This is a genomic window from Phenylobacterium sp. 58.2.17 (assembly GCF_026411515.1).
In the GTDB taxonomy this organism is placed as follows: Bacteria; Pseudomonadota; Alphaproteobacteria; order Caulobacterales; family Caulobacteraceae; genus Phenylobacterium.
Genome location: NZ_JAPMTQ010000029.1, coordinates 1 through 51,429, shown reverse-complemented (window position 1 = coordinate 51,429; position 51,429 = coordinate 1). Strand labels below are relative to the sequence as shown.

Here is a 51,429-nt window from a genome sequence, read left to right as displayed (position 1 = left end):
CGGTCGTCGTGTCGCGCCAGGAAGCCGCCGCCGCCAGCGCGCGCGCGCCGATCGCGACGCCGGCCCTGGCCGGCTCGGTCTCGCTGCGCGGGGCGCGGATCGACGACCTGTTCCTGAAGAACTACCGCGTGGCGGTGGCCAAGGACTCGCCGCCGGTCGAACTGCTGCGCCCCGAGGGCGCCAAGTACGCCTTCTTCGCCGAATTCGGCTGGACCGGGGCCAACCTGCCCGGCCTGCCCAACGCCGACACCGTCTGGCAGGTGGTCGAGGGCTCGACCCTCGCGCCCGGCCAGCCGCTGGTGCTGCGCACCTCTAACGGCCAGGGCCTGACCTTCACGCGCAAGCTCGAGGTCGACGACAAGTTCATGTTCACGGTGACCGACACCGTGGCCAACACAGGCGCCGGGTCGGTGACCCTGGCCCCCTACGCCTCGGTCCAGCGCCAGGGCGTGCCGGCCGAGCTGGGACGCAACCAGATCGTCCACGAGGGCGCGATCGGCTGGCTGGGCGACGAGCTGCGCCAGCTGAAATACGCCAAGTGGCTGAAGGAGGGCGGCCTCAACGTGTCGTCCGTCGGCGGCTGGACCGGCATCACCGACAAGTACTGGCTGACCGCCCTGATCCCCGATCAGACGGAACACATCCAGAGCCAGTATCGGGTGACCAAGTCGCTCGCCGCCGACATCTATGAAGCCAACTATGTCGGCCGTCCGCACATCATCCCGGCCGGCAAGCAGGTCACCGAGGTCACCCGCCTGTTCGCCGGCGCCAAGACCGTGCCGCTGCTGAAGGAATACGAGACCAAGCTCGGCGTGCCGCACCTGGACATGGCCGTGGACTGGGGGAACTTCTGGTTCATCACCCGCCCGATGTTCATGTTCCTGGACTTCATCTTCCAGAAGGTCGGCAACTTCGGCATCGCCATCCTGCTGCTGACCGTGGCGGTGAAGCTGATCTTCTTCCCGCTGGCCAACAAGAGCTACGAGTCGCTCACCAAGATGAAGAAGGTGCAGCCGCAGGTCGAAGCGCTGCGCACGAAGTTCAAGGAAGATCCGGCCAAGCAGCAGCAGGAGCTGATGGCCCTGTACCAGCGCGAGAAGATCAACCCGCTGACCGGCTGTCTGCCGATGCTGGTCCAGATCCCGGTCTTCTACGGCCTCTACAAGGTGCTGACCGTCACCATCGAAATGCGTCACGCGCCGTTCTTCGGCTGGATCCAGGACCTGTCGGCCAAGGACCCGCTGACCATCTGGAACCTGTTCGGCCTGCTCCCCTACAACCCGGCCACCGTGCCGGTGATCGGGTCGATCCTGAATTCCGACCTGCTGCACCTCGGTCCCATGGCGCTGCTGTACGGCGTGACCATGTACCTCTCGACGGCGATGAACCCGCCGCAGCCGGACCCGATCCAGCAGAAGATCTTCCAGTTCATGCCGGTGATGTTCACCTTCATCATGGCGCCGTTCGCGGTCGGCCTGCTGATCTACTGGACCTGGTCGAACGTGCTGACGATCCTGCAGCAGTACGTGATCATGCGCCGGTTCAAGGTCGACAATCCGATCGACCAGATCATCGCCAAGGTCACCGGCAAGCCGAAGGAAGTCGGGTGAGCCAGGATCCGCTCTTTACCGAGGACGAACTGGAGGCCGCGCGCGTGCTGTTTGCGCGGCAGGCCAGCTTCCTCATGGGAGCAGTCTCGATCGACGGCCTGCCGCCGGGCGACCTGCCCGAGGTCGCCTTTGCCGGCCGCTCGAACGTCGGCAAGTCGTCGCTGATCAACGCCCTCGTCGGCCACAAAGGCCTGGCCCGCGCCTCCAACGAGCCGGGCCGCACCCGCGAGCTGAACTTCTTCATGCTGGACGAGCGGCTGCGGCTGGTCGACCTGCCCGGCTACGGCTGGGCCAAGGCCTCGAAGGTCGAGGTGAAGAAGTTCCAGAACCTGGGCCGCGACTTCCTGCGGGGCCGCGCCAACCTCAAGCGCGCCTACCTGCTGATCGACGCCCGCCACGGGCTGAAGGCGGTGGACGAGGAGCCGATGGCCGCCTTCGACAAGGCCGCGGTCTCCTACCAGATCATCCTGACCAAGGCCGACAAGCTGAAGCCCGCCGAAGTCGAGGCGGTGCGCCTGCGGACCGAGGCGGCGATCCGCAAGCGCCCGGCGGCGTTCCCGCGGGTGCTGGCCACCTCGTCGGAAAAAGGCGCCGGGATCCCGGAGCTGCGGGCCGAGATCATGTCGGCCTGCGAGATCACGCTCTAGGCCGCAACGCCGCGCTGACGCGGGGTCAGTCTTTGCGGACCCGGATGTCCATGGAACAACGGCGGGAAGGAAACTCCCAGGACCGCCACCATGCTCTCCACCGCCGCCCGCACGGCCTATGACGCCGACCTCGACCTGTTCCGCGACCAGGTGCGCAAGTTCTTCGACAAGGAGCTCTACCCGCGCCTCGACCGCTGGGAAGAGGACGGCATCGTCGATCGCGAGTTCTGGAAGGCCTATGGCGCGGCCGGGCTGCTCTGCCCGCAGGTCCCGGCCGAGTACGGCGGGCTTGGGCTCGACTACCGCTACAACGCCGTGATCGGCGAGGAGCTGTCCTATGCCGGTTCGTCGGCCGGGGTGACCCTGCAGTCCGACATCACCGTCGACTACATCATCAACTACGGCTCCGAGGAACAGAAGCAGCGGCTGCTGCCGGGCATGGTCTCAGGCGAGATCGTCACCGCCATCGCCATGACCGAGCCCGGCACCGGCTCGGACCTACAGGGCGTGAAGACCACGGCCATCCGCGACGGCAACCACTACGTCCTCAACGGCAGCAAGACCTACATCACCAACGGCCAGAACGCCGACGTGGTGATCGTGGTCGCCAAGACCGATCCGAGCCTGGGGTCGAAGGGCATCTCGCTGATCCTGGTCGAGCGCGGAACCCCGGGCTTCGAGCGCGGCCGCAACCTGGACAAGGTCGGCCAGAACTCGGCCGACACCTCCGAGCTGTTCTTCAACGACGTGCGGGTTCCGATCACCAACTGCCTGGGCGAGGAAGGCCGCGGCTTCGCCTATCTGATGAACCAGCTGGCCCAGGAGCGGCTGCAGATCGCCATCGCCGGCCAGGCCGGCGCCCAGCGCGCCTTCGACGAGGCGGTGAAGTTCACCAAGGAGCGCAAGGCCTTCGGCCAGTCGATCTTCGACTTCCAGAACACCCGCTTCACCCTGGCGGCGCTGAAGGCCAAGCTGCAGGCCGGCTGGGCGCACCTGGACTGGGCGATCACCCGCCACGTGGCCGGAAAGCTCGACGCCGCCGAAGCCTCGGCCGCCAAACTGTTCCACACCGAGCTGCAGTGGGAGGCCTGCGACATCGCCCTGCAGCTGCACGGCGGAGCCGGCTACATGAACGAGTATCCGATCGCCCGGCTGTGGCGCGACGCCCGCGTCCAGCGGATCTATGGCGGCACGTCCGAGATCATGAAGGAAGTGGTCGCCCGGTCGATCTGAGGGCCGCGCGCCCGACTCCCGCCCTCCAGGCGGTGACAGGGGGCCGCAGGTCCGCTATCGGAGCCCCCACAGCGCGCGAGCCTTCGCGCCTGGCTTAGTGTGGCGGAGCCGCGGACGGCTCCTGGAGGGTTGCGACCTTGACCGACGACGCCGAAGAACAGGGCTGGGCCACCGCCAAGACCCTCGCCGAGGCCCTGCCCTACATCCAGATCTACGACCGCGAGGTCGTGACGATCAAATATGGCGGCCACGCCATGGGCGAGGAGAGCGTCGCCAAGCTGTTCGCCGCCGACGCGGTGCTGCTGAAGATGCTCGGCGTGCATCCGGTCGTGGTGCACGGCGGCGGGCCGCAGATCTCGCGGATGCTCGACAAGGCCGGCGTGAAGTCGACCTTCATCGACGGCCTGCGGGTGACCGACGAGGCCACCATGGAGGTCGCCGAGATGGTGCTGTCGGGCGCCATCAACAAGGAGATCGCCAACTGGATCACCCTGGCCGGGGCCGAGGCCGACGTGCGCGGCGTGGGCCTGTCGGGCAAGGACGCCCGGCTGATCACCGTCGAGAAGGCGCACCGCACCAAGAAGGACCCCGACAGCCAGATCGAACAGGTCGTCGACCTGGGCTTCGTCGGCGAGCCGACCCGGATCGACCCGAAGCTGATCGAGGCGCTGATCTACGCCGAGGAGGACTACATCCCGGTGATCGCGCCGATCGGGGTGTCCGTGGAAGGCGAGACCTACAACATCAACGCCGACACCGTCGCCGGCGCCCTGGCCGGGGCGCTGAACGCCAAGCGCATGCTGCTGCTGACCGACGTGCGCGGGGTGCTGGACAAGAACGGCGAGCTGATCCGCCAGATGACCCTGGCCGAGGCCCGCGAGGCGATCGCCTCGGGCGTCGCCACCGGCGGCATGATCCCCAAGCTGGAGACCGCCATCGCCGCGGTCGAATCTGGCGTCGAGGCCGTGGTCATCCTGGATGGCCGCCGCCCGCATGCGATGCTGACCGAGCTCTTCACGGAACACGGCTCGGGCACGCTCATCCGCGCATGACCGCGGATCTGACGCATATCGACACCTGGCTGTTCGACCTGGACAACACCCTCTACCCCGAGGAGTCCGGGTTCATGCAGGGCGTCGAGAGCCGCATGACCGCCTTTGTGGCCAAGGTCACGGGGCTGGAGCATGACGCCGCCTACGGCCTGCAGAAGCACTATCTGGCCGAACACGGCCTGACGCTGAAGGGGCTGATGCTGCACCATGGCGTCGATCCCGCCGACTTCCACGCCCTGTTCCACGACCTGTCGCTGGACCTGCTGGCCAAGGACCCGGAACTGGTGGCGGCCATCGCGCGGTTGCCGGGGCGGCGGCTGATCTTCACCAACGCCGACGACAAGCACGCCGAGCGGGTGCTGGCGCACCTGAACCTGCGCGGGCTGTTCGACGACGTGTTCCACATCCACTCGTTCGGCTTCGCGCCCAAGCCCGACCCGCTGGGCTTCCAGCGGATGATCGACGCCCACGGCCTGACGCCGGCCAGCACGGCCTTCTTCGAGGACTCCGAGCGCAACCTGCATCCGGCCGCGGACCTGGGCATGACCACGGTGCTGGTCGGCTCGCGCGCGCTCGCCTCCACCGCCGATTTCGTCCACCACCGCACCGAGAAGCTGACGCCGTTCCTGAGTTCGGCGCGCCTGAAGGAAACCGCCTGATGTCCGATGACCTGAAGTCCGTGATCGAAGCCGCCTGGGAAGCCCGCGACGGCGTCAACACCGCCACCAAGGGCCAGGTCCGCGAGGCCGTGGACGAAACCCTGAGCCGCCTCGACAGCGGCGCGCTGCGCGTCGCTTCGCGCGGCGAGGACGGCGTGTGGACCACCCACCAGTGGGCCAAGCAGGCGATCCTGCTGTCCTTCCGCCTGAACGCCAACGTGCTGATGGATGCGCCGGCCCCCGGCCCCTACTGGGACAAGGTGCCGTCCAAGTTCACCGGCTGGGACGCCGCCCGCTTCGAAGCCGCCGGCTTCCGCGCGGTGCCCGGCGCCGTCGTCCGCCGCGGCGCCTTCATCGCCCGCAACACCGTGCTGATGCCCTCGTTCGTGAACATCGGCGCCTTCGTCGACGAGGGCACGATGGTCGACACCTGGGCGACGGTCGGCTCGTGCGCCCAGATCGGCAAGAACGTGCACCTGTCGGGCGGCGCGGGCATCGGCGGCGTGCTGGAGCCGCTGCAGGCCAACCCGACCATCATTGAGGACAACTGCTTCATCGGCGCCCGTTCGGAAGTCGCCGAGGGCGTGATCGTGCGCGAAGGCAGCGTGCTGTCGATGGGCACCTTCATCACCTCGACCACCCGTATCGTCGACCGCAAGACCGGCGAAGTGTTCCAGGGCGAGGTCCCGCCCTATTCGGTGATCATGCCCGGATCGATGCCGAGCCCGTTCGGCGAAGGCCTGCCCTCGATCAACTGCGCGGTCATCGTCAAGACCGTCGACGAGCGCACCCGCTCCAAGACCTCGATCAACGAACTGCTGCGCGACTGACGACCGGCGGAGCTCAAGTGGAATCGCTTGAGCCCCGCGGGTCCCCTTCCCCCTGATTCTCCAGACGATTCGCCGGCTGCGGACGATTTTCGCAGCCGGAGCGGGCGCCGTGCGCGCGCATCCGCCACCCAGGCGGGTATTTCGGTCGGCGGCAACGGCGTCATCCACAGGAAATGCCCCCGTTCCGAGCCGCCGGAACCAATTAACTATAGCATTCGCTTCTCGCGATACTGACGCCTGACTAGGTTATCGCATGACGCGAAGATAGCCGCGGCGATCAACGACAGTATCCTTAACGTAACCACGCGGCATGTTCGGAGCCCGTTGTTATTAAGGGAAATTGCTATTCGCCACGACCATTGACGCGGATGACATTAACTTTAACGCAGGGCCCGAACCAATGACCCCAGCGCCATCGCTCGCCGCTTTCGCCCTTGAGACGCCGGACCAGGATGTCTCGCCGCCCGAGGCGCCCTCGTGGGCCGAACCGGCGGCCGGATATCTGGAACAGGACGCAATGCGGTTCTTCTACCGCTGGGGCGGTCATCTCTCGGCGACCCTGATCCGGGTCCGCTCGCGCTTCGACGGCGACCTCGACCAGTACCTGCTCTATCTGGTGTTCCTGCTGGCCGAGATCTCGGAGCAGTTGCCGCGCGGACCGCGGCCGCCGCAGACCTTCCGCCGGCGCCGCGGGCTCAACGCGCTCAGCCTGGCCGACATCACCCAGATCCCGCGCGAGACCACCCGTCGCAAGCTGCTGGCCCTGGTCGAGCGCGGCTACCTGGTGCGTGAGGACGACGGCCTGTTCACCCTGGGCGGGGCCTATGACGTCGACCAGTTCTTCACCGACCTGAAGCCGCTGTTCTGGGACGCGGTGCGGCTGGAGCGCTAGGCGCGCGCCATTCGATCCCGCTACTCGATATTGTCGAGCTTGCGCCACAGCCGCCGGATCGCCAGCGCGCGCACCGCCGCGTCGTCGGACTCCAGCGGCGCCATGCCGAGCTTCAGCAGACAGTCGTTGAGCGCCAGCGGCTCATGGCGCGACAGGCGGATTCCCTTGCGGCGGGCGACCGTCTGAAAGCGGCGCCAGGCGCATTCGCCGCCGGACGCCCCCGTGGCGGCGGCGGCCGGCAACAGGCCGCTCTGCAGCACCCGATGGAACGCCACCAAGGTCGCGCCGCGACAGATCCGGGCCGCCAACACCGCGAAGGTCGCCTCATCCATCGGTTCGGTCGACAGGTCCTCGCTGGCCGCGCCGCCGAACAAGGTCGCCGGGCTGGATGACCGCACAAAGGCGCTGAGCGCCACATTGCCCCGGTCGTCGACAAAGGCGTACTGCATCACGTGCTGGCGGCCGTCGGCGGCGACCGACCGAACCGCGAAATAGACATGCTCGCTTGCCGAGACCTGATGAGACATCGGCGGGCGCAGAATATGTTCAGGTATCTGCGTTCCACGAATAACGCCGCCGCGCTCTAGAACATCGAGGATATCTTCGATCTTCTCGGCAGATGTTTTGGGTATCTTCTGCTTGAAGAAATTGAACATGACGCAGCACCCCACACCCGGTTCAGGCATAGTTCTTGAATGCGCGTCCCAGGTCGATGCAATTGCTTCCCAATTCGGGATGGTAAACGGATATTTAGCATGCCCACTTTGGGCGCGCGGCCTTGACGGGCCCGAGACTCAAGGCCCATTGCCCCTGAGCGCCCGCCCGGCTACCAGCGAGCCATGCCGCAGCTCGATCCCGTCGCCCTGACCCAGGAACTCATTCGCCGCCCGTCGGTGACCCCCGCCGACGAAGGCGCCATGGACATCGTCCAGCGGACGCTGGAAGGCCTGGGCTTTTCCTGCCGGCGGATGAAGTTCGGCGAGATCGAGAATCTCTACGCCCGCTACGGGACCGCCCGCCCGAACCTCTGCTTCGCCGGCCACACCGACGTGGTCCCGGTCGGCGACGCCGCGGCCTGGAGCCGCCAGGCCTTCGCCGCCGAGATCGTCGAGGGCATGCTGATCGGCCGCGGGGCGGTGGATATGAAGAGCGCGGTCGCCGCCTTCGCCGCCGCCGCGGCCAAGGCCATCGCCGCCGGCCAGGTGTCGGGCTCGCTGTCGTTCCTGATCACCGGCGACGAGGAAGGCGTGGCGACCCACGGCACCAAGATGGTGGTCGAGGCGCTGGCTGCCGAGGGCGAGGCCATCGACCATTGCGTGGTCGGCGAACCGTCGAGCGCCGAGACCTTCGGCGACATGATCAAGATCGGCCGCCGCGGCTCGATCAACACCTGGATCACCGTCGATGGGCGCCAGGGCCATGTCGCCTATCCGCACCGGGCGGCCAACCCGATCCCGGTGCTGATCGACCTGCTGGCGCGGCTGCAGAACCACGTGCTGGACGACGGCTACACCGGCTTCCAGCCGTCGAACCTGGAAGTCACCACGGTCGATGTCGGCAACGCCGCCACCAACGTCATTCCGGCCCAGGCCAAGGCGCGGCTGAACATCCGCTTCAACCCGGCCCACAAGGGCGCGGAACTGGCCGCCTGGATCGAGGCCGAGGCCGCCAAGTCGCGGGACGGCTTCGCCGGGACCATCACCGTCGAGCCGGTGATCAGCGGCGAGGCGTTCCTGACCGAACCCGGCGCCTTCACCGACGTCGTCGCCGCCGCGGTGCAGGACGTGGCCGGCGCGGCGCCGGAGCTGTCGACCACCGGCGGCACCTCGGACGCGCGCTTCATCCGCGCGCTTTGCCCGGTGGTGGAGCTGGGCCTGGTCGGCAAGACCATGCACGCGGTCGACGAGCGCGCGCCGGTGCAGGAGATCCACGACCTGCAGAAGGTCTATGAGCGGCTGATCGAGCGGTATTTCGCAGCGTTCGGATAGCTGCGAAGCCGCTAATACTTCACGCCGGTCAGATAGAGGCCGTCAGCAGGGGCGACCGGGCCGCAGGCCTTGCGGTCGCGGGCTTCCAGCGCGGCGGCGACGTCGTCGTGAGCCCAGCGGCCGACGCCGACCTCGGCCAGGGTGCCGGTCATCGAGCGGACCTGGCGGTGCAGGAAAGAGCGCGAGGCGAATTCCAGCAGCACGTAATCGCCCTCGCGCCAGGCGCGGGCGACGTCGAGCGTCTTCATCGGCGACTTCGCCTGGCACTGCATGTGGCGGAAGGTGGTGAAGTCGTGGTGGCCGATCAGCTGGCGGGCGGCGGCGTCCATCGCAGCAGCGTCCAACGGCTTCTTGACGTGCCAGACCCGGCCGCGGTCGAGGGCCGGCGGGCTCTTGCGGTTGAGGATGCGGTAGATGTAGCGCCGCTCGGTCGCCGAAAAGCGCGCGTGCCAGTCGCCGACGGCGACCTCGACATCCAGCACGGCGACCGGCTCGGGCACGAGGTAGGCGTTCATTGCGTCGCGCACGACCTCGGGCCGCCAGTCCTTGTCGAGGTCGATGTGGATCACCTGGCCGGTGGCGTGGACGCCGGTGTCGGTGCGGCCGGCGGCCTGCAGGCGCAGGGTCTGCCCGCTGAACGCCTTCACCGCGCGTTCGATCGAGCCCTGGACCGACGGCAGGTCGTCCTGGGCCTGGAAGCCCTTGTAGGGCCGTCCGTCGTATTCGATAGTCAGCTTGTAGCGCGGCATCAGGCCAGCCCGATCCCGGCCGCGACGGGGGCGCCGCGCAGGAAGGTCTCGGCGTCCTGCGGCCCCTTGCCCTCGCGCTGGACCCGCAGCAGGCGAACCGCGCCCTCGCCGCAGGCGATCAGCAGGGCGTCGTCCAACACCTGGCCCGGCGCGCCCTGCCCGTCCTCGAGCCGCGAGAGCAGCGCCTTGACCCGGACCGGGCCCTTGTCGGTCGGCAGCTCGAACCAGGCGCCCGGGAACGGCGACAGGCCGCGGATCTTGCGGTCGACCTCCACGGCCGGTTTGGTCCAGGCGATACGCGCCTCCTTGGCGCGGATCTTCTTGGCGTAGGTCAGGCCCTCTTCCGCTTGGGGCGTGGCCGTCGCCTCGCCGCGCTCGACCGCGGCCATGGTCCGGGCCAGCAGGGCGGCGCCGACGGCGGCCAGTCGGTCGTGCAGGGTCGAGGCGGTCTCCAGGGCGTCGATGCGGACGGTCTCGGAGGCCAGCACCGGACCTTCGTCGAGCCCCTCGGTCATCTGCATGACCTCGACGCCGGTGACCTCGTCGCCGGCCATGATCGCCCGCTGGATGGGGGCGGCCCCGCGCCAGCGCGGCAGCAACGAGGCATGCAGGTTGAAGCAGCCCAGGCGCGGCGCGTCGAGCACCGCGGCCGGCAGTATCTGGCCGAAGGCCACCACCACGCCGGCGTCGATCTGCAGCGCCGCGAAGGCTTCGATCTCGGCGGGGTCGCGCATGGAGACCGGCGTGCGCACGGGGATGCCGCGCTCCTGCGCATAGGCATGGACCGGCGAGGGCTTGAGCGTCTGGCCGCGCCCGCGCCGCGCGGGCGGCTGGGAATAGACGCAGACGACCTCGTGCCCGGCCTCGACCAAGGCGGCGAGGGCGGCGACGGCGAAGTCCGGAGTTCCGAGAAAAGCGATGCGCATCAGGGGTGCATGTAACGATGGCGGAGGAATTTAGGAACCTCAGGCAAGCTTCGCCGTTCTGAGAAGCACTCGGGAAGGGAGAACCAATCCATGCGTAATCTGATGATCGTCACCCTGGTCGCCTCGGGCCTCGCCCTCTCGGCCTGTTCGCAGGCCACCCAGGACCAGGCCAAGGCCACGGCCGATCAGGCCGCCGCCGACGCCAAGGCGGCGACCGACAAGGCCGCGGCTGAAGCCAAGGCCGCCGCCGACAAGGCCGCGGCCGAGGCCCAGGCCGCCGCCGGAACCGTCGCGGCCGACACCAAGGCCGCCGCCGCCGACGCCAGCGTCGCGGCCAAGGATGCGGCCGCCGACGCCAAGGCCGCCGCCACCGGCGTGGCCAAGGACGCCAAGGCCGCTGTCCACGACGCGACCGCGCCGGACAAGCACTAACAGTCTCGCGCCTGCCTGGGCGCCCAGCTCGGGCAGGCGCGACGTTCGGCGATGCAACAGAGCAGCGACATCGAGGCGCGGCTGGATCGCCATCCGGAGCCGACCCGCTCGGCGCTGAAGCGATTGCGCCGGCTGATCCTCGATACAGCTGCGGCGACGCCGGGCGTCGACGAGGTCCAAGAAGCGTTGCGCTGGGGCCAACCCAGCTATCTGACCAAAACCGGCAGCACGATCCGCATCGACGCTGTGAGCGGCTCGCAGTACGCGCTCTTCGTGCATTGCCAGACCAACCTGCTGGCGAGCTTTCGTGAAATCTACGGAGAGGCCCTCGTCTACGACGGCAAGCGGGCGCTGATCTTCGACGCGGCGGCGCCGCTGGATGAAGACGTGGTCGCCCACTGCATCGCGCTGGCGCTCACCTATCATTCCCGCAAGCGCGGCGGTGCTAGGGGCGGAGCACCCAGGTGACCTCGCGCACCGCCGGGACGAAACCCAGCCGCTCCAGGATGGGCCGGCTGGTGTCACGGGCCTCGATGCTGAGATAGCGCAGGCCGCGCGCCTTGGCCGCGGTCGCGCGTGCAGCGACCAGGGCGCGATAAAGGCCCAGGCCGCGATAGGCGGGCGCCACGCCGCCGCCGAACAGCAGGCCGAACGATCGGCCTGCGGCCATCTCCAGCCGCGCCGAGGCGGCGGCCCGCCCCTGCGCATAGGCCGTGAAGAGCACGAAATCGGGATCGCCCAGCCGCTGGCCGAAGGCGGCCCTCTGCCAGGGCTCTTCCTGGCCGAACGCCTGGCCGTTGGCCTGGATGAAGTCGTCGAGATCTTCGAGGGTGCGCACGCGCCGCACCTCCGCGCCGTCGATCGGCGCAATGACCGGCGCGTCGTCCAGGTCCAGGAACATCAGGGTTCCGGACGGGTCCGGGTCAAAACCTTCGTCCGCCAGACAGGTAGACAGTCTTGACGGTTCGTCGTGGTCGTAGACCCGCCACAGCAGCTCTTCGCCCCGGTCCCGGAAATGTGCGGCGCAGTCCCGCACGGCGGCCTGCACGGTGTCGGCGCGCAGATCCCATGAGGAGACATAGTTGAAGGCGCCCGTCAGCAGGACGAGCGCGCCGAGGCGCTCCATCTTCGTTCCAGGCGCAGCCGCGGGGCGGGCCCGCACCTCGGCGTCAAAGAGAGTGAGGATCCGGTCGAGGTCCATCTGAGCGAACCCCGGCGATGGATCAGGCCGCGCGGGCCTGCTTCTTGACCTTGGCGACGGCGCGGTCGCGCTTCAGGCGCGACAGGTGGTCGATGAACAGCACGCCTTCGAGGTGGTCCATCTCGTGCTGGATGCAGACCGCGAACAGGCCGTCGGCGTCCTCGATCACTTCCTCGCCCTGATAGTTCAGGTACTTCAGCTTCACGCGGGCCGGGCGCTCGACCTCGTCATAGATGTCCGGGATCGACAGGCAGCCTTCCTCGTAGGGGGCGGTGTCCTCGGAGCTCCAGACGATCTCGGGATTGACGAAGTAGCGCGGGGCCTTCTCCTCGTCGGGTCCGGCGATGTCCATGACGATCACGCGCTTGGGCACGCCGATCTGGATCGCGGCCAGGCCGATGCCGGGCGCGTCGTACATCGTCTCCAGCATGTCATCCATCAGCGCGCGCAGCTCGTCGTCGACCTTGGCGACGGGTTGCGAGACCTCTTTGAGGACCGGGTTCGGGACGACGAGAATTTCACGGATAGCCATGAAAACGCAGGTAGGTCAGCGTCCCTTCGCCGTCAAGGCGGCGAGGCGGCCGCTCTCGGGCGCGTCGGGGTCGGCGGCGAGCTTGGCCAGCGGACGGATTCCGGTCTCCACCGGCGCCAGTTCCGGCAGCTCCTTGCCCTCGTGATCGACCTTGAGGTCCTCGAAGCGGCGGGCCTGGGTCAGCACCTGGGTCTCCAGCGAGCCGACGAACTGGTTGTAGCGGCTGACCGCCGCCTCCAGCGCCTTGCCGACCGAACCGGCGTGCGCCCCCATCACCGAGATCCGCTTGTAGAGCTCGCGGCCCAGCTTTGAGATCTCCTGGGCGTTGGCGGCCTGCTCCTCGACCCGCCAGCCGTAGACCACCGCCTTGCAGAGCGCGAACAGGGTGGTCGGGGTGACGACCAGCACCCGGCGGTCCATCGCCTCGGTCATCAGCTCCGGCGCGCGCTCCAGCGCCGCGGCCAGGAAGCTGTCGCCAGGGATGAACATGGCCACGAAGTCGGGCGAGCCTTGGTTGAACTGATCCCAGTAGGCCTTGGCCGACAGGCCCTGCATGTGGGCCCGCACGCTCTGGGCGTGGCGCAGATAGGCGGCCTCGCGAGCGGCCTCGTCGGGCGCATCCTGGGCTTCGAGGAAGGCGTTGAGCGAGCACTTGGCGTCGATGACGAACACCGCCCCGCCCGGCAGGCGCACGGTGACGTCGGGACGGCGGCGGCCCTCATCGCTGTCGGTCGAGGTCTGCTCGTCGAAGTCGTAGCGATTGTGCAGGCCGGCCGCCTCCAGCACGTTGCGCAGGGTCTGCTCGCCCCAGCGCCCCTGGACGCCGGCCCCGCGACGCAGCGCCGCAGACAGCTTGCGGGCCTCGGCCTGGGTAGCGCTGGACGCCTGCATCAGTTGGTTGATCTGCTCCTTCAGCCCGCCGGTCTCCTCGGCGCGGGTCTTTTCGACGGCGACCACCTGCTCCTGGAACTTGGCCAGGGTCTCGGCGACGGGCTTCAGCTGCGCCTCGAGCCGCGCCTGGGCGAGCTGCTCTCTATTATGGAAGGTCTCGTCCGCGCGCTTCATCACCTGCTCGGCGATGGCGGCGGCGGCCTGGGCCTGCAGAAAGGCGGAATTCTTGGCCTCCTGCTCCTCCAGCAGCCGCAGGCGGGCGGCGGCGTCCTGCAGCTCGAAGGCCCGCGCTTCGGCGCGATTGGCGCGCCCGCGCTCCATCAGCGCCCAGGCGAGAGCGGGAATGGCCGCCAGCAAGGCGGCCAGCATGGCAAGGAGGATGGCGTCCAGGTTCATGCTCCGTTCCTACACGGAGTCGGCCGGACCCGATAGTTTCCCGAGCCCCTGGCGTCAGGCCAAAAAAAAAGCCGGACCCGAAGGCCCGGCAGTTCATTAGGGAGGAAACGCCCAGGAAGGGCAGAAGCGGCAGCGCCGCCTCACAGTTCGAACATATACGGTGCGACGCACAAAACAACAAGCGATTTTGTGCTGGACCCATCACATTTTCTGAAAGCGCCGAAAAAATTCGTTACAAATCAGTGAGATTTGAAGGCGTCGCCAACAGCCGAGCTTTGCTGCACCGCACAACGACGCGATATCAATGTTCGGCGCCGCGGCGAGAAGGCGCTGGCGCAATCGCCATTCCTCACCTAAAAGCGCGCGCTTCCCCAAATAGGCGCCAACAAAGCCAAATCAATGTCGCTCCGCAACATCGCCATCATCGCCCACGTCGACCACGGCAAGACCACGCTCGTGGATCAGCTCCTTGCCCAGTCGGGCGTTTTCCGAGCCAATGAGGCGACGGTCGAGCGCGCCATGGACTCCAACGACCAGGAGCGCGAACGCGGGATCACCATCCTCGCCAAGTGCACCAGCGTCCTCTGGAACGGAAAAGCGGGCGAGACCCGCATCAACATCATCGACACCCCCGGCCACGCCGACTTCGGCGGCGAGGTCGAGCGGATCCTCGGCATGGTGGACGGCTGCGTCCTCCTCGTGGACGCCGAAGAAGGCGTCATGCCGCAGACCAAGTTCGTGCTGGGCAAGGCGCTGAAGATGGGCCTGCGCCCGATCCTCTGCCTCAACAAGGTCGACCGCGCCCACGCCGATCCCGACCGGGTCCTCAACGAAGCCTTCGACCTGTTCGCCGCCATGGGCGCGACCGACGAGCAACTGGACTTCCCGCACATCTACGCGTCGGGCAAGAACGGCTGGGCGACGCTGGACCTCAACCAGCCGAACGACAATCTGGGCCCGCTGTTCGACCTGATCGTCGACCACGTCCCGGCGCCCAAGTCCGAGGCTCGCAAGGACGAGCCCTTCCAGATGCTGTCGGTGCTGATCGAAAGCGACCCGTTCCTGGGCCGTCTGCTGACCGGCCGCATCGAGGCCGGCAAGGCCGTCCCCGGCCTGGCCATCAAGGCGCTGTCGCGTGACGGCAAGGAAATCGAGCGCGGCCGCATCACCAAGGTGCTGGCCTTCCGCGGCCTGAAGCGCCAGCCGATCGACGGCGGCGCGGAAGCCGGCGACATCGTCGCCATCGCGGGCATGTCGAAGGCGACCGTGGCCGACACGCTGTGCGCGCTGGAAGTCACCGACGCCCTGCCCGCCCAGCCGATCGACCCGCCGACCATCTCGATGACCGTCTCGGTCAACGACAGCCCGCTGGCCGGCCGCGAAGGCGACAAGGTCCAGAGCCGGGTCATCGCCGCGCGCCTGCTGAAGGAAGCCGAGACCGACGTTGCGATCCGGGTGACCGAGACCAGCGAAAAGGACGCCTTTGAAGTCGCCGGCCGCGGTGAACTGCAGCTCGGCGTTCTGATTGAGAACATGCGCCGCGAGGGCTTCGAAGTCTCCATCAGCCGCCCGCGCGTGGTCTTCCAGACCGACGAGAACGGCCAGCGCCTGGAGCCGATCGAAGACGTCATGATCGACGTCGACGACGAATTCACCGGCATCGTCATCGAAAAGCTGTCGGCCCGTAAGGCCGAGCTGAAGGACATGGGTCCGTCGGGCGCGGGCAAGACCCGCATCAGCCTGATGAGCCCCTCGCGCTCGCTGATCGGCTATCAGGGCGAGTTCATGACCGACACCCGCGGTTCGGGCGTGCTGAACCGCGTGTTCAGCCACTACGAGCCCTACAAGGGCGCGATCGACGCCGGCCGCAAGGGCGTGCTGGTCTCCAACTCCGACGGGGAAACCGCGGCCTACGCGCTGTGGAACCTGGAAGAGCGCGGCACGATGTTCGTCGGCGCCGGCGAGAAGACCTACCAGGGCATGATCATCGGCGAGAACAGCCGCGCCGACGACCTGGACGTCAACCCGATGAAGGCCAAGCAGCTGACCAACGTCCGCGCCTCCGGCAAGGACGAGGCCGTGCGCCTGACCCCGCCGCGCCGCATGACCCTCGAGCAGGCCATCGCCTACATCGAGGAAGACGAACTGGTCGAAGTCACGCCGAAGTCGATCCGCCTGCGCAAGCAGGTGCTGAACCCCTCCTTCCGCAAGCGGCGCGCCAAGGAGGAGTAGTGGCGCAAGCGGGGGCGGTTCCCAGCATCAGCAGGCAGGCGGCGCGCGAGCGCGCGTTTCGCCTGCTGGCCGGCACCGTCACCGCGCTGTTCCTGGCCTTCGCCGCCCTGGGCGGTGCGTTCCTCTGGTATGACCGCGCCGCCGGATGGCTGACCCACGCCCACGAGGTGCGGATCGAGATCGAAGGCCTGCGCCTGTCGCTGACCGAAGCGGAGTCGGCCCAGCGCGCCTTCATTCTCACGGGCGACTCGCAATTCACCCGACAGATCGAAGGCGCCCGCACGGCCGCCGCGATCCACATCAGCGCGCTGGAACGCCTGACCGCCGACAATCCCGAACAGCTGGAGCGCCTGGCCCGGCTGCAGGCGCTGATGACCACCCGGATGGAGGTCATCGACCAGACGATCGCCGCTCGCCGCACCGGATCGCCTGGCGCCGCCATCCAGATCATCGGCGAGGGACGGGGCGTCGAGGCCATGCACGGCGTGCGCGCCATCGCTGCCGAGCTGGAACAAGAAGAACGCCGCCTGCAGCGCCAGCGCGAGCATCAGGTCACCGTCGTGCGCTCGGTGATCATCGCCTCTCTGATGATCTTCGCGGCCCTGCTGGCGCTGCTGTTCTTCAAGGCGTTGCGGGACATCAGCCTGGACCGCGAGGCCGAGGCCGATGTCGCCCAGCAGCTGCGCCGCCTGCTCGACGACCGCACCCTGCTGCTCGACGAGGTCAACCACCGGGTCAAGAACTCGCTGCAGCAGATCGCCAGCGTCGTACGGCTGCAGGCGCGCTCCGTCGAGCATGCCGACGCCCGCGAAGCGCTGAACCGGACGCTCGACCGGATCATCGCCGTCGGCCGCGTGCACGAGCAGATGTACAAGACCGACGACGCCATCGGCGCCTTCGACGCCGGCCGCTACACCGAAGCCCTGGCGCAGGACCTGGTCGGCTCGCTCGGCCGCGACGATGTCGCGCTGGAGACCGCGATCGAGCACGCCGTGCTCGATGTGAAGCAGGCCGTGCCGCTGGCGCTGATCCTCAACGAGTTGATCACCAACGCCTTGAAATACGGCTGCCCGCCCGATAGGGCGTCCACAATAAGGGTCGCCTTCGGAACAGAAGGCGAGCTCTACCGTTTGAGCGTGGCTGATAACGGTGAAGGTTTGCCCAAGGACTTTTCACCGGCGCAACGCAAGAGCCTCGGGATGCGGGCCGTCGAAGCGTTGGCCAGACAGCTCGGCGGGCGCTTCGAGATTGAACAACCGAAGGCCGGCGCTTCGTTCGCGGTGGTCTTCCCCAGGAGTTAAGCCGCGCAGTGCGTATCATGGTTGTTGAGGACGACGCGCTGATCGCGCTCGACATCGTCGGCCTGCTGGAAGACCTGGGCCATGAAGTCGTGGCCGAAGCCGCCGACGCCAACGAGGCCTGGGCGCTGGCCGAGGACGGCCGCCCCGACATCGCGCTCGTCGACATCCGCCTGGCCCGCGGCGCCGACGGCGGCGCGCTGGCCCGAAAGCTCTACGACAAGCTCGGGGTGCGCTCGCTGTTCGTCTCCGGCTCGATCACCGAAGAATTCCGCCGCTCGGTGGCCGCCATCAAGCCGATCGGCTTCCTGGGCAAGCCGCTCAGCCCGCGCACCCTGGGCGAGGCTCTGAACGCGCTCTGAGCCGCAGCTAGCGGCGACGGGTATCGATGCTCACCACCGCCGACATCCCAGGCCGCAGCCGCGCGGTCGCCTCCTGCCCGCCATCCAGCGCGATGCGAACCGGGATCCGCTGAACCACCTTGGTGAAGTTGCCGGTGGCGTTGTCCGGCTTGATCACCGCGAATTCCGATCCGGCCGCCGGGCCGATGCGCTCGACCTTGCCCCGCAACGTGGTTCCCGGCAGGGCGTCGATGCGGACGTGGACCGGCTCGCCGACCGCCACGTCCTTCATCTGGGTCTCCTTGAAGTTGGCGGTGATCCAGATCGCCTGCGGCACCAGGCCCATCAGCTGGGTTCCGGGCGCCACGTACTGGCCGACCTTGACCCCCACCTCGCCGACCTGACCGCCGACCGGCGCCGTGATGCGGGTGTTGGCCAGGTCGATCTGCGCCAGTTCGAGCGCCGCCTGCGACTGCGCCACCGCGGCCTCCAGCGCCGCGCGGTTGACCCCGACCGAGGCGAGGTCCTCCTGCGCCACCCGTCCCTGCGCCTGCGCCTGCCCGACTGCAGCTTCCGCCTGCTGCACGGCCAGCTGCAGCCGGTCGAGTTCGGTGGGCGCCAGCCAGCCCTTCTGGACCAGCGGCTCGGCGCGTCGGAAGTCGGCCTGGGCCTTGGCCAGGGCCGCGCGGGCGCTTGTCTCCTGCGCGCCCACCAGGCTGATATTGGCCTGCCCCCGGCGACGCTGCTGGTCCCAGTTGGCGAGGTTCGCCTTTTGCACCGCCAGCGCCGCACGCGCCTGCTCGACCTTCTGGCGGTAGTTGCGATCGTCGATCACCACCAGCGCCTGGCCGGCCTTCACCGGCATGAAGTCCTTCACCAGGACCTCGGAGACGTATCCGTCCAGCTTCGGGCTGATGATCGTCACATAGCCGCGCACATAGGCATTGTCGGTGCTCTGCACGCCGGTGTCGAACGGCGGCAGGCGCCAGGCGAACAGCACCAGCAGCACGCCGCCGACCGCAGCCAGCACGATGGGGATGGCCGCGCGCGACCAGGGGCGCTTGGCGGGAGATGGGACAGCGGCGGCGTCACTCACGTCAGGCGGCCTCGACAGGGGTCAGGAGGGCGGCGCGCCGCGCCCGCGCATCCTCGCGCAGGCGCAGGGCCAGGAGATAGGCGAACACCAGCAGCGACAGCACCGCGATGACCCGGAAGACGTCGGCATAGGCCAGGACCGTGGCCTCCCGCGTCGCGAGCTGGCTGAGCAGGGCCAGGCCCTCGCCCTGGCGCAGGGTCGGGTCGGAGATCGTCCCGCCATAGGCGCCCGCATACTGACGCACGCGCGCGGCGACCTGCGGGTCGGTCAGCAGCAGCCGCTCGACGATCTGGGCGGAATGGGCCTTTTCGCGCACGGTCATCAGCGTGCCCAGGAAGGCCGAGCCGGCCAAGGCGCCGAGGCTCTGGCCGGCGCCGAAGATGACCGCGAAGCTGATGATGAACTCCTGGCCCTGGCGCAAGGCCCGGCCGAAGCCGGCGAGCATGACCGCGGGCAGGAACAGAGCGCTGGCGAAGGCGATCAGCCCCTGGCTGAAATACATCTGCGCCGGCCGGGTGAGATTGGTGACGTGGCTGTCCCAGTAAGCGGCCGCAGCGATCAGCAGCAGCGCGATCAGGGCCGGGGTCGAGACCCGCGCCGGATTGATGGTCACCGCCACGATGACCATCCCGGCCAGCGTCGCCCAGAACATCACCCAGGACAGGCCCCGCATCTGGTCGTTGTTCATCCCCATGGCCTGAAGGAAGCCGAAGGCGCCGACGCCCTGTTCCGACAGCACGATGCGGAACAGGAGGATGATCACCACCAGCCGCAGCATGTCGGCACTGGAGAGCCAGCGGATATGCAGCAGCGGCTGGGCGCGGTGCAGTTCGACCAGCACCGAGGCGGCGATCAGCACGATGGCCGCCGCCAGCGCCCAGCCCAGCCAGGGCGCGTCGAACCACCAGACATAGCGGCCCTGGGCGAGCACGGCGCAGAGCAGCGCCACCCCCGGAGCGAAGAGGGCGAAGGTCAGGAAATCGCGCGCCTGGAACATCTTCACCCGCGGTATCGGCGGGACCCGCACAAGGTTCACCGCCACCAGGCACAGCAGGCTCAGGCCGATCTCCAGCAGGTAGAGTCCGTGCCATTGGCCGATCTGCAGCAGGTCCGACGAGACCAGCCGCGACAGCGGCGCGGCCAGCTGGCTCCAGCCGACCCCCAGCGCGACGCCCATCGGCCGGCGATGCTCGGGCACCGCGGCGATCATGTAGAGCAGCGCCATGGTCGACAGGGCCGTGGCCGCGACCCCGGAGGCCGCGCGCACCGCGATGGCCGAGCGCAGGTCGTCGGTGAACAGGTGCGCGACGGCGACCACGATGAACAGGCCCAGCCCGATGTCGCCGAACAGTCGCAGGCCGTACTGGAAGCGGAACTTGATCGCCAGGAGGCCGATGGTGGCGTTGGTGGCGGTGTAGGCGGTCGACAGCCAGGCCGCTTCGTTCGGATAGGCGCCGAGCGAGCCCTGGATCCAGGGCAGGTTGTTGTTGACCAGGTTGAAGCCCAGGCCCTGGGTCAGGCCGAGCAGGAGCGAAACGCCGCCATAGGCGAGCCCTCGCCGCCAGCCGATCGGCGGTTGGAGTCCGCCCATGCCGCCTGCCCCTCTTTCGCACCTGGACGGCCGCCACAAGCTAGAGCGGAAGGCCCATCCAGACCTCACAACGCGCAGCGCCGCTGGAGGTCGCATCGACGGAGCGAGATCGACGGCCGAGGCGCGCCGAGCCGAGCTGTGCTAGGCAACACCCATGGCCAATCCGATTTTCGCAAACCTTCCGACTACAATCTTCGAGGAGATGTCGGGCCTGGCCCGCGAGCTCGGGGCCATCAACCTGGGCCAGGGGTTCCCGGACGCTCCCGGCCCGCTGGCGATCCGCGAGCACGCCGCCGACGCGGTGCTGAACGGCTACAACCAGTATCCGCCGATGGCCGGCCTGCCCGAGTTGCGCGCCGCCGTGGCCGCGCACTATGCGCGAACCCAGGGGCTGGGCCTGGATTGGACCGGCGAAGTCACCATCACCTCCGGTGCGACCGAGGCGCTGGCGGCGGCGTTCCTCGGCCTGATCCAGCCGGGTGACGAGGTGGTGGTGTTCCAGCCGCTGTACGACGCCTACCTGCCGCTGATCCGCCGCGCCGGCGGAGTGCCGCGGCTGGTCAAGCTCAGCCCGCCGCATTGGCGCTTCGACCGCGCGATGCTGGAGGCGGCGTTCGGCCCGCGCACCCGGTTCGTGGTGCTGAACAACCCGATCAACCCCGCCGGCGCGGTGCTGCCGCATGAAGACCTGGCCCTGCTGGCCGAGTTCTGCATCGCGCATGACGCCATCGCGATCTGCGACGAGGTCTGGGAGCAGGTGGTGTTCGACGGCGCGCGGCACCTGCCGCTGATCGCCTTTCCCGGCATGCGCGAGCGGACCGTGAAGATCGGTTCGGCCGGCAAGATGTTCGGCCTGACCGGCTGGAAGGTCGGCTTCCTGTGCGCCGGCGCCGAGCTGACCCGGGCGCTGTCGAGGACGCACCAGTTCCTCACCTTCACCACCGCGCCCAACCTGCAGGCCGCGGTCGCCTGGGGCCTGGAGAACAGCGGCGACTGGTTCGAGACCATGCCGCGCGACCTGCAGCGTTCACGCGACCGGCTGGCCGCGGGCCTGGCGGCCGAGGGCTTCGTCACCCTGCCGGCGCAGGGCACCTACTTCCTCAATGTCGACCTGGCGGCCTCGGGGATCGACGAGCCCGACCGCGCCTTCGCATTGCGCGCGGTCAAGGACGCCGGCGTCGCCAGCATCCCGGTCTCGGCGCTCTACGAAGAGGACCAGGTGGCCACCATCCTGCGCCTGTGTCTGGCCAAGAACGACCAGACGCTGGACGAGGGCGTGCGCCGCCTGGCCAAGGCGCGGGACCTCTCGCGCCGGGCGTAAGGTCCCGCGCTTAGGTCAGGAGGTCGAGCCGCCGTCGATGACCACGGTCTGGCCGGTCATCCACGAGCCGGCCTTGGAGGCCAGGAACACCGCGCCGCCGGCGATGTCGTCCGGCTCGCCCAGCCGGCGCAGCGGCGTACCCGAGGAGGCGCGCTTCTCGCCTTCCGGGGTGTCCCACAGCGCCTTGGCGAAGTCGGTCTTCACCAGGCCCGGCGCGATGCAGTTCACGCGGATGTTGTCGGGCGAGAGCTCCTGGGCGAGGTTGCGGGCCAGTTGCATGTCGGCCGCCTTGGAGATCGCATAGGCGCCGATCACCGGGGTGCCGCGCAGACCGCCGATCGACGAGATGATGACGATCGAGCCGTCCTTGCGCTCGCGCATCTCGGGCGAGACCATGTTGATCAGCCAGTTGTTGGCGATGACGTTGTTCTCGAGGATCTTGCGGAACTGGTCGTCGCCGATGCCGCTCATCGGGCCGTAGTACGGATTCGAAGCGGCGTTGCAGACCAGGATGTCGATCTTGCCGAACGCCTTGCGGGTCTCGTCGACCAGCCGCTGAAGGTCTTCCTTCGACGAGATGTTGGCCGGAACGGCGATGGCCGCGCCCGGATGCTTGGCGTTGATCTCGGCGGCCACCTCTTCGCAGGGGCCGGCCTTGCGCGAGGAGATCGTCACCTTGGCGCCATGCTCGGCCATCCGCTCGGCGATCGCCTTGCCGATCCCGCGCGAGGATCCGGTGATGACAGCGACCTTGCCGGTCAGGTCGAACAGTTCGCCCATGGCGTTCCCTCCAAACACGTGTTTGATTTTGTCGTCGCCATTTGCGGCGCCGGGCGACGTTGGGTCAAGCGGTTCGGGGAGAAGCCAGCATGCCGGAGTTTCGTGAGATTGCGCTGCCGGAGGTGACGCTGCGCGCCGCCATCGAAGGCCAGGGGCCGCTGGTGGTCATGGTCCACGGCTTTCCCGAGAGCTGGTACAGCTGGCGCCACCAGATGGGACCGATCGCGCAGGCCGGCTTCACCGCCTGCGCCATCGACGTGCGCGGCTATGGCGGCTCCTCGCGGCCCCAGGCCATCGAGGCTTACGACATGGAGCACATGGTCGCCGACGTGGCCGGGGTGATCGAGGCGCTGAGCCCCGAGGCGCCGGCCGTGCTGATCGGCCACGACTGGGGCGCGCCGATCGTCTGGAACACGGCGCTGGTTCGGCCCGACCGGGTGCGTGCGGTTGCTGGTCTTTCGGTGCCGTATACCGGCGTCCCCAAGCGGCCGTTCAGCGACATGATCGAGAGCGTCTTCACCAGCCGCGGCAAGTTCTTCTACCAGGCCTGGTTCCAGAACGTCGGCCCGGCCGAGGCCGAGCTGGAGGCCGACGTCCGCGGGGGCCTGCGCAAGTTCTACTACGCGATCAGCGGCGATGCGCCCGACGGGACTTGGCCGAGCGACAAGACCCACGGCCAGAGCCTGCTGGAAGGACTGGTCGACCCGGCCCCCTTCCCCGCCTGGCTGACCGACGCCGACCTCGACTACTACGTCGGCGAGTTCGAGCGCTCGGGCTTCCGCGGCCCGATCAACCGCTATCGCAATCACCAGCGCGACTTCGAGTATCTGCGCCAGTTCGAAGGCCGCAAGATCGAGCAGCCCTCGCTGTTCGTCGGCGGCGAGCGCGACCTGGTGCTGTCGATGCTGGGCAAGGGCGACCTGATGGCGATCATGGGCGCGGAGATGCCCGATCTGCGCGGCGCCGACGTGCTGCCCGGCTGCGGCCACTGGACCCAGCAGGAGCGCCCGCAGGAGGTCAACGACCGTCTGCTGCCCTGGCTGAAGTCGCTCTAGCCTTCGCGGTTGGCGAAGGCTGACCACGGCGACCGCGCATTGTGCGCCCGCCCCGCCCGGCGCAGCTTGCCGGCATGGGTAGCGAGTTCCTGTTGCTGGGCGCGGGACTGCTGGCCGGGGCGATGAACGCCCTGGCCGGCGGCGGCTCGTTCGTCACCCTGCCGGCGCTGATCGCGGCGGGCGTGCCTTCGGTGGCGGCGAACGCCTCCAGCACCGTGGCGCTCTATCCCGGCGGCCTGGCCAGCGCCTTCGTCTACCGCCAAGGCCTGACGCAGGTCTGCGGCGTGCCGATCCGGCCGATGCTGGCCGTCACCCTGATCGGCGGCCTGGCGGGCAGCCTGCTGCTGCTGTGGACGCCCTCCTCGACCTTCGACATCATCCTGCCCTGGCTGTTGCTGACCGCAACGCTCGCCCTGGCGTTCGGACCGCGCCTTGCACCCTGGCTGCAGCGTCATGCGCAAATCGGACCGGGGCCGATCCTGGTCCTGCAGTTCGCGCTGGGGGTCTATGGCGGCTACTTCGGCGGCGCGGTCGGGCTGATGATGATGGCGGCCTGGAGCCTGCTGGCCGGGGTCGACCTCAAGCAGCTCAATCCGCCGCGCACCCTGATGGTCAGCGCCGCCAACACCGTCGCGGTGGTCTGTTTCGCGATCGCCGGGGCGGTGCGCTGGCCGCAGGCGCTGATGGTCGCGCTCGGAGCCCTGGCCGGCGGATACCTGGGCGCGCACGTCGGCCGGCGGCTGGACCCGCGGGCGGTGCGCGCCGCCACCATCGCGCTGTCGGTCGCGATGACCGCGGTGTTCTTCGTCCGCGCCGCCCGCGGCTAGCAGCGGCCATCGCAGCTTCACTTCCCCGACGGCGCCGACTTATGGTCGTGGTCCAGAGGAGAGGGACCCCATGAAACTCATCGGCAGAATCGCGCTGGGACTGCTCGGGCTCGTCATACTGCTCGCGGCCGTCGTCGTGGTCAGGACGCTGACCTACAAGCCCAACGCCGGCGCGGACCTCTCCAAGGTGAAACTGGCCCCGGCGGTGGCGATCGACACGGCCAAGGCGGCCGAGCACCTGTCGCAGTCGATCCAGTTCCAGACCGTCAGCAACCAGGACAAGGCCGACAACCAGACCAGCGAATGGGACAAGCTGCACGCCTGGCTGCAGACCACCTACCCGGCTGCGCACGCGGCCATGACCCGCGAGGTCGTCGCCGGCCACACCCTGGTCTACACCTGGGCCGGGTCCGATCCGGCCCTGGCGCCGGTGGTGTTGATGGCGCACCAGGACGTCGTGCCGGTGACGCCGGGCACCGAGGACGACTGGAAGCACCCGCCGTTCGGCGGCGTGATCGCCGAGGGCGCGGTCTGGGGCCGCGGCGCGATCGACGACAAGGGCTCGCTGGTCACCCTGTTCGAGGGCGTCGAGGCGCTGGCCCAGCAGGGCTACAAGCCCAAACGCACGCTGATCCTGGTTTCGGGCCACGACGAGGAGGCCGGCGGCGCCGGCGCCCAGGCCGTCGCCGAGCTGTTCAAGTCGCGCGGGATCAAGGCCCAGTTCGTGCTCGACGAGGGCATGGCGATCATCTCGGACAACCCGCTGACCGGCGGTCAGGTCGCCTTGGTCGGCATCGCCGAAAAGGGCTATGCGACCTTGATGGTCACGGCCGAGGCCGTGGGCGGCCACTCCTCGGCCCCGCCGGCCGATTCCGGCGGCGTGCTGACCCTGGCCCGGGCGGTGACCAAGATCGCCGAGGATCAGGCGCCGATGAAGCTGGACGGCCCCGGCGGCATGATGATGGAGACCCTGGCGCCGCAGGGCTCGTTCATGATCCGCATGGCGATGGCCAACCGCTGGCTGTTCGAGCCGCTGATCATCAAACAGGCCGCGGCCACCCCCTCCGGCGCGGCGCTGCTGCACACCACCACCGCCCCGACCATGCTGAAGGGCAGCCCCAAGGAGAACGTCCTGCCGCAGGACGCCACCGCCTGGATCAACTACCGCATCGCGCCCGGCGACAGTTCGGCCGGGGTGCTGGCGCGGGCCAAGGCCGCGGTCGGGGCGCTGCCGGTGACCTTCGCCTGGAGCCGCAAGCCGAACGAGCCCTCGCCGGTCTCCTCGACCACGTCGGAGGCCTGGAAGATGGTCGCCGCCCTGGCCGGCGACACCGCCAAGGCGCCGGTCGCCCCCAGCCTGGTCACCGCCGGCACCGACAGCCGCTACCTGGTCGGCGTGGCCGACGACGTCTACCGCTTCCAGCCGATGGTCTTCTCGCTGGAGACCATCAAGATGATCCACGGCACCAACGAGCACATGAGCCTGGAGAACCTGGACCGCGCCGTGCAGTTCTACGCCCGGCTGATCGCCACCAGCACGGCGGGCTAGGCCAAGCGCCTTCGCCGCATCGACAAGCCGCCCGGATTGCGACACATCCGGGCGATCGTCCAACCGCGCGGACCGCGACCTGAATGCTGAACTGGATCTATTCGACCTTCGGCGAGGCCTGGGGTCCGCTGCGGCTGTTCAATTCCTTCTTCTTCCTCTCGGGCGCAGGGTTCGCGATCTGCGCCCTGGGCACATGGCTGCTGTTGCCGAAGCTGTGGGGCCTGCTGCCGACCGACCGTGGCCGCGCCTTCGCGGTCAACGCCGAACTGAGCGTCGGCAAGCCGGTCAGCGCCGGCCTGATCTTCGTGACCATCTTCTGCCTGGCTTGCCTGGTGTTCGTGCCGCTGACCGCCAAGCCCCTGCTGACCGTGCCGTTCATGCTGGCGGCGCTGATGGTCGGCTATCTCGACGACCGCCGCGGCGGGTTCAGCGAGTACCAGTTGGCGATCATGGACGCCGCGATCGCCTTCGGGGCGGCCGCGGTGATCTACGGCTTCCAGCCGGTGCAGATCTGGCTGCCGGGCTGGAAGGGCGTGCTGACCCTGGCGCCCTGGATCTCGATCCCGATGGCGGCCGGCGTCATCTGGTTGTCGATCAACGCCACCAATTGCTCGGACGGGGTCGACGGGGTCTCCGGCAGCCTCAGCGGCACGGCGATCCTGCTGCTGGGCGGCCTGCTCTACACCGTGATCGGCAACGAGGCGGTGGCCGGGCACCTGAACATTCCGCTCAACCGCGACGGCGCCAACTGGGCGATCATGGCCTTCCTGATGGTCGGCTGCATCGCCGGCTACCTCTGGTACAACGCCCCGCCCAGCCAGGTGCTGATGGGCGACGCCGGCTCGCGCCCGATCGGGCTGCTGATCGGCATGCTGGTGGTCGCCACCAACAACCCGCTGTTCCTGCTGCTGATCGGCTCGGTGCTGCTGCTGAACGGGGCGACCGGCCTGGTGAAGGTGGCGCTGATGCGGTTCTTCGGCCTCAAGGTGCTGTCCAAGGTGCGCTTCCCGCTGCACGACCATGTCCGCAAGGAGCTGGGTTGGTCGAACAGCCAGGTGCTGGTGCGCTTCATGCTGCTGCACCTCGGCGTCTCGGCGCTGCTCCTGCTGCTGGCGCTCAAGGTCCGCTGAAGCAACGACTTCGTCAGACAAACCGCCTAGAGACAGCCTGCCCGCGCATTATCGACCCTTGCGTGGGCTTCCGGCTCTTGCGAAGCGCCGCTGCGCATCGCACGTTCCGGACTAACCGAATTGGAGACCCATATGCGTAACTGGCGCCTGGACGAAGACGACGACAGCGAAGACGGCGCCCGCAAGCCCGACATGCCGATGACGGCCGGGCCTGTGCAGAACGCGCTCTACAAGTCGCGCACCGTGCTGGTGTTCGGCGAGATCGACATGCGCCTGGCCGAGCGGGTCACCGCCCAACTGCTGGCCCTGTCGGCCGAAAGCGACAAGCCGATCAAGGTGGTGATCAACTCGCCCGGCGGCCACGTCGAGAGCGGCGACACCATCCACGACATGATCAAGTTCTGCGGTCCGCAGGTGAAGGTGATCGGCACCGGCTGGGTGGCCTCGGCCGGCGCGCACATCTACCTCGGCGCCTCCAAGGAAAACCGCCTCTGCCTGCCCAACACCCGCTTCCTGCTGCACCAGCCGATGGGCGGCGTGCGTGGCCAGGCCAGCGACATCCAGATCGAGGCCGAGGAGATCGTGAAGATGCGCGAGCGCGTCAACCGCATGATCGCCAAGGAAACCGGGCAGACCTACGAGAAGATCGTCAGCGACACCCAGCGGAACTTCTGGATGAACGCCGAGGCCGCCGTCGAGTACGGCCTGGTCTCGAAGATCATCTCCAACGCTTCCGAGGCCTAAGATGTCGGCCGCGCCCTGGTGGAAGGGCGCGGTCGTCTACCACGTCTATGTGCGGAGCTTCTTCGACTCCGACGGCGACGGCCAAGGCGACCTCGCCGGTGTGCTCGCCAAACTGGACTACATCGAGAGCCTGGGCGTCGACGCCATCTGGCTCTCGCCCGTCCACCCCTCGCCGAACCGCGACTGGGGCTACGACATTTCCGACTATGAAGGCGTCCAGCCCGACTACGGGACGATGGACGATCTTGCGGCGCTGATCGACGCCGCCCACCGGCGGGGCCTGAAGGTGCTGCTGGACGAAGTGCTGTCGCACACTTCCGACGAGCACCCCTGGTTCGCCGAGAGCCGCGACGGCGGCGCGGACGGCCCCAAGGCCGACTGGTACGTCTGGGCCGATCCGGCCCGCGACGGGACCGCGCCCAACAACTGGCTGTCGGTGTTCGGCGGCCCGGCCTGGGCCTACCAGCCGGCCCGCCGCCAGCACTATCACCACAAATTCCTGCGCCAGCAGCCGAAGCTGAACTGGCGCCACCCGGAGGCCAAGGCCGCCGCCCTGCGGGTGCTGGAGTTCTGGCTCGACAAGGGGATCGACGGCTTCCGGCTGGACGTCGCCGGGACCTTCCTGCACGACGACACCCTGACCGACAATCCGGCGGTCCCGGCCGAGCAGCGGCTGCGCCGGCACTGGGCGCACGCCAGCGAGATGCAGCGCCACCTGCACGACTCCAACCTGCCTGAGAACATCCCCCTGCTGGACGAGATCCGCCGACGGGTGGACGCCTTCGACGAGCGCTTCGTGTTCGGGGAGTTTTCGGAGGAGGAAGAACGCTGCGGGGCCTACTGCACGCCTGCCGAAGGGCTGCACTCGGCCTACACCTTCGTCCTGCTGCATGCGCGCAAGCTGTCGCCGGACATCTTCCGCGACCACTACGACACCCTGGACCGCTTCCCCGGCCATTGGCCGTGCATTTCGTTCTGCAACCACGACATCCCGCGCACGGCCACCCGCTTCGGCGGCGGCGAGGCGATCGCGCGGCTCATGCTGGCCCTGCTGCTGACGCTGAAAGGCACCGTGCTGCTCTACCAGGGCGAGGAACTGGGCCTGCCCGAGGCCCAGAGCCTGACCCGCGAGGAGATCCGCGATCCCGTAGGCGATCTCTACTGGCCGATCGCCAAGGGGCGCGACGGCTCACGCACGCCGATGCCCTGGACCGAGGGGCCCAACATGGGTTTCACCGCCGGCAAGCCCTGGCTGCCGCTGGCGGTCGAGCACGCCGGGCTGTCGGCGGCGAGCCAGGCGGCGGCCGATTCGACCCTCGCCTTCTCGCGCGCCCTGCTGGCCCTGCGCCGCGCGACCCCGGCCCTGGTCACCGGCGACCTGGAGATGGTCAGCGCCCCCGAGCCGATCCTGGCCTTCATCCGCCGCGAGGCAGACCAGCAGATCGCCTGCCTCTTCAACATGGGAACCGCTCCGGCGGTGTTCGGAGACGAGCGGCTGGCCGGAGCGGAGATCCTGGCCCCCGGGGCGGGCGAGGCGAGGCTGGACGGCGCGGCCCTCCACATGGGCGCCCACTCGGCCAGGTTCCTGCGGCTCGCGTAACGCGCTAGAAGGCGGCCATGCCCGACGGCGACACCAAAACCGCATCCACCGCCGACACCAGGTTCGGTCGCGGCTTCCTGCACGACATCTGGTACTTCGCCGCCCTGGCGAGCGACCTGAAGGCCGGCAAGCTGCAACGCTACGAGATTCTCGGAGAGCCGATCCTGCTGGGCCGCGACCGGTCCGGGAAGGTCTATGCGCTCAAGGACATCTGCCCACACCGCGCCGCCCCGCTGTCGGCCGGCAAGCTGACCCGCGAGGCCGACGGCGCCGAGAGCGTCGAGTGCCCCTATCACGGCTGGCGGTTCAAGACCGACGGCGCCTGCGCGGCGATCCCGTCGCTGGTCGACGACCAGGCGATGGACGTCAGCCGCATCCGGGTACGCAACTATCCGGCCGTGGAAAGCCAGGGCCTGGTGTTCGTCTGGATCAGCGCCGATCCGCGCTTCACCGGCGAGCCGACCGAGCCGCCGCCGGTGTTCCCCGGCGTGGTCGGCGGCGGCCCCAAGCTGGTCGACCGCATGGACTTCGACTCCCACATCGACCACGCCGTCGTCGGCCTGATGGATCCGGCCCATGGGCCCTATGTCCACCAGCAGTGGTGGTGGCGCTCGGCCAAGAGCCAACACGAGAAGGCCAAGAAGTTCGAACCGCGCGAACAGGGCTTCGCGATGGTCCGGCACGAGCCCAGCAAGAACAGCCGCGCCTATGCGATCCTGGGCGGCGAGCCGCTGACCGAGATCACCTTCCGCATCCCCGGCCTGCGCTGGGAGCACGTCACCGTCGGCCAGCGCCAGGTGCTGTCGCTGACCTGCCTGACGCCGATCCACGAAACCAAGACGAAGATCACCCAGATCGTCTGGTCCGACCACCCAGCGTTCCTGCTGCTGAAGCCGTTCATCGCCGCCGGCGCGCGGGCGTTCCTGCGCCAGGACGGCGACATGGTGAACCTGCAGAACGAGGGGCTACGCTACGATCCCTCGCTGCTGTGGATCGACGACGCCGACCGCCAGGCCAAGTGGTACCAACAGCTGAAGCGCGAATGGACCGCCAGCCGCAAGGCCGGCCGCCCGTTCGAGAACCCCGTCGAGGCCGCGACCCTGCGCTGGCGCAGCTGACCGGGGCTTGCCTTCCGGCCCGCCGGGGGCTCTGTTGAGCGCCGTTATTTTGACGGCGCATTCAATTTCGAGCCCTTTGCGAACATGGATTTCACGACCAGCGACGGCTTCACCATCGCCTATGACGACCAGGCCCCCGCCGACTACGAGCGGGCGATCCTGCTGGTCCACGGCTTCACCTCGAACCGCAACGAAGGCTGGAAGCGGACCGGCTGGTACGCGGCCCTGGAGCGCCGCCGCTTCCGGGTGATCGCGCTCGACCAGCGCGGCCACGGCCAGAGCGGCAAGGCCTATGAGCCGGACGCCTATCTGCGCGAAAACCTGGCCCGCGACGTGGTCGAGCTGATGGACCACCTCGGCGTCAACCGGGTCGACCTGTTCGGCTATTCGATGGGCGCGCGCGTCGCCGCCGCCGCCGCCCTGGCCGCGCCGCAGCGGTTCTCGAACCTGATCCTCGGCGGCGTCGGCGACAAGATGCTGAGCGAGCGCCCCTCGGCGCGGAGCGAGGTGATGGCCCAGGCGATGCTGGTCGACGATCCGGAGACCATCACCGAGCCGTTCCTCAAGAGCTTCCGCCAGTTCGCCGACGAACAGGGCGAGGATCGCCGCGCCCTGGCCGCCTTCGTCCAAGCGCAGAATCCAGCGCTGGACACCGAGGGCTTTGCGACCCTGCCGATGCCGGTGCTGGCGGTGGCCGGCCAGCGGGAGACCAACGGCGATCCCGAACTGCTGGCCCAGGCGTTCGGCGACGGGCGCGGGGTAGTGATCCCCGGCTGCGACCACTTCTCGGCCATTCCGCACGCCCTGACCAAGGCCGCCGTCTTCGACTTCATCGACGGCGTGCTGGACGACCCCTGGGCGCGATGAGCCTGCCGGCGCGTATCGCCTGGGCGCTGGAGCTGCTGGCCCCCGCGCGCGGCGAGCGCGTGCTGGAGATCGGCTGCGGGCCTGGCGTCGCCGCCGCCGAGCTGGCCGCCGCCGGCTGCGAGGTCACCGCGCTGGACCGTTCGGCCAAGGCGATCGCCGCGGCCGCTGCGCGGCTGGGCGGGCGCGCGCAACTGATCTGCGGCGCGCTGGAGACCACCGACCTGCCGGCCGCCGCCTTCGACGCGGTCCTGGCGATCAATGTGAACCTGTTCTGGACCACCGACGGCGGGGGGCTCGCCGCCCTGCGCCGCACGCTGGCGCCCGGCGACCGCCTGGCGCTGGTGTTCGACGCGCCGGGCGAGGCGCAGGCGCAGCGGATCGGCAAGGCGCTGAGCGCCAATCTCGCCGCCGCGGGCCTGGCCTACGATCTGCGACAGGGGCCTGGGCGGCTGGTCGCCGCCTTAGCCCGCGGCTAGGTCTTGGGGCCGAGGTTGTAGGGGCCGCCCTTGGCCAGGGCCGCGCGATAGGCCGGACGGTCCTGGAACCGGCGCACCCAGGCAGCGATGTTCGGATAGTTCGCGAACTGGCCGAAGGCGCCGGCCACTTCGCCCACGAAGCTCATCTGGATGTCGGCGGCGGTCAGGTCCTTGCCCATCAGGTAGTCGCGGCCTGCGAGCGCGCGGTCGACATAGCCGAGGTGGTTGGCCATCTCGCCCTGGATGCGCGGCTGCAGCGGCGCGCCGGCTTCGCCGAGCCGGGCGACGTACATGTTGAGCATCAGCGGCAGCATGGCCGAGCCCTCGGCGTAGTGCAGCCACTGCTGGTGGGCTTCGTAGTCGGGCGTGCCCACCGGCGGCGCCAACCGGCCGGCGCCGTGGTGGCGCAGCACGTAATCGATGATCGCGCCGGACTCGGCGATCGTAGCTCCGCCCTCGGTCACCACCGGCGACTTGCCGAGCGGGTGGACGGCGGTCAGTTCGGGCGGCGCCAGGCGGGTGGTCGCATCACGCTGGTAGGTCTTGATCTCGTAGGGAAGCCCCAGCTCCTCCAGCAGCCAAAGGATGCGCTGCGAGCGCGAGTCGTTGAGGTGATGGACGACGATCATGCGCTTCCTCCGCGTTTCAGTTGGCGTAGCGTCACCGATGACGCGCGGCAAGCTTCCCCTATAGTCGGGCCGCCATGATGCTTGCGAACCTTACCGGCCTGCTGGCCGACGCCGCCGACGCCGCCGAAACCTATGTCGCTGAGGCCCGCCAGTCGGTCGGCGCCCGCGTAGCGGTCGGCGGGCGCCTTGATCGCGAGGCCCTCGATCGCGAGCAGCACGTCGCCCACGGCCTGGCCTGGGCCGCCGCCTATGCCGAGACCCTGCGCCAGACCGCCGCCTGGGCGGCAGGCCTGCAGGCCGATGGCCGTCTCGGCGAGGCCGAGGCCCTGCCTGCCCAGCTGCTGGCGTTCGAGTATCTGAACCAACTGGCCGGCGGGCTGCCGATGAACCAGGGCGAGACCTTCCGCCCCGCCGACCTCGGCCTCGACGCCGCGCGGCTGTCGCCGGCGATCGCGGCGCTGGCGCCGGGCGCCTCGCAGGCGGTGAAGCACCGCATCGTCGAGCTGCTGGAGGCCGCCCGCGGCCGCCCGTCGCTGGAGGCCAGCGGCCTCGACGAGACGCTCGAGCACGTCCGCGACCAGTTCCACGCCTTCGCCGAGGAGAAGATCGTCCCGTTCGCCCACGGCTGGCACCTGCGCGACGAGCTGATCCCCCTGCCTCTCATCGACGAACTGGCGGCGCTGGGGGTCTTCGGCCTGACCGCGCCCGAGGAATTTGGCGGCTCGGGGCTGGGCAAGGTCGCCATGTGCGTGGTGTCCGAGGCGCTGTCACGCGGCTGGATCGGGACCGGCTCGCTGGGCACCCGCTCGGAGATCGCAGCCGAGCTGATCCTGGCGCACGGCACCGACGAACAGAAGCAAGAGCTGCTGCCGGCCATCACCAGCGGCGAGATCATCCCCACCGCCGTCTTCACCGAGCCGGAGGCCGGCTCCGACCTCGGCTCGCTGCGCACGCGGGCCGTGCGCGACGGCGAGACCTGGAAGGTCACCGGCGCCAAGACCTGGATCACCCACGCCGCACGCGCCGACCTGATGACGCTATTGGTGCGTACCGACCCGGCGGCGAAGGATCACCGCGGCCTGTCGATGTTCCTGGCCGGCAAGCCCCGCGGCACGGCGGCCGACCCGTTCCCCGCGCCGGGCATGAGCGGCGGCGAGATCGGCGTGATCGGCTATCGCGGCATGAAGGAGTACGAGATCGCCTTCGACGGCTTCTCGGTGCCGCACGCCCGGCTGCTGGGCGGCCAGGAGGGCCAGGGCTTCGTCCAGCTGATGGCGACCTTCGAGAGCGCGCGCATCCAGACCGCGGCCCGCGCGATCGGGGTGGCGCAATCGGCTCTCGACCTGGCGGTCGACTATGCGGTCGCCCGCAAGCAGTTCGGACGGCCGATCTCGGACTTTCCGCGAGTGACGAACAAGCTGGCGATGATGGCGGCCGAGCTGGTCGGCGCGCGGCGACTGACCTGGTTCGCCGCCCGCGCCAAGGACGAGGGCCGCCGCTGCGACCTGGAGGCGGGCATGGCCAAGCTGGTCGCCGCCCGCATCGCCTGGGCCTGCGCCGACAACGCCGTGCAGATCCATGGCGGAACCGGCTTCGCCACCGAACAGCCGGTCAGCCGCGTGTTGGCCGACGCCCGCATCCTCAACATTTTCGAGGGGGCCGGCGAGATTCAGGCCCAGGTCATCGCGCGCCGACTACTGGAAGGCGCAAACTGATAGCGGCGATATTTTGGCGCGATTTATGCCAATACTCGCGGCGCGCGGGACTACACGATTTCTTGAAGGCCCGCGGTGCGCGGCGCGATCACCAGTTTCGAGCCTGCCAGGACAGGTCAGTTACTGAAACTCGCCTTGGACAGCAGTCCAATTCGACCTGAAACACATAGACGGCCCGCCTCCGAAACATCGCCGTTTGGGGGGTGTGGATTCCTCGCCGCCGGACGTCTTGGGTGTGCACCACGCCGCACACCGGCCATACGCGCAGCGAGAACCGTCTCGTCGCACGACGTTTTGCGAGCATGCTCAGCGAGTGACGGTTTATTTTGACTGGCGGGCGCCCGACACCTCCCCATCGAATTTCACAGCAAACGCCGGTCTGCGACGCTGCGCCACACGGCAAAGCCCGAAACGTCACGCTACATGCTGCCTGCATCACCGCATTGCGAAACAAGTTCGCTGAACGCGCTCAACCAAACCCATCACTTGGACCCGCCGAGTTGAGGGGTTAAGAGGAATCAGTGGTCATGACGACCTGCGTCACCGCCGTCCGCTCCCCCCCGGGCGGCGACCAAGCCGTAGAAAACCCGAGCCAGCTCATCGTCGAGCTGCGCGACGCGACCCGGATGGGACTGCGCTTCGCGCGGCAAGGCGTTGAGCGGATCGCCAAGGTAGTGAAAGAGTATTGCGTAGAGTTCGAACCGCCGATGGTGCTGGCGACGGCGAGGATCGCCCGATGAAACACGTTTCCAGCAACATCGAAGTCGCCGGCGAAACCCAGGTCCGCGTTCCGACCCGTCGCGCGCTCGCCAAGCAGCAGACCCGCGCCAAGGTGCTGGCCGCCGCCCGCCGCTTGTTCTCTGAAGCCGGCTATGAAGGCGCGACCATCCGTGACATCGCCGCCGAGGCCGGCATGTCGACCGGTGCGGTGTTCGCCAACTTCACCGACAAGTCGGACCTGTTCCGCGAAATCATGGTCGCCGACATGGAGGCCCTGGTCGAAGCGATGCGCGACGGCGTCTCGCGCGGCCGCGGCGTCGACGACACCCTGCTGAAGCTGTTCGTCGCCGGCTACGCCTTCTACAAGACGCGCCTGCCGCTGGCCCGCGCCGCCTTCGGGATCTCCTGGATGCCGGAACAGGGCCAGGAGCTGCGCAACCTGCCGCCGGTGCTGGAACTGCAGGAGCTGTTCACCGAGCAGCTGACCCTCGGCGTCGAGCGCGGCGAGCTGTCGCAAGAAGCCGAAGTGAAGCTGCGCAGCCAGATGCTGTTCGACTGCTACCTGGCCAACTTCCAGGAAGCGATCTTCGGCGGCTGGAGCCTCGAGGCGCTGCAGGCCAAGTCGAAGGACCAGATTCGGGTCATCCTGGCCGGCGCTCGTCGCGGCTGAGCGACCGCCTAGACTGATCAGGGCGAGATCTGCTCCCGCGGGATCAGGTCTCGCCTACGTCTTACCTGGGGTATTTCCGACTTCAGCTCCGCGGCGAACTGTCGCACCCTCTGACATCACGCATTCCTAGCGCAGGATTCGCCCTAAGCACGTGCCGGGGCGCCTGCACGGCCGATGCAGGCTGGGGGGAACATTTGAGCGTACGGAAGTCCCAGAAGGAGGCGACGCGTCAGCGCGTGCTCGACGCCGCTCGAGAGCTGTTCGAGACCAAGGGCTTCGACGCCACCACCGTCCGCGAGATCGCCAGCCTGGCAGCGGTTTCGGTCGGCAGCGTCTTCACGACCTTCTCGTCCAAGAGCGACATCCTGAGTCAGGTCATGGCTGACCGCCTGGACGCGCTCTACGCCGAACTGGACCGGCTGGTCCCGCACCTGCGCGGAACGACCCCCGACCGCCTGCAGTCGATCTTCGCCATCCACTACGCCTTCGAAACCCGGCGCACGCGGCTGTTCCTCGCCCACATCGCGGCGGCCTACAATTGGACGCTCAGCCCCTCCAGCCGCCCCTACGGCCGCAACCAGCGCCTGCGGCTGGTGATCCGCGACTGCCTAACCGACGGCATCGCCCGCGGCGACGTCGACCCGGCCGCCGACCTGGAGGTGATCGTCGACGCCCTGATGGCCTCCTACGCCTGGACCTACCGGCTGGCGGCCTGGGAAGACGCCGACGCCGAGGCCATGGGCAAGGTCATGGACCGGCACATCGGCCTGATCGCCAGCGGATTTCGCCCGCCGGCGCCCGCGAACCGATAGGCCCGCGACCGCGATCTCGGCTAAGATCGCGGCATGAACATCTTCAGCTACCTCATCCCCATCAGCCTGGCCGCGGTGACCATCACCCTGTTCGTCGGGCTGTACGCGCTGTTCCGCGGCGGCGACTTCGGCCGCTCCTATTCGAACAAGCTGATGCGGCTGCGCGTGGCGCTGCAGGCGGTCGCCATCGCGATCCTCGTGCTGGCGGTGTGGTGGCGCGCCAAGTTCGGCGGCTGACTTGGTCACCCTGAACAAGATCTACACCCGCACCGGCGACGCCGGGACGACGCGCCTGGCCACCGGCCAGCCGGTATCCAAGGCCTCGCTACGGGTCGAAGCCTATGGCGCGGTCGACGAGGCCAATGCCTGCCTGGGCCTGGCGCGGCTTCACACGACGGGCGAATTCGACGCCATGCTGGCGCGGGTGCAGAACGAACTCTTCGACCTGGGCGCCGATCTCGCCACGCCCCCCCAGGAGGGCGAGACCCACGCCCTGCGCATGGTGCAGTCGCAGGTGGACCGGCTGGAGCGCGAGATCGATGCGATGAACGCGCAGCTGCCGCCGCTCGCCTCGTTCATCCTGCCGGGCGGGACGCCGGCGGCGGCGCACCTGCACCTGGCCCGCACCGTGGCGCGGCGCGCCGAGCGCATCGCCGTGGCGCTGGTCGAGACGGGCGAGAGCGTCGGGCCGGAGGCGATGAGGTACCTGAACCGGCTGTCGGACTTCCTGTTCGTGGCCGCGCGCCACGCCAACGACCGCGGCGCAGCCGAGGTGTTCTGGCAGTCCGGCGCGACGCGCTAGGGCTTGGGCGACGCGGGCGCTTCCGGCGCCTTTTCGGCGCGGGCCTTGGCGGCGTCGGCCTTGGCCGCCGCGCGGGTCTCGTCGTTCTTGATCACCCGGCCGGTAATGTCCGAGATCAGGATCGGGCTCGCGCAGGTGCGGCTGCGCCAATCCCACCAATCGCCGGCTTCCTCGCACTTCTGGCCCGGCCAGACCCAGCCGACGTGATAGACGAGCGTCCCGGCGCTGAGGACGATGAAGAGGCCGAGAAAGATCAGCTTCAGCCGGTCGATGGTGCGGTTCATGGCGTGCTTCTAGTCTTCCCCCGAGGGGCCTGCTAGCGGCTTCGTTCGCCGAAAATGCGGCGAACTGTGATCCCTCGCCGACTTGCAATGCTCGGCGGAACCGTTATGCCGCATCCGACCGAATTTTTCGCAAAACAAATTTGAGGCGCTAGCGACCCATGAAGGTGTTGGTCCCGGTCAAACGGGTGATCGATTCAAACGTCAAGGCCAGGGTGAAGTCCGACCAGTCGGGCGTCGACCTCGCCAATGTGAAGATGTCCATCAATCCCTTCTGCGAGATCGCAGTCGAGGAGGCCGTCCGCCTGAAGGAAAAGGGCACGGCGAGCGAAGTGGTGGTCGTCTCCATCGGCCCGGCCCAAGCTCAGGAAACCCTGCGCCAGGCGCTGGCCATGGGCGCTGACCGCGCGGTGCTGATCCAGACCGACCAGGACCTGGAGCCGCTGGAAGTGGCCAAGGTGCTCAAGGCGGCGATCGCCGAAGAGAACCCGAACGTGGTGATCATGGGCAAGCAGGCCATCGACGGCGACAACAACGCCACCGGCCAGATGCTCGCGGCCATCCTCGACTGGCCGCAGGCGACCTTCGCCTCGGCGATCGAACTGTCGGCCGACACCGCCAAGGTGACCCGTGAAGTCGACGGCGGCCTGCAGACCATCGAAGTCGGCCTGCCGGCGATCATCACCGCCGACCTGCGCCTGAACGAGCCGCGCTACGCTTCGCTGCCGAACATCATGAAGGCGAAGAAGAAGCCGCTGGACGTCAAGGAAGCCGCCTCGCTGGGCGTCGACCTGAAGCCGCACCTGAAGGTCCTGAAGGTCGCCGAGCCCGCCAAGCGCTCGGCTGGCATCAAGGTTGAAACCGCCGGCGACCTGGTCGCCAACCTGAAGACCGCGGGGGTGCTCTAATGGCCGTTCTCGTCATCGCCGATCACGACAATGCGTCGCTGAAGGACTCCACCAACAAGACCATCACCGCCGCGCTGGCCCTGTCGGGCGACGTGGACGTGCTGGTCGCCGGCAAGGACGCCAAGGCCGCCGCTGACGCCGCCGCCAAGGTCGCCGGCGTGCGCAAAGTGCTGCTGGCCGAAAGCGACGAGCTGGGCCAAGGCCTGGCCGAAGCCGTCGAAGCCACCGTCGTTCCGCTGATGGGCGGCTACGACGCGGTGCTGACCCCGGCCACCTCGCAAGGCAAGAACTTCAGCCCGCGCATCGCCGCCAAGCTGGACGTCGCGCAGATCTCGGAAATCGTCGAAGTGGTCAGCGCCGACACCTTCGTGCGCCCGATCTACGCCGGCAACGCCCTGGAAACCGTCCAGTCGTCGGACGGCAAGAAGGTCATCACCGTCCGCGCCACCGCCTTCAAGGCGGCCGGTGAAGGCGGCTCGGCCTCGGTCGAAACCGTTCCCGCCGGCGCCGTCTCGGCCAAGGTGAAGTTCGTCGACCAGCAGCTGGTGAAGTCGGCCCGTCCGGAACTGGCCGGCGCCAAGATCGTCGTCTCCGGCGGTCGCGCCATGGGTTCGGCCGACGAGTTCCAGAAGGTCATCGAGCCGCTCGCCGACAAGCTCGGCGCGGCGGTCGGCGCCTCGCGCGCCGCGGTCGACGCCGGCTACGCGCCGAACGACTACCAGGTCGGCCAGACCGGCAAGGTCGTCGCCCCGGAACTGTACATCGCCGTCGGCATTTCCGGCGCGATCCAGCACCTGGCCGGCATGAAGGACTCCAAGGTCATCGTCGCGATCAACAAGGACGGCGACGCGCCGATCTTCCAGGTCGCCGACTTCGGCCTGGTCGCGGACTACAAGACCGCGGTGCCGGAACTGATGGACGCCCTGACCGCGGCCGGCAAGTAAACCGGACGCGGTTCCAGGAACCGAACGATCAAGGGGCGGCCCCGCCAGGGACCGCCCCTTTTTCATGCCCGCCCGCCAGCGGGGCAGAGCGTGACAGCTTCAAGTGGAAGCCGCTTGAAGCGGAAAGGGTCTAGCGGGTGGCGATGGCGTCCGCCGCGGCCGGCGCCCCGAGGGTCAGGGTGATCTCGCGCCCGGCCAGATCGACCGGCGCGACGTCGGTGCGCAGGTTTTTCAGGGCCGCGACGACCTGATCGTCGAGTTCGGCAGAGCCGCTGGAGCGGGCGATGCGCACGCCGCTCAGGCGGTCGGCCTGGACGCGGCCGCGCACCGCCACGGTGCGCGCGCCGAGGTCGACGTCGCGGGCGGCGAGACGCTCGCCGGCCTCGGCGGTCGCCGAAGCGACATAGGTCTGGACATCGGCCGGCGCGGCGAGCGCGCCGGGCAGCGGCGCGGCCAGCAGCAAGGCGGCCGCGCTCAGCAGGAGAAGCTGGGCTTTCATCGGGAGATCCTGGGCTTGTGACGATTGGGGAGGTGCGGCCGCCCGGTCGATATGCACCCCCACCGCGCCCGGCGCGAACGATCAATATTGCTCTAGGTTGTTAGCAGCACTAACAACTAGGCATGACCCGGCTACCGCCGTTCTTCGCGCTTCGCGCCCTGGCCGCCGCGGCCCGTCGCCGCAGCTACAGCCGTGCGGCCGAGGATCTGTCGGTGACCCACGGCGCGGTCAGCCAGCAGATCCGCAAGCTGGAGGCCGAACTCGGCGCGCGATTGTTCGTGCGCCAGGGCAACGCGATGATCCCGACGCCGGCCGCCGAGCGGCTGGCCGCTGAGGTCGAACGGGCGATCGGCGTGCTGCAAGGCGGCGTCGCCGACTTCCGCCGCGCCGCCGACCACGATCCGCTGGTCGTCAGCCTTGACCCGCAGCTGGCGGCGCGATGGCTGCCGGCGCGACTGCCGCGGCTGTTGGCCGATCCGGCCGGCGCCAACCTCGACCTCATCGCCGAGGAGCGGGTGGCGGACTTCGTCACCGATGGCGTCGACGTCGGGGTCCGCTACGGCCTGGCGCAGGAGCCGGGGCTGGAGACCGCCCTGCTGTTCCACGAGCGACTGTTTCCGGTGGCCAGCCCCGCCCTGGCCGCGGCGCACGACATCAGGACCCCGGCCGACCTGCTGAGCGCGCCGCTGCTGCGCCACCGGCATCGGCCCTGGAGCGTCTGGTTCGAGACGTTCGGGCTGGAGGACCCCGGCCGCGGGATCGAACTGGAGGACTCGATCATGCTGCTGGAGTCGGCGGCCCAGGGCATGGGGGTGGCCCTGGCGCGCGAGGCGCTGGTCGAGCAGGACCTGTCCAGCGGCCGGCTGGTGCGGGTGCTGCCGCAGGCGGTCAGCAACGCCTTCGCCTTCTATCTGGTCTGGCGCGGCGACAACCCGAAACTTCACCGCATACACGCATTGCGCGACTGGCTGACGGCCGAGGCGGCCAGGGGCCAGCCCTGAATCCCTGATCCGCCAACGAGCTACGCTGCGTCGCAGCAAAAGCCTTGGCTAGAGCGCCGTTCCGCATGTTAGAAACCCGTCGCAAACGGGCGCGCCAGGGAGCGTGTCCCAGTCATTCGAGGCTTATTTCGGCATGGTTCAGATTAAGTCGGTCGGCATTATCGGCGCAGGTCAGATGGGAGCGGGCATCGCCCACGTCTGCGCGCTGGCGGGATACGACGTCCTGCTGCACGACGTCAGCGAAGAGAAGATCCACGCCGGTCGCTCGCTGATCGAGAAGAACCTGAGCCGCCAGGTCGTGAAGGGCGCGATCGCCCAGGACGCCATGGACGTGGCCATGGCCCGCATCAAGCCGGCCCCGGAACTGCAGACCATCGGCCAGACCGACCTGGCCATCGAGGCGGCGACCGAGAACGAAGAGGTCAAGAAGACCATCTTCAAGGCCCTGACCCCGCACCTCGGCCCCGACACCATCCTGGCGTCGAACACCTCGTCGATCTCGATCACCCGCCTGGGTGCGGCGTCGGACCGCCCGGAACGCTTCATCGGCCTGCACTTCATGAACCCGGTGCCGCTGATGAACCTCGTGGAGATCATCCGCGGCATCGCCACCGACGCGGCCACCTACGAGACCGCCGTCAACTTCGCCAAGTCGCTGGGCAAGACCACCGCCAACGCCGAGGACTTCCCGGCCTTCATCGTCAACCGGATCCTGGTGCCGATGATCAACGAGGCGATCTACACCCTCTACGAAGGGGTCGGCACCGTCGACGCCATCGACACCGCGCTGAAGCTGGGCGCCAATCATCCGATGGGCCCGCTGGAGCTGGGCGACTTCATCGGCCTCGACACCGTGCTGTCGATCATGAACGTGCTCTACGAAGGCCTGGCCGACAGCAAGTACCGCCCCTGCCCGCTGCTGGTGAAGTACGTCGAAGCCGGCTGGCTGGGCCGCAAGGCGGGCCGCGGCTTCTACGACTATCGCGGCGAGAAGCCCGTTCCGACGCGGTAATCCACCGCCGAACGCTTCAGAATTGTGAAGCGTTCGTTAATCCGTTCGACTTGTCGACGCGACGCATCCGATAATCCAAGTGATTCGGATTCTGCGGGCTCATGCGACAGTTCACCTCGGTGGCTCTATCGGCCACCTACCTCTGTCTAGCGCTGATCGTCGCCCTGCTGTTGTGGCGGAACGGGGGCGGCTGGGCGGCCGGCGTCGCAGCCCTGGTCGGAGGCCTGGGTCTCTGCTTCGCCGTCCACGGCCTGATCGGCCAGTCCCTGAAGCTGCGCGCGCTGCGCAAGGAACTCGACGCGGTGCGCGAAGCCCAGCGCGTGATGCTGTCGCAGATGGAGCAGGTCGACGCGCGGATGACCGAGGTCGCTGCCGCGGTCAGCGACGACGCCGGCCGTTCCGAGGCGCTCGAAGGCGAGGTTCACATGCTGGAGGACCTGGTCCAGCGCATGGGCCAGCGCCTGGAGGAGCGAGTCAGCACCGGCGCCCGGCAGGCTCCCCATGAGCCGACCCTGCGCCGCCACCAATCGGCCGCCCTGCTCGACACCGTGCGCGAGGCCCTGGCGGAGAACCGCGTCGACCTCTACCTGCAACCGGTCGTCGGCCTGCCGCAGCGCCGCACCGTCTTCTACGAAAGCTATTCGCGCCTGCGCGACGCCACCGGCCGGGTGATGATGCCGGCCGAGTACCTGGCGGTCGCCGAGCCCGAAGGCCTGGTCACCTCGATCGACAACCTGCTGCTGTTCCGCTGCGTGCAGATCGTCCGGCGGCTGGCCAAGCAGGACCGCAAGGTCGGCATCTTCTGCAACATCTCGATCGCCAGCCTGGCGGACGAAAGCTTCTTCCCGCAGTTTCTGGACCTGCTGGCCGCCAACCGCGACCTGTCCGGTGCGCTGATCTTCGAACTGGGGCAGGCGGCGTTCGACGCCCGCGGCTCGGTCGAGGCGCGCAACATGGGCAAGCTGGCCGACCTCGGCTTCCGCTTCTCGCTCGATAAGGTCACCGACCTGGACATCGACTTCCAGGACCTGGCCCGCTCGGACGTCAAATTCCTCAAGATCGCCGCGCCGTTCCTGCTGGACGAGCTGGTCGAGACCGACGAGGGCCTCATCCTGCGCTCGCTGCCCGACCTGGCGGCCCAGGACTTCGCCTCGCTGACCCGCCGCTACGGCGTCGAGATCGTCGCCGAGAAGGTCGAGAGCGAGCGCCAGATCGTCGACATCCTCGAACTCGACATCGCCTATGGCCAAGGCCACCTGTTCGGCGAGCCGCGCGCCATCCGCGATGCGGTGCTGGCCGAGGCCGACGCCCCGGCCGCCGAGCCGGCACGCTACGACGAACCGCCCCCCCGCACCCGCGGCGGAGTCGGGGTCCTGGCCCGCCGGCACGTGGCCGCCACCCGGATCTGACGCGCGCCGCATTGACCGGCGCGCGCGGTACCTTTACCGCCCCAGGCCATGACCGCGCCCCTCCCGATCACCGGCCTCTCGGCCGTCGCCGACCGCTACGACGTCCTGCTCTCCGATGTCTGGGGCGTGATCCACAACGGCCGCGAGAGCTTCGCCGCCGCCTGCGCGGCGCTGAGCCGCTGGCGCGCCGAACGTGGCCCGGTGATCCTGATCTCCAACGCCCCGCGCCCGTCGAGCGCCGTGCACAGCCAGCTCGACCAGCTGGGCGTCCCGCGCGAGGCCTGGTCGGCGTTCATCTCGTCCGGCGACGCCACTCGCATCCTGCTGGGCGGCCGCGCGCCGGGCCCGGCCTGGGCCATCGGCCCGGAAAAGGACGCCTCGCTCTACGAGGGGCTCGACCTGGCCTTCGCCGGCCCCGAGGACGCGGCCTTCATCTCCTGCACCGGCCCCTATGACGACGATGTCGAAGGCCCGGACGACTACGAGGACCGCTTCAAGGTCGCGTTGGCGCGCAAGCTGCCGATGATCTGCGCCAATCCCGACATCGTCGTGCAGAAGGGCGACCGGCTGATCTATTGCGGCGGCGCTCTGGCCCAGCGCTACGAAGAGATGGGCGGCGAGGTGATCATGGCCGGCAAGCCGCACGCGCCGATCTACGACCTCTGCCTGACCGAGGCGCAGATGCTGCTGGGCCGTCCGCTGGACCGCGCGCGGGTGCTGTGCATCGGCGACGCGGTGGCCACCGACGCCAAGGGCGCCAACGACCAGGGCCTAGACGTGCTGTTCGTCGCCAGCGGCATCCATGGGGCCGAGACCATCGGCCCGGACGGCGTCGACGCCGCCGCGGTCGAGACGCTGCTGGCCAAGGACGGCGCGCGGGCGACCTACGCCATCGCCGATCTGGCGTGGTGAGCAAAAGCCGCTAACTAGAGATCGGACAGGGAGCGCGCGCGTGCAGGGGCTTTACTTCGAGGACTTGAGCGTCGGCCAGAGCGCCGAGACGACCAAGATCGTCGGCGCCGCCGACGTCGAGGCGTTCGCCGCGGTGTCGGGCGACACCAATCCGGTGCACCTCGACGAGGACTATGCCCGCACCACCCCGTTCCAGGGCCGGATCGCTCACGGCATGCTGTCGGCCGCCTATATCTCGGCGGTGCTGGGCACCAAGCTGCCGGGCCCCGGCGCCATCTACCTGACGCAGTCGCTGCGCTTCCGCCGGCCGGTGAAGATCGGCGACCCGGTCGTCACCCGGGTGACCGTGCAGGCCCTGGACGAGCGCCGGGGGTATGTGACCCTGGCCACGCTCTGCCAGGTGGACGGCAAGACGGTGGTCGATGGCGAGGCCGTGGTCGTGGCGCCGCGCCGCCCTAAGGACGCCTGAACCAATGCGGATCGTTCATGGCTGGAAGGGGCTGGACGAGGCCGACAAGGGCGCGGCCGTGGCCTATGGCAACTTCGACGGCGTGCACCGCGGGCACCAGAAGGTCATCGCCCAGGCCGCCAAGGCCGCCCAGGCCCTCAAAGCTCCGCTGGGGGTGATCAGCTTCGATCCCCACCCGCGGCAGATCTTCCAGCCGAACGCCCCGGCGTTCCGGATCATGGACACCGACCAGCAGGCCCGCGCCCTCGCCGCGCTCGGCGTCGACGTCTTCTACGTCCTGCCCTTCGACCAGGAGATGGCCAACCTCACCGACCGCGAGTTCGCGACCCAGGTGCTGCACGAGGGCCTGGGCGTGCGCCACGTCGCCGTCGGCTTCGACGTATCGTTCGGCAAGGGCCGCACCGGCAGCCCCGAACTGATGGCCGTCTATGGTCGTGAGATGGGCTTCTCGGTGTCGGTGGCCGAGGCCCTGGGCGACGGCGAAGCGAAGTTCTCCTCAACCGGCGTGCGCGCGGCGCTCCGCGAGGGCCGCCCGCAGGACGCCGCCGCCATCCTGGGCCGGCCGTTCGCCATCGAGGGCGTGGTCGAGCACGGCCGCAAGCTGGGCCGCACGATCGGCTTCCCGACCGCCAACGTCGCCCTGACCGACTACGTGATCCCCAAGCTCGGGGTCTACGCCACCCGCACCCGCCTGCCCGACGGGCGCGAGATCGCCGGCGTGGCCAATATCGGCGTCAATCCGACCGTGCCGGGCGAGATCGCCCCCCGGCTAGAGGTCTGGCTGTTCGACTTTGACGAGGACCTCTACGACCAGGTCATCGAGACTGACCTGGTCGCCTATCTGCGTCCGGAGGAGAAGTTCGACAGCCTGGAGGCCATGGTCGAGCAGATCAACGTCGACGCCGCCCAGGCCCGGGCGCTGCTGCTGCCCGAGTTCTAGGTTCTTCCAGTTCGCCATGGCCGGCCTACGCGCCGGCCGGCCATACGCCCCGCGGTTCGAGGGTCCCCGGGACTTCGCCCGAGAATGACGGGCCGGGAGGAGCGCCGCCTCAATCCTCGATCGACAGCACCTCGATCTCGCGCAGGCGCGCGTCGGGGGCCTCCCAGCGAAACACGTCGCCGACCGACAGGCCGATCAGCGCCGCTCCGACCGGGGCCAGCACCGAGATGCGGTTCTCGTCCACGTCCGCCTCGCCCGGCAGGCCGACCCGCACCGTGCGGTCGCGCTTCAGGATCAGGTCGCGATAGGTGACCTTCGAGCCCAGCCGCACGAACTTCGAGCGGCGGTCGGTGTTGGGCACGATCGAGAAGCGCTCGAGCTCCTCGAGCAGGATGCTGGCGCCCGGCATCGGCGAGCGCGACGCCGAGCCGATGGCGGAGAGCTTCTCGAAATCGGCTTCGGTCACCCGCACCTTCGGGCGGGCCTTCATCTTGGCGGCCATGGGATGGCTCCTCTGTTTGGTTCGTCAGGCCGCGCTGGGCGGCGGGTCGTCGTCGCGGTCGGCGCGCGCCGGCGCCGCGGGCCGCCTGGGAAAGGCGATCACCTTTGGCTCGGCGGGCTGAATATCGGGCGCATGGGAAAGATCACCCGCAGTATCTGCGGGCGGCGGCGGAGGTTTTTGCATGTCACGATGCTCCCCGCGGCGTCAGGCCGCGGCTCGAAGACCAGTGATCAGGATTTTGGATGAAAGCATCCCCGAACTCGCGGCGAGCAGCCGCTATGAGCTCGGGGCTAGTCTCCTTCGACTAGGCGTCCCGCATGGTGCGCTCGGCGCGGCATGTTCATGCAATTACACATCCTGATTTGATCCTGACCGTCCTGCGGGACGATGTCAAATTCGCCGGCGCCGGCCGCACCGCCCGGCAAAGGGGCTCGCGCGCGGGGGCGCCCTCTGCTACAGCCCCGGGGCATGACTTCGGTTCGGAAATCCCTGCGAATTATTCGCCCGGCGTGACGCCGCCGGACGATCGCTCCAGCGCGCGCCGGGTTCCACCCGCCTAGTCCTCAAGCTCCGAGCCAAAGCTGGAAAGTCCCATGGCCGACGACGCCGAACTGCCTTCGCGCGACTATCGCGAAACCGTCTTCCTCCCGGAAACACCGTTCCCGATGCGTGCGGGCCTGCCGCAGAAGGAGCCGGAGATCCTGGCCCGCTGGGCGAAGGCCGACCTTTACAACTCAATCCGCGCCGAGCGGCAGCGCGCCGGCGCGCCGCTGTTCGTGCTGCATGACGGCCCCCCCTACGCCAACGGTGCGATCCACATCGGCCACGCCCTGCAGAAGACGCTGAAGGACTTCGTGGTCCGTTCGCGCTTCCTGCTCGGCTACGACGTCGACTACGTGCCGGGCTGGGACTGCCACGGCCTGCCGATCGAGTGGCAGATCGAGAAGGAGCTGAAGGAGAAGGGCCGCCGCAAGGACGAGGTCTCCAAGGCCGAGTTCCGCGCCCGCTGCCGCGAGTACGCCGCCCACTGGATCGACGTGCAGCGCGACGGCTTCAAGCGCCTGGGCGTGATCGGCGATTGGGAAAACCGCTACGCGACCATGGACTATTCGAGCGAGGCCGCGATCGTGGCCGAGTTCCATAAGTTCGTGGCCAGCGGCCAGCTCTACCGCGGCTCCAAGCCGGTGATGTGGAGCCCGGTCGAACGCACCGCCCTGGCCGACGCCGAGGTCGAGTACCACGACCACGTCAGCCCGACGATCTGGGTGAAGTTCCCGGTGGTCGAGGGCAGCGACGCGGCCCGCGGGGCCAGCGTGGTGATCTGGACCACCACGCCGTGGACGATCCCCGCCAACCGGGCGATCAGCTATTCGGACTCGATCGACTACGCCGTCTATGTGGTCGAGGCGATGGAACAGGGGCTGGAGTTCGAGCCCTGGGCCAAGCCGGGCGACAAGCTGATCGTCGCCGAGAAGCTCGCCGAGGACGTCTTCAAGGCCGCCAAGATCGCCAGCTGGCGCAAGCTGGAGTCGGTCGATCCGCAAGGCATGGTCTGCGAGCATCCGCTGCACGCGCTGGACGCCCACTATGCGTTCCAGGTGCCGCTGCTCGACGGCGACCATGTCACCGACGACGCCGGCACCGGCTTCGTGCACACCGCCCCGGGCCACGGCGCGGACGACTACCTGGTGTGGCTGGCCCACGGTCATCGCGACATCCCCGACACCGTCGATCCGGACGGCGCCTACTATCCGCACGTGCCGCTGTTCGCCGGCCTCAAGGTGCTGGAGACCGAGGGCAAGAAGGCCGGCAAGTTCGGCCCGGCCAACGGCGCAGTCATGGAAAAGCTGATCGAGGCCGGCCGTCTGCTGGCCCGTGGGCGGATGGAGCACTCCTATCCGCACTCGTGGCGGTCCAAGGCGCCGGTGATCTTCCGCAACACCCCGCAGTGGTTCATCCGCATGGACGAGCCGGTGGACACCCCGCAGCTCGGCGGCCGCACCCTGCGCGAGACCGCGCTGGAGGCGATCGAGGCCACCGCCTTCTATCCGGCCGGCGGCAAGAACCGCATCCGCGCGATGGTCGAGACCCGTCCCGACTGGCTGATCAGCCGCCAGCGCGCCTGGGGCGCGCCGCTGGCCATGTTCGTCGACAAGGAGACGAACCAGCCGCTGCACGACCCCGAGGTCGACGCCCGCATCATCGCGGCCATCGAGACCGAGGGCGCCGACGCCTGGTTCAACCGACCGGTGACCGACTTCCTCGGCGGCCACGATCCGGACCGCTACGAGAAGATCGACGACATCCTCGACGTCTGGTTCGACAGCGGCTCGACCCACGCCTTCACGCTGGAGAACCGCGAGCACACCAAGTGGCCGGCGGACCTCTATCTCGAAGGCTCCGACCAGCACCGCGGCTGGTTCCAGTCCTCGCTGCTGGAAAGCTCGGGCACCCGCGGCCGCGCGCCGTACGACGCTATCCTCACCCACGGCTTCACCATGGATGAGAACGGCGAGAAGATGTCCAAGTCCAAGGGCAACGTCGTCGACCCGCAGGCGGTGATCCGCGAGTCCGGGGCCGAGATCATCCGCCTGTGGGCGGCGATGATCGACTATTCGGACGACAGCCGCATCGGCAAGACCGTGCTGCAGACGACCGCCGACGCCTATCGCAAGCTGCGCAACACCGTGCGCTACATGCTGGGCGCCCTCGCCGACTATTCGCCCGACGAGGCGGTGGAGTTGGAGCAGATGCCGCCGCTGGAGCGGTTCATCCTGCACCGGCTGTGGGAATTGGACGCCCAGGTCCGCGCCGGCTACGAGGGCTATGTCTTCCAGGACGTGATCCGGCCGATCATCGAGTTCTGCCAGAACGAGCTCAGCTCGCTGTTCTTCGACATTCGCCGCGACAGCCTCTATTGCGACCGGCCCGACGCCCTGCGCCGGCGCGCCGCGCGCACGGTGATGGACGCGGTGTTCGAGCGGCTCACCGCCTGGCTGGCGCCGCTGATGCCCTTCACCATGGAAGAGGCCTGGACCACCCGCTATCCGCAGGCCCTCTCCAACTGCCTGCGGCAGATCCCGGAGACCCCGGCCGACTGGCGCAACGACGCCGAGGCCGAACGCTGGGCCAAGATTCAGCTGGTGACCAGCGTGGTCACCGGCGCCCTTGAGGTCGAGCGCCGCGAGAAGCGCCTGGGCGCGGCGCTGGAGGCCGCCCCGGTCGTCCACGTCGCCGACGCGGCCCTGCTGGCGGCCTTTGACGGCCTGGACGCCGCCGAGGTGTTCCGCACCAGCCAGGCGACCCTGGCGGCGGGTGAAGGCCCGGCCGGGGCCTTCCGGCTGGCCGAGGCGCCCGGCGTCGCCGTCGAGCCGCTGAAGGCCCAAGGCGCCAAGTGCGCGCGCTCGTGGCGCATCCTGCCGGAGGTCGGCTCCGATCCGCGCTATCCGGACCTGTCCCTGCGTGACGCCGACGCGGTCGCCGCCTGGGACGCTGCGCGGGCTTGAGCCTGACCGCAGGATAAACCACAGTTCCGGTCGCTCCAGCGGGGCGACCGGAAAATGGGAGCACTCTTGAAGTCCATCTCCAAACTCGGCTGGGCGGCCTATGGCCTGGCCGCCTTCGTGATCCTGGCCGACCAGCTGTCGAAGTACTGGATCCTCTACGTCTACGACCTGCCGGCGCGGTTCTCGACGCCGATCGCCGGGCCGTTCTCGCTGACCATGGTCTGGAACCGCGGCGTCAGCTTCGGCCTGTTCCGCGCCGACGCCGACCTCGTGCGCTGGATCCTGACCCTGTTCTCGATCGGCGTAGCCATCGCCCTGGCCATCTGGGTGCGCAAGGCTCACCGTCCGCTGCTGGGCATGGGCCTGGGCCTGGTGATCGGCGGCGCGATCGGCAACGCCATCGACCGCATCCGCTTCGGCGCGGTGGTCGATTTCCTGGATTTCCAGCGTCTGGGGTTCTTCCCCTGGGTGTTCAACGTCGCCGACAGCGCCATCACCATCGGCGTCGTCTTCTTGTTGCTCGATTCCCTGCGTAAGGAATCGGCTGCTTAATCGCGTTGGCGGGTATGCCCGTATGCGCTATTTACCCACCCTTCACCGCCGGGGGGCGGCTTTCGGAGACTCAAAGTTGATGCGTCTGAACCGTGTGCTCGTCGCGTCCGCCCTCGTCGCGGCGACCGGCCTTGGCCTCGCGGGCTGCAATTCCACCCGCAACGCGCTGGGCATGACCAAGGTCACCCCTGACGAGTTCCGCGTGGTGTCGAAGGCCCCGCTGGTGGTTCCGCCCGAATACGCCCTGCGCCCGCCGGCGCCCGGTGAGCCGCGGCCCCAGGAGCTGCAGCCGGAAAGCGCCGCGCGCAACGCCCTGCTCGGCTCGCGCGAGGCCCAGGCCCGCTCGGACGGCGAGAAGCTGCTGGTCGCCAAGGCCGGCGCCGACAAGGCCGACCCGCTGATCCGCTACGTCGTCGACGACGAGACCGGCGCCCTGGCCCACAAGGACAAGTCGTTCGCCGACAAGGTGATGTTCTGGAAGCCGGGCGACACCACCGGCGGCAGCGCCGCGGTCGTGGCCGCGGCCGGCGACAACGTCCCGGCTCCGGTCGATCCGGCCGCCGAAGAAGCCAAGATCAAGAGCCTGACCGGCGACAAGCCCGTCGTCATCTCCCGCGAGAAGCAGACCCGCATCAAGCTGCCGGGCCTGTAAGACCGTTCCTAATTCCTCCCCTCTGGGGGAGGTGGCTCGGCGCGAGGCGCCGAGACGGAGGGGGACTGCTCTCAAGCCGCTTGAGCCAAAGTCCCCCTCAGTCAGCCAGCGGCTGACAGCTGCCCCATGGGGGGAGCATCCTTATCAATCGGCTTCCACATCCCCCGGCGTCTTCACTTCGTAGCCCTTGGCGCGGAGCTGATCGAGCACGCCGCCTTGCGCCAGCAAGGTGCGCAGCGGGGCGACGGCGATGGCGTGGCCGGGGCTCTTGAGGGCCGTCTCGATGTCCTTGGCCAGGTCCTTCTTCACCCGCGCGTCGAAGGTCAGCGCCCCGGGCGTGACGGCGATGCAGCGCTCGTAGCTGCGCTCGGCCCCCAGCGCGCCGGCGCGGGCCGCGGCGCCGCCGGGCGTCGGGTCCGGCTCGACCAGCA

53 protein-coding genes and 1 pseudogene are annotated in these 51,429 nt (G+C 68.8%); 40 read left to right on the top strand and 14 right to left on the bottom strand.

Going from position 1 to position 51,429, the window contains the following annotated elements; genetic code table 11:
* The 7 genes from yidC to OUA97_RS16360 all read left to right on the top strand — a co-directional run.
* A partial coding sequence (yidC, locus tag OUA97_RS16390) for a membrane protein insertase YidC (RefSeq protein ID WP_267233100.1) occupies window positions 1-1,610 on the top strand: 1,610 nt, incomplete at its 5' end.
* Complete coding sequence (yihA, locus tag OUA97_RS16385) at window positions 1,607-2,257, top strand: ribosome biogenesis GTP-binding protein YihA/YsxC (RefSeq protein WP_267233099.1); 651 nt, start codon at window positions 1,607-1,609, stop codon at window positions 2,255-2,257. The genes yidC and yihA, both read left to right, overlap by 4 nt.
* Window positions 2,258-2,347: 90 nt before the next feature.
* Window positions 2,348-3,490 carry an acyl-CoA dehydrogenase family protein gene (locus OUA97_RS16380; RefSeq protein WP_267233098.1) on the top strand — a complete coding sequence of 381 codons (1,143 nt, stop codon included), beginning with the start codon at window positions 2,348-2,350 and terminating at the stop codon, window positions 3,488-3,490.
* Window positions 3,491-3,627: 137 nt separating this feature from the next.
* Window positions 3,628-4,542, top strand: coding sequence for an acetylglutamate kinase (argB, locus tag OUA97_RS16375; RefSeq protein ID WP_267233097.1), 915 nt, complete (start codon window positions 3,628-3,630; stop codon window positions 4,540-4,542).
* The gene (locus OUA97_RS16370; RefSeq protein WP_267233096.1) at window positions 4,539-5,201 is read left to right on the top strand and encodes a pyrimidine 5'-nucleotidase; all 663 of its coding nucleotides are present in this window, start codon (window positions 4,539-4,541) and stop codon (window positions 5,199-5,201) included. The genes argB and OUA97_RS16370 overlap by 4 nt, the downstream gene beginning before the upstream one ends.
* The gene (gene dapD / locus OUA97_RS16365) at window positions 5,201-6,031 is read left to right on the top strand and encodes a 2,3,4,5-tetrahydropyridine-2,6-dicarboxylate N-succinyltransferase (protein ID WP_267233095.1); all 831 of its coding nucleotides are present in this window, start codon (window positions 5,201-5,203) and stop codon (window positions 6,029-6,031) included. The genes OUA97_RS16370 and dapD overlap by 1 nt, the downstream gene beginning before the upstream one ends.
* Before the next feature lie 400 nt (window positions 6,032-6,431).
* The gene (locus OUA97_RS16360) at window positions 6,432-6,923 is read left to right on the top strand and encodes a hypothetical protein (RefSeq protein WP_267233094.1); all 492 of its coding nucleotides are present in this window, start codon (window positions 6,432-6,434) and stop codon (window positions 6,921-6,923) included.
* A 20-nt stretch (window positions 6,924-6,943) separates the two neighbouring features.
* On the opposite strand, the gene OUA97_RS16355 is transcribed toward OUA97_RS16360, so the two are convergent.
* Window positions 6,944-7,450 (bottom strand): hypothetical protein, encoded by a 507-nt coding sequence (locus OUA97_RS16355; RefSeq protein ID WP_267233093.1) that lies wholly within the window; start codon window positions 7,448-7,450, stop codon window positions 6,944-6,946.
* Window positions 7,451-7,762: 312 nt separating this feature from the next.
* Between OUA97_RS16355 and dapE the strand changes: the two genes are divergently transcribed.
* Window positions 7,763-8,911 carry a succinyl-diaminopimelate desuccinylase gene (dapE, locus tag OUA97_RS16350; RefSeq protein WP_267233092.1) on the top strand — a complete coding sequence of 383 codons (1,149 nt, stop codon included), beginning with the start codon at window positions 7,763-7,765 and terminating at the stop codon, window positions 8,909-8,911.
* 11 nt (window positions 8,912-8,922) lie between these two features.
* Here the strand turns inward: dapE and truA are convergent, their stop codons facing one another.
* The gene (gene truA / locus OUA97_RS16345) at window positions 8,923-9,660 is read right to left on the bottom strand and encodes a tRNA pseudouridine(38-40) synthase TruA (protein ID WP_267233091.1); all 738 of its coding nucleotides are present in this window, start codon (window positions 9,658-9,660) and stop codon (window positions 8,923-8,925) included.
* The gene (gene fmt, locus OUA97_RS16340; RefSeq protein WP_267233090.1) at window positions 9,660-10,586 is read right to left on the bottom strand and encodes a methionyl-tRNA formyltransferase; all 927 of its coding nucleotides are present in this window, start codon (window positions 10,584-10,586) and stop codon (window positions 9,660-9,662) included. The genes truA and fmt overlap by 1 nt, the downstream gene beginning before the upstream one ends.
* Window positions 10,587-10,676: 90 nt before the next feature.
* Between fmt and OUA97_RS16335 the strand changes: the two genes are divergently transcribed.
* Window positions 10,677-11,018: a hypothetical protein gene (locus OUA97_RS16335; protein ID WP_267233089.1), complete on the top strand. Its 342-nt coding sequence runs from the start codon at window positions 10,677-10,679 to the stop codon at window positions 11,016-11,018.
* A 51-nt stretch (window positions 11,019-11,069) separates the two neighbouring features.
* Entirely contained in the window at window positions 11,070-11,486 is a 417-nt protein-coding gene (locus OUA97_RS16330; protein ID WP_267233088.1) for a DUF1801 domain-containing protein, read from the top strand.
* Here OUA97_RS16330 and OUA97_RS16325 read toward each other — a convergent pair.
* From OUA97_RS16325 to OUA97_RS16315, 3 genes are read right to left on the bottom strand one after another with little or no spacing between them, the layout of a single operon-like run.
* On the bottom strand, window positions 11,464-12,219 hold the full coding sequence (locus tag OUA97_RS16325) for a GNAT family N-acetyltransferase (RefSeq protein WP_267233087.1): 756 nt from the start codon (window positions 12,217-12,219) through the stop codon (window positions 11,464-11,466). The two genes, OUA97_RS16330 and OUA97_RS16325, sit on opposite strands and share 23 nt — an antisense overlap.
* A gap of 22 nt (window positions 12,220-12,241) precedes the next feature.
* Complete coding sequence (def, locus tag OUA97_RS16320) at window positions 12,242-12,751, bottom strand: peptide deformylase (RefSeq protein ID WP_267233086.1); 510 nt, start codon at window positions 12,749-12,751, stop codon at window positions 12,242-12,244.
* A gap of 15 nt (window positions 12,752-12,766) precedes the next feature.
* Complete coding sequence (locus OUA97_RS16315) at window positions 12,767-14,038, bottom strand: DNA recombination protein RmuC (protein ID WP_267233085.1); 1,272 nt, start codon at window positions 14,036-14,038, stop codon at window positions 12,767-12,769.
* Between the two features lie 399 nt (window positions 14,039-14,437).
* Between OUA97_RS16315 and typA the strand changes: the two genes are divergently transcribed.
* The 3 genes from typA to OUA97_RS16300 are packed head-to-tail and all read left to right on the top strand — an operon-like array spanning window position 14,438 to window position 17,930.
* The gene (gene typA / locus OUA97_RS16310; protein ID WP_267233084.1) at window positions 14,438-16,270 is read left to right on the top strand and encodes a translational GTPase TypA; all 1,833 of its coding nucleotides are present in this window, start codon (window positions 14,438-14,440) and stop codon (window positions 16,268-16,270) included.
* Window positions 16,270-17,571 carry a sensor histidine kinase gene (locus OUA97_RS16305; protein WP_267233083.1) on the top strand — a complete coding sequence of 434 codons (1,302 nt, stop codon included), beginning with the start codon at window positions 16,270-16,272 and terminating at the stop codon, window positions 17,569-17,571. The genes typA and OUA97_RS16305 overlap by 1 nt, the downstream gene beginning before the upstream one ends.
* Before the next feature lie 17 nt (window positions 17,572-17,588).
* A complete protein-coding gene (locus OUA97_RS16300) occupies window positions 17,589-17,930 on the top strand; it encodes a response regulator (RefSeq protein WP_267233101.1) in 342 nt (113 codons plus the stop codon).
* Between the two features lie 7 nt (window positions 17,931-17,937).
* On the opposite strand, the gene OUA97_RS16295 is transcribed toward OUA97_RS16300, so the two are convergent.
* Both OUA97_RS16295 and OUA97_RS16290 read right to left on the bottom strand, forming a co-directional pair.
* Entirely contained in the window at window positions 17,938-19,005 is a 1,068-nt protein-coding gene (locus OUA97_RS16295; RefSeq protein ID WP_267233082.1) for an HlyD family secretion protein, read from the bottom strand.
* Window position 19,006: 1 nt separating this feature from the next.
* Window positions 19,007-20,596, bottom strand: a complete 1,590-nt coding sequence (locus tag OUA97_RS16290; protein ID WP_267233081.1) for a transporter — start codon at window positions 20,594-20,596, stop codon at window positions 19,007-19,009.
* Window positions 20,597-20,750: 154 nt separating this feature from the next.
* Here OUA97_RS16290 and OUA97_RS16285 point away from each other — a divergent pair, with 154 nt between their 5' ends.
* Window positions 20,751-21,917, top strand: coding sequence for an aminotransferase (locus OUA97_RS16285; protein WP_267233080.1), 1,167 nt, complete (start codon window positions 20,751-20,753; stop codon window positions 21,915-21,917).
* A 15-nt stretch (window positions 21,918-21,932) separates the two neighbouring features.
* On the opposite strand, the gene OUA97_RS16280 is transcribed toward OUA97_RS16285, so the two are convergent.
* Window positions 21,933-22,697, bottom strand: coding sequence for an SDR family oxidoreductase (locus tag OUA97_RS16280; protein WP_267233079.1), 765 nt, complete (start codon window positions 22,695-22,697; stop codon window positions 21,933-21,935).
* An 89-nt stretch (window positions 22,698-22,786) separates the two neighbouring features.
* Here OUA97_RS16280 and OUA97_RS16275 point away from each other — a divergent pair, with 89 nt between their 5' ends.
* The 9 genes from OUA97_RS16275 to OUA97_RS16235 all read left to right on the top strand — a co-directional run bounded on the left by OUA97_RS16275 (window position 22,787) and on the right by OUA97_RS16235 (window position 32,063).
* Window positions 22,787-23,752, top strand: a complete 966-nt coding sequence (locus tag OUA97_RS16275) for an alpha/beta fold hydrolase (RefSeq protein WP_267233078.1) — start codon at window positions 22,787-22,789, stop codon at window positions 23,750-23,752.
* Window positions 23,753-23,826: 74 nt separating this feature from the next.
* Entirely contained in the window at window positions 23,827-24,579 is a 753-nt protein-coding gene (locus OUA97_RS16270; protein ID WP_267233077.1) for a sulfite exporter TauE/SafE family protein, read from the top strand.
* Window positions 24,580-24,649: 70 nt separating this feature from the next.
* Entirely contained in the window at window positions 24,650-26,128 is a 1,479-nt protein-coding gene (locus OUA97_RS16265) for a M20 family peptidase (RefSeq protein WP_267233076.1), read from the top strand.
* A gap of 83 nt (window positions 26,129-26,211) precedes the next feature.
* Window positions 26,212-27,258, top strand: a complete 1,047-nt coding sequence (locus tag OUA97_RS16260; protein ID WP_267233075.1) for a hypothetical protein — start codon at window positions 26,212-26,214, stop codon at window positions 27,256-27,258.
* Between the two features lie 132 nt (window positions 27,259-27,390).
* Window positions 27,391-28,002: an ATP-dependent Clp protease proteolytic subunit gene (locus OUA97_RS16255; protein ID WP_267233074.1), complete on the top strand. Its 612-nt coding sequence runs from the start codon at window positions 27,391-27,393 to the stop codon at window positions 28,000-28,002.
* Window position 28,003: 1 nt separating this feature from the next.
* The gene (locus tag OUA97_RS16250) at window positions 28,004-29,602 is read left to right on the top strand and encodes an alpha-amylase family glycosyl hydrolase (protein ID WP_267233073.1); all 1,599 of its coding nucleotides are present in this window, start codon (window positions 28,004-28,006) and stop codon (window positions 29,600-29,602) included.
* Window positions 29,603-29,619: 17 nt separating this feature from the next.
* Window positions 29,620-30,720: an aromatic ring-hydroxylating oxygenase subunit alpha gene (locus OUA97_RS16245; RefSeq protein WP_267233072.1), complete on the top strand. Its 1,101-nt coding sequence runs from the start codon at window positions 29,620-29,622 to the stop codon at window positions 30,718-30,720.
* Window positions 30,721-30,804: 84 nt separating this feature from the next.
* Entirely contained in the window at window positions 30,805-31,587 is a 783-nt protein-coding gene (locus OUA97_RS16240; RefSeq protein ID WP_267233071.1) for an alpha/beta fold hydrolase, read from the top strand.
* Window positions 31,584-32,063: a class I SAM-dependent methyltransferase gene (locus OUA97_RS16235; RefSeq protein WP_267233070.1), complete on the top strand. Its 480-nt coding sequence runs from the start codon at window positions 31,584-31,586 to the stop codon at window positions 32,061-32,063. Before OUA97_RS16240 ends, OUA97_RS16235 begins: the two co-directional genes overlap by 4 nt.
* On the opposite strand, the gene OUA97_RS16230 is transcribed toward OUA97_RS16235, so the two are convergent.
* On the bottom strand, window positions 32,060-32,692 hold the full coding sequence (locus OUA97_RS16230; RefSeq protein WP_267233069.1) for a glutathione S-transferase family protein: 633 nt from the start codon (window positions 32,690-32,692) through the stop codon (window positions 32,060-32,062). The genes OUA97_RS16235 and OUA97_RS16230 overlap by 4 nt on opposite strands.
* A 74-nt stretch (window positions 32,693-32,766) precedes the next feature.
* Here OUA97_RS16230 and OUA97_RS16225 point away from each other — a divergent pair, with 74 nt between their 5' ends.
* The 6 genes from OUA97_RS16225 to OUA97_RS16200 all read left to right on the top strand — a co-directional run bounded on the left by OUA97_RS16225 (window position 32,767) and on the right by OUA97_RS16200 (window position 37,411).
* A complete protein-coding gene (locus OUA97_RS16225; RefSeq protein ID WP_267233068.1) occupies window positions 32,767-34,407 on the top strand; it encodes an acyl-CoA dehydrogenase family protein in 1,641 nt (546 codons plus the stop codon).
* A gap of 527 nt (window positions 34,408-34,934) precedes the next feature.
* A complete protein-coding gene (locus OUA97_RS16220) occupies window positions 34,935-35,147 on the top strand; it encodes a hypothetical protein (RefSeq protein WP_267233067.1) in 213 nt (70 codons plus the stop codon).
* A complete protein-coding gene (locus OUA97_RS16215; RefSeq protein WP_267233066.1) occupies window positions 35,144-35,797 on the top strand; it encodes a TetR/AcrR family transcriptional regulator in 654 nt (217 codons plus the stop codon). Before OUA97_RS16220 ends, OUA97_RS16215 begins: the two co-directional genes overlap by 4 nt.
* A gap of 236 nt (window positions 35,798-36,033) precedes the next feature.
* Window positions 36,034-36,609 (top strand): TetR/AcrR family transcriptional regulator, encoded by a 576-nt coding sequence (locus tag OUA97_RS16210; RefSeq protein WP_323690897.1) that lies wholly within the window; start codon window positions 36,034-36,036, stop codon window positions 36,607-36,609.
* A gap of 33 nt (window positions 36,610-36,642) precedes the next feature.
* A complete protein-coding gene (locus OUA97_RS16205; RefSeq protein ID WP_267233064.1) occupies window positions 36,643-36,846 on the top strand; it encodes a twin transmembrane helix small protein in 204 nt (67 codons plus the stop codon).
* A gap of 1 nt (window position 36,847) precedes the next feature.
* Window positions 36,848-37,411, top strand: coding sequence for a cob(I)yrinic acid a,c-diamide adenosyltransferase (locus OUA97_RS16200; protein ID WP_267233063.1), 564 nt, complete (start codon window positions 36,848-36,850; stop codon window positions 37,409-37,411).
* On the opposite strand, the gene OUA97_RS16195 is transcribed toward OUA97_RS16200, so the two are convergent.
* Window positions 37,408-37,695, bottom strand: a complete 288-nt coding sequence (locus OUA97_RS16195; RefSeq protein ID WP_267233062.1) for a hypothetical protein — start codon at window positions 37,693-37,695, stop codon at window positions 37,408-37,410. The two genes, OUA97_RS16200 and OUA97_RS16195, sit on opposite strands and share 4 nt — an antisense overlap.
* 158 nt (window positions 37,696-37,853) lie before the next feature.
* Between OUA97_RS16195 and OUA97_RS16190 the strand changes: the two genes are divergently transcribed.
* Window positions 37,854-38,600, top strand: a complete 747-nt coding sequence (locus OUA97_RS16190) for an electron transfer flavoprotein subunit beta/FixA family protein (RefSeq protein WP_267233061.1) — start codon at window positions 37,854-37,856, stop codon at window positions 38,598-38,600.
* The gene (locus OUA97_RS16185; protein WP_267233060.1) at window positions 38,600-39,544 is read left to right on the top strand and encodes an electron transfer flavoprotein subunit alpha/FixB family protein; all 945 of its coding nucleotides are present in this window, start codon (window positions 38,600-38,602) and stop codon (window positions 39,542-39,544) included. The genes OUA97_RS16190 and OUA97_RS16185 overlap by 1 nt, the downstream gene beginning before the upstream one ends.
* 130 nt (window positions 39,545-39,674) lie before the next feature.
* Here OUA97_RS16185 and OUA97_RS16180 read toward each other — a convergent pair whose 3' ends face one another.
* Window positions 39,675-40,043: a hypothetical protein gene (locus tag OUA97_RS16180; protein ID WP_267233059.1), complete on the bottom strand. Its 369-nt coding sequence runs from the start codon at window positions 40,041-40,043 to the stop codon at window positions 39,675-39,677.
* A gap of 122 nt (window positions 40,044-40,165) precedes the next feature.
* On the opposite strand from OUA97_RS16180, the gene OUA97_RS16175 reads away from it, so the two are divergent.
* The 6 genes from OUA97_RS16175 to OUA97_RS16150 all read left to right on the top strand — a co-directional run bounded on the left by OUA97_RS16175 (window position 40,166) and on the right by OUA97_RS16150 (window position 45,786).
* Window positions 40,166-41,044: a LysR substrate-binding domain-containing protein gene (locus OUA97_RS16175; RefSeq protein ID WP_267233058.1), complete on the top strand. Its 879-nt coding sequence runs from the start codon at window positions 40,166-40,168 to the stop codon at window positions 41,042-41,044.
* Between the two features lie 133 nt (window positions 41,045-41,177).
* A complete protein-coding gene (locus OUA97_RS16170; RefSeq protein ID WP_267233057.1) occupies window positions 41,178-42,056 on the top strand; it encodes a 3-hydroxybutyryl-CoA dehydrogenase in 879 nt (292 codons plus the stop codon).
* 101 nt (window positions 42,057-42,157) lie between these two features.
* The gene (locus tag OUA97_RS16165) at window positions 42,158-43,465 is read left to right on the top strand and encodes an EAL domain-containing protein (protein WP_267233056.1); all 1,308 of its coding nucleotides are present in this window, start codon (window positions 42,158-42,160) and stop codon (window positions 43,463-43,465) included.
* Between the two features lie 48 nt (window positions 43,466-43,513).
* The gene (locus OUA97_RS16160) at window positions 43,514-44,377 is read left to right on the top strand and encodes a TIGR01459 family HAD-type hydrolase (RefSeq protein WP_267233055.1); all 864 of its coding nucleotides are present in this window, start codon (window positions 43,514-43,516) and stop codon (window positions 44,375-44,377) included.
* A 40-nt stretch (window positions 44,378-44,417) separates the two neighbouring features.
* A complete protein-coding gene (locus OUA97_RS16155) occupies window positions 44,418-44,846 on the top strand; it encodes a MaoC family dehydratase (protein ID WP_267233054.1) in 429 nt (142 codons plus the stop codon).
* 4 nt (window positions 44,847-44,850) lie between these two features.
* Window positions 44,851-45,786: a bifunctional riboflavin kinase/FAD synthetase gene (locus tag OUA97_RS16150; RefSeq protein ID WP_267233053.1), complete on the top strand. Its 936-nt coding sequence runs from the start codon at window positions 44,851-44,853 to the stop codon at window positions 45,784-45,786.
* A gap of 109 nt (window positions 45,787-45,895) precedes the next feature.
* On the opposite strand, the gene OUA97_RS16145 is transcribed toward OUA97_RS16150, so the two are convergent.
* Complete coding sequence (locus OUA97_RS16145) at window positions 45,896-46,288, bottom strand: GreA/GreB family elongation factor (protein ID WP_267233052.1); 393 nt, start codon at window positions 46,286-46,288, stop codon at window positions 45,896-45,898.
* 593 nt (window positions 46,289-46,881) lie between these two features.
* Here OUA97_RS16145 and ileS point away from each other — a divergent pair.
* The 3 genes from ileS (at window position 46,882) to OUA97_RS16130 (ending at window position 50,998) form a co-directional block, all read left to right on the top strand.
* Window positions 46,882-49,794: an isoleucine--tRNA ligase gene (ileS, locus tag OUA97_RS16140; protein WP_267233051.1), complete on the top strand. Its 2,913-nt coding sequence runs from the start codon at window positions 46,882-46,884 to the stop codon at window positions 49,792-49,794.
* A 66-nt stretch (window positions 49,795-49,860) separates the two neighbouring features.
* Window positions 49,861-50,346, top strand: a complete 486-nt coding sequence (lspA, locus tag OUA97_RS16135) for a signal peptidase II (protein WP_416362438.1) — start codon at window positions 49,861-49,863, stop codon at window positions 50,344-50,346.
* Window positions 50,347-50,425: 79 nt separating this feature from the next.
* Window positions 50,426-50,998: a DUF3035 domain-containing protein gene (locus OUA97_RS16130; RefSeq protein WP_267233049.1), complete on the top strand. Its 573-nt coding sequence runs from the start codon at window positions 50,426-50,428 to the stop codon at window positions 50,996-50,998.
* Between the two features lie 144 nt (window positions 50,999-51,142).
* On the opposite strand, the pseudogene OUA97_RS16125 reads toward OUA97_RS16130, so the two are convergent.
* Window positions 51,143-51,429 (bottom strand): annotated as a pseudogene (locus OUA97_RS16125) (TraB/GumN family protein); the annotation flags it as partial.

Bases quoted from the DNA above. Each gene is read 5' to 3' on its own strand.
- OUA97_RS16130 (WP_267233049.1), top strand. From the start codon at position 50,426: ATGCGTCTGAACCGTGTGCTCGTCGCGTCCGCCCTCGTCGCGGCGACC.
- OUA97_RS16255 (WP_267233074.1), top strand. From the start codon at position 27,391: ATGCGTAACTGGCGCCTGGACGAAGACGACGACAGCGAAGACGGCGCC.
- OUA97_RS16175 (WP_267233058.1), top strand. From the start codon at position 40,166: ATGACCCGGCTACCGCCGTTCTTCGCGCTTCGCGCCCTGGCCGCCGCG.
- dapD (WP_267233095.1), top strand. From the start codon at position 5,201: ATGTCCGATGACCTGAAGTCCGTGATCGAAGCCGCCTGGGAAGCCCGC.
- truA (WP_267233091.1), bottom strand. From the start codon at position 9,660: ATGCCGCGCTACAAGCTGACTATCGAATACGACGGACGGCCCTACAAG.
- def (WP_267233086.1), bottom strand. From the start codon at position 12,751: ATGGCTATCCGTGAAATTCTCGTCGTCCCGAACCCGGTCCTCAAAGAG.
- OUA97_RS16285 (WP_267233080.1), top strand. From the start codon at position 20,751: ATGGCCAATCCGATTTTCGCAAACCTTCCGACTACAATCTTCGAGGAG.
- OUA97_RS16205 (WP_267233064.1), top strand. From the start codon at position 36,643: ATGAACATCTTCAGCTACCTCATCCCCATCAGCCTGGCCGCGGTGACC.
- OUA97_RS16330 (WP_267233088.1), top strand. From the start codon at position 11,070: ATGCAACAGAGCAGCGACATCGAGGCGCGGCTGGATCGCCATCCGGAG.
- OUA97_RS16215 (WP_267233066.1), top strand. From the start codon at position 35,144: ATGAAACACGTTTCCAGCAACATCGAAGTCGCCGGCGAAACCCAGGTC.
- OUA97_RS16275 (WP_267233078.1), top strand. From the start codon at position 22,787: ATGCCGGAGTTTCGTGAGATTGCGCTGCCGGAGGTGACGCTGCGCGCC.
- OUA97_RS16325 (WP_267233087.1), bottom strand. From the start codon at position 12,219: ATGGACCTCGACCGGATCCTCACTCTCTTTGACGCCGAGGTGCGGGCC.
- OUA97_RS16260 (WP_267233075.1), top strand. From the start codon at position 26,212: ATGCTGAACTGGATCTATTCGACCTTCGGCGAGGCCTGGGGTCCGCTG.
- OUA97_RS16240 (WP_267233071.1), top strand. From the start codon at position 30,805: ATGGATTTCACGACCAGCGACGGCTTCACCATCGCCTATGACGACCAG.
- OUA97_RS16195 (WP_267233062.1), bottom strand. From the start codon at position 37,695: ATGAACCGCACCATCGACCGGCTGAAGCTGATCTTTCTCGGCCTCTTC.
- OUA97_RS16250 (WP_267233073.1), top strand. From the start codon at position 28,004: ATGTCGGCCGCGCCCTGGTGGAAGGGCGCGGTCGTCTACCACGTCTAT.
- OUA97_RS16265 (WP_267233076.1), top strand. From the start codon at position 24,650: ATGAAACTCATCGGCAGAATCGCGCTGGGACTGCTCGGGCTCGTCATA.
- OUA97_RS16190 (WP_267233061.1), top strand. From the start codon at position 37,854: ATGAAGGTGTTGGTCCCGGTCAAACGGGTGATCGATTCAAACGTCAAG.
- OUA97_RS16300 (WP_267233101.1), top strand. From the start codon at position 17,589: ATGGTTGTTGAGGACGACGCGCTGATCGCGCTCGACATCGTCGGCCTG.
- OUA97_RS16180 (WP_267233059.1), bottom strand. From the start codon at position 40,043: ATGAAAGCCCAGCTTCTCCTGCTGAGCGCGGCCGCCTTGCTGCTGGCC.
- OUA97_RS16335 (WP_267233089.1), top strand. From the start codon at position 10,677: ATGCGTAATCTGATGATCGTCACCCTGGTCGCCTCGGGCCTCGCCCTC.
- OUA97_RS16225 (WP_267233068.1), top strand. From the start codon at position 32,767: ATGATGCTTGCGAACCTTACCGGCCTGCTGGCCGACGCCGCCGACGCC.
- OUA97_RS16245 (WP_267233072.1), top strand. From the start codon at position 29,620: ATGCCCGACGGCGACACCAAAACCGCATCCACCGCCGACACCAGGTTC.
- OUA97_RS16290 (WP_267233081.1), bottom strand. From the start codon at position 20,596: ATGGGCGGACTCCAACCGCCGATCGGCTGGCGGCGAGGGCTCGCCTAT.
- fmt (WP_267233090.1), bottom strand. From the start codon at position 10,586: ATGCGCATCGCTTTTCTCGGAACTCCGGACTTCGCCGTCGCCGCCCTC.
- OUA97_RS16315 (WP_267233085.1), bottom strand. From the start codon at position 14,038: ATGAACCTGGACGCCATCCTCCTTGCCATGCTGGCCGCCTTGCTGGCG.
- OUA97_RS16230 (WP_267233069.1), bottom strand. From the start codon at position 32,692: ATGATCGTCGTCCATCACCTCAACGACTCGCGCTCGCAGCGCATCCTT.
- OUA97_RS16185 (WP_267233060.1), top strand. From the start codon at position 38,600: ATGGCCGTTCTCGTCATCGCCGATCACGACAATGCGTCGCTGAAGGAC.
- OUA97_RS16160 (WP_267233055.1), top strand. From the start codon at position 43,514: ATGACCGCGCCCCTCCCGATCACCGGCCTCTCGGCCGTCGCCGACCGC.
- OUA97_RS16220 (WP_267233067.1), top strand. From the start codon at position 34,935: ATGACGACCTGCGTCACCGCCGTCCGCTCCCCCCCGGGCGGCGACCAA.
- typA (WP_267233084.1), top strand. From the start codon at position 14,438: ATGTCGCTCCGCAACATCGCCATCATCGCCCACGTCGACCACGGCAAG.
- OUA97_RS16380 (WP_267233098.1), top strand. From the start codon at position 2,348: ATGCTCTCCACCGCCGCCCGCACGGCCTATGACGCCGACCTCGACCTG.
- OUA97_RS16355 (WP_267233093.1), bottom strand. From the start codon at position 7,450: ATGTCTCATCAGGTCTCGGCAAGCGAGCATGTCTATTTCGCGGTTCGG.
- OUA97_RS16170 (WP_267233057.1), top strand. From the start codon at position 41,178: ATGGTTCAGATTAAGTCGGTCGGCATTATCGGCGCAGGTCAGATGGGA.
- dapE (WP_267233092.1), top strand. From the start codon at position 7,763: ATGCCGCAGCTCGATCCCGTCGCCCTGACCCAGGAACTCATTCGCCGC.
- OUA97_RS16145 (WP_267233052.1), bottom strand. From the start codon at position 46,288: ATGGCCGCCAAGATGAAGGCCCGCCCGAAGGTGCGGGTGACCGAAGCC.
- OUA97_RS16360 (WP_267233094.1), top strand. From the start codon at position 6,432: ATGACCCCAGCGCCATCGCTCGCCGCTTTCGCCCTTGAGACGCCGGAC.
- OUA97_RS16235 (WP_267233070.1), top strand. From the start codon at position 31,584: ATGAGCCTGCCGGCGCGTATCGCCTGGGCGCTGGAGCTGCTGGCCCCC.
- OUA97_RS16150 (WP_267233053.1), top strand. From the start codon at position 44,851: ATGCGGATCGTTCATGGCTGGAAGGGGCTGGACGAGGCCGACAAGGGC.
- OUA97_RS16280 (WP_267233079.1), bottom strand. From the start codon at position 22,697: ATGGGCGAACTGTTCGACCTGACCGGCAAGGTCGCTGTCATCACCGGA.
- OUA97_RS16270 (WP_267233077.1), top strand. From the start codon at position 23,827: ATGGGTAGCGAGTTCCTGTTGCTGGGCGCGGGACTGCTGGCCGGGGCG.
- OUA97_RS16165 (WP_267233056.1), top strand. From the start codon at position 42,158: ATGCGACAGTTCACCTCGGTGGCTCTATCGGCCACCTACCTCTGTCTA.
- OUA97_RS16370 (WP_267233096.1), top strand. From the start codon at position 4,539: ATGACCGCGGATCTGACGCATATCGACACCTGGCTGTTCGACCTGGAC.
- ileS (WP_267233051.1), top strand. From the start codon at position 46,882: ATGGCCGACGACGCCGAACTGCCTTCGCGCGACTATCGCGAAACCGTC.